The sequence below is a fragment of the Serratia sp. SM04 genome, from assembly GCF_040280225.1.
In the GTDB taxonomy this organism is placed as follows: Bacteria; Pseudomonadota; Gammaproteobacteria; order Enterobacterales; family Enterobacteriaceae; genus Serratia; species Serratia sarumanii.
The window spans coordinates 110,889-166,255 of record NZ_JBEOQT010000022.1 but is presented as its reverse complement, the minus strand read 5'-3'; the positions used below and the strand labels follow the sequence as shown (position 1 = coordinate 166,255).

The 55,367-nt window shown below is 60.0% G+C and carries 60 protein-coding genes and 2 tRNA genes (2 of these 62 cut by a window edge); 20 read left to right on the top strand and 42 right to left on the bottom strand.

Going from position 1 to position 55,367, the window contains the following annotated elements; all coding sequences use genetic code 11:
- Positions 1–95, bottom strand: partial view of a DUF4377 domain-containing protein gene (locus tag ABTW55_RS21440; protein ID WP_033638116.1) — the 5' portion only. Its footprint begins 256 nt before the window's first position; 95 of the gene's 351 nt are visible here — the first part of the coding sequence; the start codon lies at positions 93–95; its stop codon lies off the left edge, out of view.
- Between the two features lie 292 nt (positions 96–387).
- Between ABTW55_RS21440 and ABTW55_RS21435 the strand changes: the two genes are divergently transcribed.
- Both ABTW55_RS21435 and ABTW55_RS21430 read left to right on the top strand, forming a co-directional pair.
- Positions 388–552 carry a hypothetical protein gene (locus ABTW55_RS21435; RefSeq protein WP_154609290.1) on the top strand — a complete coding sequence of 55 codons (165 nt, stop codon included), beginning with the start codon at positions 388–390 and terminating at the stop codon, positions 550–552.
- Between the two features lie 63 nt (positions 553–615).
- Positions 616–834, top strand: a complete 219-nt coding sequence (locus tag ABTW55_RS21430; RefSeq protein WP_033638114.1) for a hypothetical protein — start codon at positions 616–618, stop codon at positions 832–834.
- Here the strand turns inward: ABTW55_RS21430 and ABTW55_RS21425 are convergent.
- From ABTW55_RS21425 to ftnA, 5 genes are all read right to left on the bottom strand, one after another.
- Entirely contained in the window at positions 831–1,238 is a 408-nt protein-coding gene (locus tag ABTW55_RS21425) for a hypothetical protein (protein ID WP_230200431.1), read from the bottom strand. The two genes, ABTW55_RS21430 and ABTW55_RS21425, sit on opposite strands and share 4 nt — an antisense overlap.
- Before the next feature lie 476 nt (positions 1,239–1,714).
- On the bottom strand, positions 1,715–2,056 hold the full coding sequence (locus tag ABTW55_RS21420) for a YebY family protein (RefSeq protein ID WP_025302452.1): 342 nt from the start codon (positions 2,054–2,056) through the stop codon (positions 1,715–1,717).
- A 69-nt stretch (positions 2,057–2,125) separates the two neighbouring features.
- On the bottom strand, positions 2,126–3,007 hold the full coding sequence (copD, locus tag ABTW55_RS21415; protein WP_047568032.1) for a copper homeostasis membrane protein CopD: 882 nt from the start codon (positions 3,005–3,007) through the stop codon (positions 2,126–2,128).
- 2 nt (positions 3,008–3,009) lie between these two features.
- Positions 3,010–3,393, bottom strand: coding sequence for a CopC domain-containing protein YobA (gene yobA / locus ABTW55_RS21410; RefSeq protein ID WP_004940886.1), 384 nt, complete (start codon positions 3,391–3,393; stop codon positions 3,010–3,012).
- Between the two features lie 330 nt (positions 3,394–3,723).
- Positions 3,724–4,236, bottom strand: coding sequence for a non-heme ferritin (gene ftnA / locus ABTW55_RS21405; protein WP_060420626.1), 513 nt, complete (start codon positions 4,234–4,236; stop codon positions 3,724–3,726).
- 345 nt (positions 4,237–4,581) lie between these two features.
- Here ftnA and ABTW55_RS21400 point away from each other — a divergent pair, with 345 nt between their 5' ends.
- Positions 4,582–4,812: a DNA polymerase III subunit theta gene (locus ABTW55_RS21400; RefSeq protein WP_033642715.1), complete on the top strand. Its 231-nt coding sequence runs from the start codon at positions 4,582–4,584 to the stop codon at positions 4,810–4,812.
- Positions 4,813–4,843: 31 nt separating this feature from the next.
- On the opposite strand, the gene pip is transcribed toward ABTW55_RS21400, so the two are convergent.
- Both pip and dksA read right to left on the bottom strand, forming a co-directional pair.
- Positions 4,844–5,797, bottom strand: a complete 954-nt coding sequence (gene pip / locus ABTW55_RS21395; RefSeq protein WP_060446493.1) for a prolyl aminopeptidase — start codon at positions 5,795–5,797, stop codon at positions 4,844–4,846.
- 193 nt (positions 5,798–5,990) lie between these two features.
- The gene (dksA, locus tag ABTW55_RS21390) at positions 5,991–6,416 is read right to left on the bottom strand and encodes an RNA polymerase-binding protein DksA (protein WP_033653830.1); all 426 of its coding nucleotides are present in this window, start codon (positions 6,414–6,416) and stop codon (positions 5,991–5,993) included.
- 423 nt (positions 6,417–6,839) lie between these two features.
- Here dksA and exoX point away from each other — a divergent pair, with 423 nt between their 5' ends.
- Entirely contained in the window at positions 6,840–7,508 is a 669-nt protein-coding gene (gene exoX / locus ABTW55_RS21385) for an exodeoxyribonuclease X (RefSeq protein ID WP_047727773.1), read from the top strand.
- 35 nt (positions 7,509–7,543) lie between these two features.
- Here exoX and ABTW55_RS21380 read toward each other — a convergent pair whose 3' ends face one another.
- The 6 genes from ABTW55_RS21380 to ABTW55_RS21355 all read right to left on the bottom strand — a co-directional run bounded on the left by ABTW55_RS21380 (position 7,544) and on the right by ABTW55_RS21355 (position 14,432).
- Positions 7,544–9,577 carry a S9 family peptidase gene (locus tag ABTW55_RS21380; RefSeq protein ID WP_060420623.1) on the bottom strand — a complete coding sequence of 678 codons (2,034 nt, stop codon included), beginning with the start codon at positions 9,575–9,577 and terminating at the stop codon, positions 7,544–7,546.
- 68 nt (positions 9,578–9,645) lie between these two features.
- Positions 9,646–10,299 carry a tellurite resistance TerB family protein gene (locus ABTW55_RS21375; RefSeq protein WP_033638740.1) on the bottom strand — a complete coding sequence of 218 codons (654 nt, stop codon included), beginning with the start codon at positions 10,297–10,299 and terminating at the stop codon, positions 9,646–9,648.
- A 150-nt stretch (positions 10,300–10,449) separates the two neighbouring features.
- A complete protein-coding gene (locus tag ABTW55_RS21370) occupies positions 10,450–11,028 on the bottom strand; it encodes a molecular chaperone (protein WP_033646428.1) in 579 nt (192 codons plus the stop codon).
- Between the two features lie 42 nt (positions 11,029–11,070).
- Positions 11,071–11,808 carry a phosphatase gene (locus tag ABTW55_RS21365; RefSeq protein WP_060420620.1) on the bottom strand — a complete coding sequence of 246 codons (738 nt, stop codon included), beginning with the start codon at positions 11,806–11,808 and terminating at the stop codon, positions 11,071–11,073.
- Between the two features lie 89 nt (positions 11,809–11,897).
- Complete coding sequence (gene ghrA / locus ABTW55_RS21360; RefSeq protein ID WP_041034668.1) at positions 11,898–12,839, bottom strand: glyoxylate/hydroxypyruvate reductase GhrA; 942 nt, start codon at positions 12,837–12,839, stop codon at positions 11,898–11,900.
- Between the two features lie 126 nt (positions 12,840–12,965).
- Positions 12,966–14,432, bottom strand: a complete 1,467-nt coding sequence (locus ABTW55_RS21355; protein ID WP_039567114.1) for a peptide MFS transporter — start codon at positions 14,430–14,432, stop codon at positions 12,966–12,968.
- A 447-nt stretch (positions 14,433–14,879) separates the two neighbouring features.
- On the opposite strand from ABTW55_RS21355, the gene ABTW55_RS21350 reads away from it, so the two are divergent.
- Positions 14,880–14,969 (top strand) — tRNA-Ser (locus ABTW55_RS21350).
- 474 nt (positions 14,970–15,443) lie between these two features.
- Positions 15,444–15,533: transfer RNA gene (locus ABTW55_RS21345), tRNA-Ser, on the top strand.
- A 220-nt stretch (positions 15,534–15,753) separates the two neighbouring features.
- On the opposite strand, the gene ABTW55_RS21340 is transcribed toward ABTW55_RS21345, so the two are convergent.
- Entirely contained in the window at positions 15,754–16,110 is a 357-nt protein-coding gene (locus ABTW55_RS21340) for a helix-turn-helix domain-containing protein (protein WP_004928813.1), read from the bottom strand.
- A gap of 294 nt (positions 16,111–16,404) precedes the next feature.
- On the opposite strand from ABTW55_RS21340, the gene sdeA reads away from it, so the two are divergent.
- Together sdeA and sdeB are read left to right on the top strand one after the other, a co-directional pair.
- Positions 16,405–17,592: a multidrug efflux RND transporter periplasmic adaptor subunit SdeA gene (gene sdeA, locus ABTW55_RS21335; RefSeq protein WP_060420617.1), complete on the top strand. Its 1,188-nt coding sequence runs from the start codon at positions 16,405–16,407 to the stop codon at positions 17,590–17,592.
- 24 nt (positions 17,593–17,616) lie between these two features.
- On the top strand, positions 17,617–20,760 hold the full coding sequence (gene sdeB / locus ABTW55_RS21330; RefSeq protein ID WP_060420614.1) for a multidrug efflux RND transporter permease subunit SdeB: 3,144 nt from the start codon (positions 17,617–17,619) through the stop codon (positions 20,758–20,760).
- Positions 20,761–20,825: 65 nt separating this feature from the next.
- Here the strand turns inward: sdeB and ABTW55_RS21325 are convergent, their stop codons facing one another.
- From ABTW55_RS21325 to hinT, 9 genes are all read right to left on the bottom strand, one after another.
- Positions 20,826–21,305 carry an Rrf2 family transcriptional regulator gene (locus ABTW55_RS21325; RefSeq protein WP_025302433.1) on the bottom strand — a complete coding sequence of 160 codons (480 nt, stop codon included), beginning with the start codon at positions 21,303–21,305 and terminating at the stop codon, positions 20,826–20,828.
- Between the two features lie 264 nt (positions 21,306–21,569).
- Positions 21,570–22,106: a glycine zipper 2TM domain-containing protein gene (locus ABTW55_RS21320; protein ID WP_004928798.1), complete on the bottom strand. Its 537-nt coding sequence runs from the start codon at positions 22,104–22,106 to the stop codon at positions 21,570–21,572.
- Positions 22,107–22,446: 340 nt separating this feature from the next.
- Positions 22,447–23,751 (bottom strand): NAD(P)/FAD-dependent oxidoreductase, encoded by a 1,305-nt coding sequence (locus tag ABTW55_RS21315; RefSeq protein ID WP_060420608.1) that lies wholly within the window; start codon positions 23,749–23,751, stop codon positions 22,447–22,449.
- Between the two features lie 332 nt (positions 23,752–24,083).
- Positions 24,084–24,626 (bottom strand): alpha/beta hydrolase YcfP, encoded by a 543-nt coding sequence (gene ycfP, locus ABTW55_RS21310; RefSeq protein WP_015377468.1) that lies wholly within the window; start codon positions 24,624–24,626, stop codon positions 24,084–24,086.
- A gap of 79 nt (positions 24,627–24,705) precedes the next feature.
- Positions 24,706–25,725, bottom strand: a complete 1,020-nt coding sequence (nagZ, locus tag ABTW55_RS21305) for a beta-N-acetylhexosaminidase (RefSeq protein WP_060420605.1) — start codon at positions 25,723–25,725, stop codon at positions 24,706–24,708.
- Between the two features lie 38 nt (positions 25,726–25,763).
- Positions 25,764–26,630, bottom strand: coding sequence for a thiamine kinase (gene thiK / locus ABTW55_RS21300; protein ID WP_060420602.1), 867 nt, complete (start codon positions 26,628–26,630; stop codon positions 25,764–25,766).
- The gene (gene lpoB, locus ABTW55_RS21295; protein WP_033646436.1) at positions 26,611–27,201 is read right to left on the bottom strand and encodes a penicillin-binding protein activator LpoB; all 591 of its coding nucleotides are present in this window, start codon (positions 27,199–27,201) and stop codon (positions 26,611–26,613) included. The genes thiK and lpoB overlap by 20 nt, the downstream gene beginning before the upstream one ends.
- Positions 27,202–27,227: 26 nt before the next feature.
- On the bottom strand, positions 27,228–27,617 hold the full coding sequence (locus tag ABTW55_RS21290) for a YcfL family protein (protein WP_033646437.1): 390 nt from the start codon (positions 27,615–27,617) through the stop codon (positions 27,228–27,230).
- Between the two features lie 11 nt (positions 27,618–27,628).
- The gene (hinT, locus tag ABTW55_RS21285; protein ID WP_004928776.1) at positions 27,629–27,979 is read right to left on the bottom strand and encodes a purine nucleoside phosphoramidase; all 351 of its coding nucleotides are present in this window, start codon (positions 27,977–27,979) and stop codon (positions 27,629–27,631) included.
- Positions 27,980–28,200: 221 nt separating this feature from the next.
- Between hinT and ABTW55_RS21280 the strand changes: the two genes are divergently transcribed.
- Positions 28,201–29,106 (top strand): transporter substrate-binding domain-containing protein, encoded by a 906-nt coding sequence (locus ABTW55_RS21280; protein WP_060420599.1) that lies wholly within the window; start codon positions 28,201–28,203, stop codon positions 29,104–29,106.
- Here the strand turns inward: ABTW55_RS21280 and ABTW55_RS21275 are convergent.
- Entirely contained in the window at positions 29,103–29,480 is a 378-nt protein-coding gene (locus ABTW55_RS21275) for a helix-turn-helix domain-containing protein (protein WP_072265002.1), read from the bottom strand. The two genes, ABTW55_RS21280 and ABTW55_RS21275, sit on opposite strands and share 4 nt — an antisense overlap.
- 99 nt (positions 29,481–29,579) lie before the next feature.
- Between ABTW55_RS21275 and ABTW55_RS21270 the strand changes: the two genes are divergently transcribed.
- On the top strand, positions 29,580–30,329 hold the full coding sequence (locus tag ABTW55_RS21270) for an SDR family oxidoreductase (RefSeq protein WP_047568056.1): 750 nt from the start codon (positions 29,580–29,582) through the stop codon (positions 30,327–30,329).
- A 37-nt stretch (positions 30,330–30,366) separates the two neighbouring features.
- Here the strand turns inward: ABTW55_RS21270 and ABTW55_RS21265 are convergent, their stop codons facing one another.
- A complete protein-coding gene (locus ABTW55_RS21265) occupies positions 30,367–31,671 on the bottom strand; it encodes an Nramp family divalent metal transporter (RefSeq protein WP_019455828.1) in 1,305 nt (434 codons plus the stop codon).
- Between the two features lie 230 nt (positions 31,672–31,901).
- Here ABTW55_RS21265 and mntR point away from each other — a divergent pair, with 230 nt between their 5' ends.
- Complete coding sequence (gene mntR / locus ABTW55_RS21260; RefSeq protein ID WP_033638048.1) at positions 31,902–32,372, top strand: manganese-binding transcriptional regulator MntR; 471 nt, start codon at positions 31,902–31,904, stop codon at positions 32,370–32,372.
- A gap of 14 nt (positions 32,373–32,386) precedes the next feature.
- Positions 32,387–32,752 carry a DUF4180 domain-containing protein gene (locus ABTW55_RS21255; protein WP_060420596.1) on the top strand — a complete coding sequence of 122 codons (366 nt, stop codon included), beginning with the start codon at positions 32,387–32,389 and terminating at the stop codon, positions 32,750–32,752.
- 56 nt (positions 32,753–32,808) lie between these two features.
- Here ABTW55_RS21255 and ptsG read toward each other — a convergent pair whose 3' ends face one another.
- The 14 genes from ptsG to yceD form a co-directional block, all read right to left on the bottom strand.
- The gene (ptsG, locus tag ABTW55_RS21250; RefSeq protein WP_016928184.1) at positions 32,809–34,242 is read right to left on the bottom strand and encodes a PTS glucose transporter subunit IIBC; all 1,434 of its coding nucleotides are present in this window, start codon (positions 34,240–34,242) and stop codon (positions 32,809–32,811) included.
- Positions 34,243–34,585: 343 nt separating this feature from the next.
- Positions 34,586–35,362 (bottom strand): metal-dependent hydrolase, encoded by a 777-nt coding sequence (locus tag ABTW55_RS21245; RefSeq protein ID WP_016928186.1) that lies wholly within the window; start codon positions 35,360–35,362, stop codon positions 34,586–34,588.
- Between the two features lie 19 nt (positions 35,363–35,381).
- A complete protein-coding gene (holB, locus tag ABTW55_RS21240) occupies positions 35,382–36,389 on the bottom strand; it encodes a DNA polymerase III subunit delta' (RefSeq protein ID WP_033655059.1) in 1,008 nt (335 codons plus the stop codon).
- On the bottom strand, positions 36,389–37,027 hold the full coding sequence (gene tmk / locus ABTW55_RS21235) for a dTMP kinase (RefSeq protein ID WP_033646442.1): 639 nt from the start codon (positions 37,025–37,027) through the stop codon (positions 36,389–36,391). Before tmk ends, holB begins: the two co-directional genes overlap by 1 nt.
- The gene (gene mltG / locus ABTW55_RS21230) at positions 37,017–38,042 is read right to left on the bottom strand and encodes an endolytic transglycosylase MltG (protein ID WP_033646443.1); all 1,026 of its coding nucleotides are present in this window, start codon (positions 38,040–38,042) and stop codon (positions 37,017–37,019) included. The genes tmk and mltG overlap by 11 nt, the downstream gene beginning before the upstream one ends.
- A 13-nt stretch (positions 38,043–38,055) precedes the next feature.
- Positions 38,056–38,853, bottom strand: a complete 798-nt coding sequence (pabC, locus tag ABTW55_RS21225; protein WP_015377453.1) for an aminodeoxychorismate lyase — start codon at positions 38,851–38,853, stop codon at positions 38,056–38,058.
- Positions 38,854–38,998: 145 nt separating this feature from the next.
- Entirely contained in the window at positions 38,999–40,240 is a 1,242-nt protein-coding gene (fabF, locus tag ABTW55_RS21220; RefSeq protein WP_033638042.1) for a beta-ketoacyl-ACP synthase II, read from the bottom strand.
- Positions 40,241–40,322: 82 nt separating this feature from the next.
- Complete coding sequence (acpP, locus tag ABTW55_RS21215) at positions 40,323–40,559, bottom strand: acyl carrier protein (protein WP_004719003.1); 237 nt, start codon at positions 40,557–40,559, stop codon at positions 40,323–40,325.
- Positions 40,560–40,713: 154 nt separating this feature from the next.
- Positions 40,714–41,448, bottom strand: a complete 735-nt coding sequence (fabG, locus tag ABTW55_RS21210) for a 3-oxoacyl-ACP reductase FabG (protein ID WP_016928193.1) — start codon at positions 41,446–41,448, stop codon at positions 40,714–40,716.
- Between the two features lie 11 nt (positions 41,449–41,459).
- On the bottom strand, positions 41,460–42,389 hold the full coding sequence (fabD, locus tag ABTW55_RS21205) for an ACP S-malonyltransferase (RefSeq protein ID WP_015377451.1): 930 nt from the start codon (positions 42,387–42,389) through the stop codon (positions 41,460–41,462).
- 18 nt (positions 42,390–42,407) lie between these two features.
- On the bottom strand, positions 42,408–43,361 hold the full coding sequence (locus ABTW55_RS21200) for a beta-ketoacyl-ACP synthase III (RefSeq protein ID WP_025302411.1): 954 nt from the start codon (positions 43,359–43,361) through the stop codon (positions 42,408–42,410).
- A gap of 6 nt (positions 43,362–43,367) precedes the next feature.
- Positions 43,368–44,402 carry a phosphate acyltransferase PlsX gene (gene plsX / locus ABTW55_RS21195; protein ID WP_071883797.1) on the bottom strand — a complete coding sequence of 345 codons (1,035 nt, stop codon included), beginning with the start codon at positions 44,400–44,402 and terminating at the stop codon, positions 43,368–43,370.
- A gap of 11 nt (positions 44,403–44,413) precedes the next feature.
- The gene (rpmF, locus tag ABTW55_RS21190; protein WP_004927778.1) at positions 44,414–44,581 is read right to left on the bottom strand and encodes a 50S ribosomal protein L32; all 168 of its coding nucleotides are present in this window, start codon (positions 44,579–44,581) and stop codon (positions 44,414–44,416) included.
- Between the two features lie 16 nt (positions 44,582–44,597).
- Positions 44,598–45,119 (bottom strand): 23S rRNA accumulation protein YceD, encoded by a 522-nt coding sequence (yceD, locus tag ABTW55_RS21185; RefSeq protein WP_004927780.1) that lies wholly within the window; start codon positions 45,117–45,119, stop codon positions 44,598–44,600.
- A 141-nt stretch (positions 45,120–45,260) separates the two neighbouring features.
- On the opposite strand from yceD, the gene ABTW55_RS21180 reads away from it, so the two are divergent.
- On the top strand, positions 45,261–45,842 hold the full coding sequence (locus tag ABTW55_RS21180; RefSeq protein ID WP_060420593.1) for a nucleoside triphosphate pyrophosphatase: 582 nt from the start codon (positions 45,261–45,263) through the stop codon (positions 45,840–45,842).
- Between the two features lie 6 nt (positions 45,843–45,848).
- Here ABTW55_RS21180 and rluC read toward each other — a convergent pair whose 3' ends face one another.
- Positions 45,849–46,808, bottom strand: a complete 960-nt coding sequence (rluC, locus tag ABTW55_RS21175; RefSeq protein WP_060420590.1) for a 23S rRNA pseudouridine(955/2504/2580) synthase RluC — start codon at positions 46,806–46,808, stop codon at positions 45,849–45,851.
- A gap of 552 nt (positions 46,809–47,360) precedes the next feature.
- Here rluC and rne point away from each other — a divergent pair.
- Positions 47,361–50,741, top strand: coding sequence for a ribonuclease E (rne, locus tag ABTW55_RS21170; RefSeq protein ID WP_072265001.1), 3,381 nt, complete (start codon positions 47,361–47,363; stop codon positions 50,739–50,741).
- A 61-nt stretch (positions 50,742–50,802) separates the two neighbouring features.
- Here the strand turns inward: rne and ABTW55_RS21165 are convergent, their stop codons facing one another.
- The gene (locus ABTW55_RS21165; protein ID WP_033647446.1) at positions 50,803–51,090 is read right to left on the bottom strand and encodes a putative quinol monooxygenase; all 288 of its coding nucleotides are present in this window, start codon (positions 51,088–51,090) and stop codon (positions 50,803–50,805) included.
- 213 nt (positions 51,091–51,303) lie between these two features.
- On the opposite strand from ABTW55_RS21165, the gene pyrC reads away from it, so the two are divergent.
- The 6 genes from pyrC to ABTW55_RS21135 form a co-directional block, all read left to right on the top strand.
- Positions 51,304–52,350 carry a dihydroorotase gene (gene pyrC, locus ABTW55_RS21160; RefSeq protein WP_060420581.1) on the top strand — a complete coding sequence of 349 codons (1,047 nt, stop codon included), beginning with the start codon at positions 51,304–51,306 and terminating at the stop codon, positions 52,348–52,350.
- Positions 52,351–52,425: 75 nt separating this feature from the next.
- The gene (gene dinI, locus ABTW55_RS21155) at positions 52,426–52,665 is read left to right on the top strand and encodes a DNA damage-inducible protein I (protein ID WP_033638037.1); all 240 of its coding nucleotides are present in this window, start codon (positions 52,426–52,428) and stop codon (positions 52,663–52,665) included.
- 130 nt (positions 52,666–52,795) lie between these two features.
- Positions 52,796–53,074, top strand: coding sequence for a hypothetical protein (locus ABTW55_RS21150; protein ID WP_033646451.1), 279 nt, complete (start codon positions 52,796–52,798; stop codon positions 53,072–53,074).
- A gap of 201 nt (positions 53,075–53,275) precedes the next feature.
- Positions 53,276–53,530, top strand: coding sequence for a biofilm formation regulator BssS (gene bssS, locus ABTW55_RS21145; RefSeq protein ID WP_004927812.1), 255 nt, complete (start codon positions 53,276–53,278; stop codon positions 53,528–53,530).
- A gap of 141 nt (positions 53,531–53,671) precedes the next feature.
- Positions 53,672–54,787: an N-methyl-L-tryptophan oxidase gene (gene solA, locus ABTW55_RS21140; protein ID WP_060420578.1), complete on the top strand. Its 1,116-nt coding sequence runs from the start codon at positions 53,672–53,674 to the stop codon at positions 54,785–54,787.
- A gap of 216 nt (positions 54,788–55,003) precedes the next feature.
- On the top strand, positions 55,004–55,367 hold the 5' portion of the coding sequence (locus ABTW55_RS21135; RefSeq protein ID WP_033646453.1) for a LuxR C-terminal-related transcriptional regulator. It continues 263 nt past the right edge of the window; only the first 364 of its 627 coding nucleotides appear in the window; its start codon is at positions 55,004–55,006; its stop codon lies off the right edge, out of view.

Sequence of the window (55,367 nt, the reverse complement as noted above, 5' to 3'; positions counted from 1 at the left end):
CCTTTCTCGTTTGCGGGCTGATTCATCGAGGTTCCCTCCTGGCTGCAGCCGGCCAGTGCGGCCAACGCAACAAATAACAACGCTTTAATTTTCAATGTACTGCACCAATAGTCATGTAGGTCGGGCGATCCTAACAAATTGGCTGGGTGAATTGAACCTTGCTGCGCGCCGGTGGCGGCGCCATTCATCGTAAAGAACGTCTTGTTAAGCGAAATGACTCACGCAGGAATATCAATCTCCGGCACGCTTATCAGCCTGGTAAATACCTGCAAATAAATCCCCTGTTCTTATCCGAACCAGTAATTATCCCCGCCGTTTTTTCTGTTAAAAACAGCTGGCTTGCGCAAGCTATACGCCATTTAACCGAATCGATAAAGAGGGAGTTTTATGCAAGAGATCGAGGCTAAATATTTTCACCTGATCGCCGGCGCAGGTAACTTTGCCAACAACCGCGGCAGCAATGGACGCGTCAACAACAACGGTGGCAACAAGAACAACAGCAGCAGCACAGCAATAAAGGCGGCAATACCTGCTCACGCTCAGCTGTTTTAACTAATCAGAGCTCCGGCTGAGTCTTTCCGTTCAGTCGGCGCTTTCAGCATTTCGGTGATAACAATGTTTAAACTGTTCCGTACCTTGTGCCTGCTACTCGGCTTTTGGATCGCCACCCTGCTGCTCAGCGGCGCCGGGGTTTCTTTTACTCACGGCTACGCCGCGCCGAAAAACCTGTCGCATTTCGTCGTCTCGCTGGTGGTGGTCGGCGCAATGCTGCTGTGGACCCATAAATTGCTGCGGTTCTTTTTTGCCGAGAAATTTGAGAAGAAGCCGCGTTAAGCCGTGTTCTCATTTTGGCTGTCGCCCGCAATGGTAAAACCGGCATCGCGAATTGCCGCCTTCACCTGCCTGGCGTCCATCACCGCCGTTTTCACATAGCCAAAGAAGGCTACCCGTGCGCCGGGCAAACGGATTGGCGTCGCCAGTTGGGCACTGAGCTCACGATTGCGCTGCGCCATCAGCTCGGCGCGCGCCTGCCAAAACGCGGCGGGATCGGTTGGGGTTTCAGTCGCGGTTTCGAACAGCGACGCCAATTCGCTCAGCGCCTCCCACTCCGCCAACAGGGCGGCAACCACTTCAGGATTAGCCACCTGCCCCCAGTCAGAGGGTAAAGCGCCCTCACGCCACGCCTCAAGATAGGCGGGCAACACCCTCTTCAACTGGCTCAACCGATCGTTCAACACAGGTTTCCTTTTATAACGCTTAATGCCTTGATATTCCCCATAATGCCATTCTCATTTAACCGGTGATGGGAGCAATGACCGGAGCTTATCAGCGCCATAAATGACGTAATGACTTTTGGTGCGGCTAAATTAGCGATATGTGCGGGTGAGGAGTGCGGAGCTGAGGTGTTACGACTGGAAAGAGAAACCAAAGTTTTATTGGCGCTTTAAGTGGAATTCCCTTATAAATCAATCACACAAAAAAAGACCGAATACGATTCCTATATTCGGTCTAGGGAAATGGCTCTTGGGAGAGAGCCGTGCGCTAAAAGTTGGCATTTAATGCAGGGCTTGTTCAGCCGTGCACTTTAAGAGTAGCCTACCGCGCCAGTTTTGCCAGCCGCCCGGCGGCCGCGTGATAGTTTCGTGACGAAATAACTATGCGGCAAATGCGCATCAATCCGCGCGCGCTGGGCAAGGCGTTGGCAAACAAGCGGTTAGTCAGCGCACAGCTTCTCGGCGCGTTCGATAAACGGCGCCAGGCTCATTTTTTTCCCCGGTTCGGCAGGGTCGTCCAGCAGGAGCACCTCCAGCGGCTGCGCGCGCTGATGGCCCTTCTTCACCTGCTGCTCCGCTGCGTCGTTGAGCGGGTATTGCATCAGGGTGCTGTTATTCAGCACGAACAGCGCGCCGCCGCTGCGGCACTGCAGCGTCACTTCTTCCTTGGTGAACGCCCACTGTTTGCCGTATTCCAGTTTGGTGATGTTCACCAGTTTGTCTGCCGCCAGCGCGCCGGTCGCGGTTGCCAGCAGCGTAATGCCGAGTAATACCGATTTCATGTGTTGGCCTTAAGGTTGCTATTCACGTCGATTTTCCCGCAGCTTGCCCGGTTGCGGCAAGCCGAAATGTCAAACCGGCGCATAGGTTGCAAATAAACTGACCAGCAGCAGCACCGCCACCCCCAGCCCGACTTCGAGCCAGCAGGCCAGCACCACGCCGCGCTGCGCCAGCGCCGGCACGCGGCTCATCGCCGGCACGATGGCGTAGCGATTGGCCAGCGCCACCATCACCATCAGCGCCACCAGCGCGGTTTTAATCAGCAGCAGGCGCTGATAAGGCGAACCGAGGTTGAGCGGCCAACCGCCGAGAATGATCAGGCTGTTGACGATACCGGTGACGATCACCGCCGCCACCGCCAGGTGCCCCCAGCGCGAAAAACGGATCAGCGTGGTGATGGCGTCGCTGCGCCACTGCGGCGGCTGCAGGTAGCGCAGGCAAACCAGCAGCGGCGCCAGGCAGCCGAACCAGTAGCCGGCGGCCAGCAGGTGCACTGCGTGGTTGGCGCGGTGCAGCGCGCCCAGCGCGCCTTCGTGCATCGCCGCGTGGCCGATAAACGCCAGGCTCACCAGCAGCAGTACCGAACACAGCGCCAACGCCTGCGCACGCGGCCGTTCCGGCAGCAGCAGGCTCAGGATCGCCAGCAGCGACAGGCCCAGATGCCAGCGCCACACTTCGCCGAAGGTGGTGCCGAGCACCGCCCACCAGACCTCAAGCCGCCAGGCGTCTTCCCAACCGTCGCCCATTTGCCCAGCCTGAATGGCCAGCAGCGCCACGGCGGAAAGCCCGGCAATCCAGGTGCCGGCAAGCAGCAGCGGGCGCACATCGCGGGAGAGGATCGGGGAGAGGCGCTGCGGTGACAGTAAGGCGGTGAACAGACTGATGCCGAACATCAGCATCACCGCCGCAAAGTGCACCAAGCGACACAGAACGAACAGGGTCGCCAGACTCACGATCAGTTTACGGTGAAGCTGTACTGGCCTTTGGTTTTATGCCCGTCGACCGAAACCACATGCCAGCTGACGTTGTATTTGCCCGCGCTCAACTCACCTTCGATCGGCACATTGACCTGGGTGTTGTTGTTCGGATCGAGCTGCAGTTTGCCGGTTTTCACCACGGCGTTGTCCGGGCCGGTGATTTTCACGCCGCTGAAGTTCGGTTCGATGCCTTCGGAGAAGCTGAGGGTCAGCGCCTTCGGCGCCGGGCTGACGCTGGCGTCGGCCTTCGGCGTTTCCACTTTCAGGTGGGCGTGCGCCAGCGCTTGCTGCGAAGACAGGCCGACGAACAGGACGAAAACGGTGGAAAGCAGGCGACAAGAGGAACGAATTTTACCGATCACAGTGGTATCCCTTAACAGTAAAAGAGGGTCATAAGGGTTAAGGCCACAGCCAAGGCGATGTATCAGCGGCCCCAACCCACCGCAAATGATTGCGCCACGGGTAAACAGAAAAACGGGTTGTATCGGCTAACCCGCTGTTTTGACTCTACCATCCCTGTAGCGTATCGCGGTAAATCATAACGACCGCGCTGCGGCAAGTCGAGCGCATCACTGGCATTTTGCGATCCGGCAGCACGTATCGCCGCATAACCGCGATAAACGCAGGGAAAAAAAAACCGCGCGTCAGGCTCGCCCGCGCGCGGTTTTTCGATATTCTGGTGCGAATTAAGCCTAGCCGTTGCCGCCCTGGCCCATCGCGCCCATTTTCTTCAGATCTTTGTCGATGAAGAACAGGCCTTTGCCGCTGGTGCCCACCAGCGCCAGCTTATCCAGCACGGATTTGAACAGTTTCTCTTCTTCGTGCTGCTCCGCCACGTACCACTGCAGGAAGTTGAAGGTGGAATAATCGTGTGCGGTCATGGCGGCGTGCGCCAGTTCGTTGATCTGACGGGTGATCAGCTGTTCGTGTTCGTAGGTCTGCTGGAACACGTCCGCCAGCGATTCGAACGCCACCGGCGGCGCGGCGATGCTGCCCAGCAGCGGCAAAGAGCCGGTGTCGCTCAGGTAGTCGAACAGGCGTTGCATATGCTGCATCTCTTCCTGAGAGTGCTCTTTAAGAAATGCGGCGGCGCCTTCAAAGCCTTTATCGCTGCACCATGCGCTCATTTGCAGGTACAGGTTGGCGGAGTAGAACTCCAGATTCAGTTGCTCATTCAGCTTTTGAGTCATTTCTTGCGTCAGCATAATGATTCCTTTTATTTTGCAGGTCATGAATTTAATTTCCGCGCATTATGCCCTGCTGCCGTAAAAATAAAAACACCTTATTTACACCCGATCAATATTAATTATTTATTTAATTAAAATCAAACACATAAAATCATATAGAAATTCACGCTAATTATTATGATAATTATTCCCATCTTTTATTTTAATCAAAAAGCGAATCATTCTTATTTAAAAGAATAAATAGATTGCATTACTCTTTGGAAAATATCGCCCGCCGCGGCGGCGCTACGGGCTTGCCAAGCGTCGCCGGGTGGATTACCTTCTGCGCAGGTTCAATGCGGCAAAGTAAGTAAGGAGCATAGCGTGGGTTACAATCTGGCCGAGCTGTCCAAAGAAGAGATGGACAGGGTGAACGTGGATCTCGCCGCCTCAGGCGTGGCGTACAAAGAGCGCTACAACATGCCGGTGATCCCGGAAGTGGTGGAGCGCGAGCAGCCGGAACCGCTGCGCGACTATTTTCGCGAGCGTGTGGCGCACTACCGCGCGGAATCCCACAAGTTTTCGCGCCTGCCGTACGAGCCGAAGGCCAAATAACAAAACCCGCCGTTACGGCGGGTTTTTTGCGTCACTTGCCGGCGAACCGGTCGGTGGCGATCATCAGCTGGTGCAAGATGCCCGGCTCGTCATACGAATGCCCCGCCCCTTCCACGATCTGCAATTCCGCTTCCGGCCAGGCCTTGGCCAGATCCCAGGCGTTCTGCACCTGGCAGGCCATATCATAGCGGCCGTGGACGATCACCGCCGGGATATGGCGGATCAGCGGCACGTTGCGCAGCAGCTGGTCATCGCTCTCCAGGAAGCCCAGATGGGTGAAATAGTGGTTTTCAATCCGGGCGAACGCCAGCGCGAAATCATCCTCGCCGAACGAAGCGGATTCGCGGCTCGGCAACAGCGTGACCGTCTCCCCTTCCCACACGCTCCACAACTTGGCCGCTTCAAGTTGCACCTGCGGATCGGCCGAGGTCAGCCGCTGCCGGTAGGCGGCGATCACATCTTTACGCTCTTCATCCGACAGAATGGACAGCACGCGCTCCCATTTTTCCGGGAAGAAGCGTGACGCACCGTCCTGGTAATACCAATGCAGCTCCTGCTTGCGCAGGGTGAAAATGCCGCGCAGCACCATTTCACTGACGCGCTCCGGGTGGGTCTGCGCATAGGCGAGCGCCAGCGTCGACCCCCAGGAACCACCAAACACCAGCCATTGATCGACGCCGGCCATTTCGCGCAGCCGCTCGATATCGGCAACCAAATGCCAGGTGGTGTTGTTGTCCAGGCTGGCGTGCGGACGGGAGCGGCCACAGCCGCGCTGATCGAACAGCAGCACCTTGTAGCGTTCGGGATCGAACAACTGGCGATGATGCGGGGAGATGCCGCCGCCCGGCCCGCCGTGAATGAAGACCGCCGGCTTACCGTTCGGGTTGCCGCTCAGCTCCCAGTAGATCCGGTGGCCATCCCCAGTGTCCAGCCAACCGCTGTCGTATGCCGCTAACGGCGGGTACAAACCTCGTAATTGTTCCATGGCGCTTTCCGTCTCTCTGTGAGTCATGCTTTCATCAAAGCGGAACCCGCCCGGCAGGTCAACGGTAAAACCCGAAAACTAGAACGCGCGCCGAGAACTCAGCGCGCGTTTGCTCAAAATCGCAACGACCTGCCTGCAAAATGCCCACAGGCCCTATCGGTTGAGGGGCGCATTCGCCCCCCCGGGAACTCAGTTAGCCACCTTTGCGCATATGCGGCTCGCGCATCTCCTGCGCGGTTTTCGCCTCGATGCTCAGTTCCGCCGTCGGGCGCAGCAGCAGGCGCGCCAGCCCGATAGGTTCGCCGGTTTCCCGGCAGTAGCCGTACTCGCCGTTCTGCAACCTTGCCAGCGCCGCATCGATTTTCGGCAGCAGGCGGCTTTCGCGATCCAACTGGCGGAACAGCAGGCGCAGATCCTCTTCGCGCGCCGCCTTGTCGGCTTCATCGCCCGTCGCTTCGCCGCCGTCGATCTCTTTTTTCAGCTCATCGATGTGCAGCAGCAGCTTTTGCCGCTCATCTTGCAGCAGCTGGCGGAAAAACGCCCGTTGAACCGAGTTCATATAATCAGAATCCGGCATGGCCAGCAGTTGCTGCGCATCCGGTAACGTCATGACTGTCATTGCGCTCTCCCAACACCAAAAGTGTAACATTATAACATAATATTTATTTTTAGCACCCGGTCATCCAAAAACAAAATTTCACGCACAAACAGCCGGTTAAACACAATTCGCACTTTGTCGCTTGCATCCTGCCGGCTTTAGGCGGTTAATGGCTGAGCAAGCCACCCAATCATAGGTAACGAGAGGCCATCATGAGTAAGGGAATGGATAGCAAAAAGAATGCGAAGAAGAAGCCGTTGAAAACCCCAGCCGAGAAACGTGCGGAGAAACGCGCCAAAAAAGCGCATCCGTCTGGTGAGTAAGCGCCCTTCCATCCGTCATTAAACCCGCCAAGGCGGGTTTTTTATTGCCTACAACCTGGGGCGGTTGGCACGGCCGCCTGCGCCGGTTAAGCTGAGGCCTGACGGCAACGCAGAGGAAAACATGACGTTACGCGTAATAGATACCGAGACCTGTGGGCTGGACGGCGGCGTGGTGGAAGTGGCCTCCCTCGATCTGCTCGACGGCCAATTGACCAACCCGATGAGCGATCTGGTCAGCCCGGATCGCCCCATCAGCCTCGACGCGATGGCGATTCATCACATCACCGAACAGATGGTGGAAGGCAAACCGCGCATTGCGGTGGCGATCGGCCGCTATCAGGGCTGCCCCTACTATGTGGCGCACAACGCCGCTTTCGATCGCGGCGTGCTGCCGGAGATGAACGGCGCCTGGATCTGCACGCTCAAGCTGGCGCGCACGCTGTATCCGGACATCAAGTACGGCAACCAGTATTTGCGCTACGCGCTGAACCTGGACGTGCAGCTGCCGGCAGACGCCACGCTGTACCCGCACCGCGCGCTGTACGACTGCTACGTCACCGCCGCGCTGCTGCAACGCATCATCAAGGATTCGGGCTGGACGCCGGAGCAAATGGTGCAGATCACCGAACAACCGGTGCTGCTGAAGAAGTTCAAATTCGGCAAGTATCGCGGACAGGAGATCGATCGCATCGCCCAGGAAGATCCCGGCTATCTGCGCTGGATGCTGAAATCCATCGACGATCTGAGCCCGGACATGAAACACACGCTGAAATACTATCTGATTGGCTAACATGGCGGGCGGCGCAGGCCGCCCGCCGAATGTCGTTACTCCGCCAGCGCCAGAATGAAGGCGTACTCCAGCGCAATATCCTCATAGGCCTTGAAGCGCCCGGACTTGCCGCCGTGGCCGGCATCCATGTCGGTATACAGCAGCAGCTGCCGATCGTCGGTTTTCAGCTCACGCAGCTTGGCCACCCACTTGGCCGGCTCCCAATACTGCACCTGCGAATCGTGCAGGCCGGTGGTCACCAGCAGATGCGGGTATGCCTGCGCCTTCACCTGATCGTACGGGCTGTACTGCTTGATGTAGTCGTAATAGGCCTGCTCGTTCGGGTTTCCCCACTCGTCATATTCGCCGGTGGTCAGCGGGATAGACTCGTCCAGCATGGTGGTTACCACGTCGACGAACGGCACCTGCGCCACCACGCCGTGGAACAGCTGAGGCGCCTGGTTGATCACCGCGCCCATCAGCAGGCCGCCGGCGCTGCCGCCCATGGCGAACACCCGCTTGCCGTCGCCGTAACCCTGGGCGATCAGCGTTTCGGTTACGTCGATAAAATCGTTGAAGGTGTTCTGCTTGTTGAACAGCTTGCCGTCTTCATACCACAGCTGCCCCAGCTCGCCGCCGCCGCGAATGTGCGCCAGCGCGAACACGAAACCGCGATCCAGCAGGCTCAGGCGGCTGGCGCTGAACGCCGGATCCATGCTGCTGCCGTAGGAGCCGTAGCCGTATACCATCAGCGGGTTGGCGCCGCGCTGGAAGCTGTCCTGGCGATACACCAGCGAGACCGGCACCTCGACGCCGTCGCGCGCCTTCACCCAGACTCGCTCGCTGCGGTAGTTTTCCGGCGTGAAGTTCTTCACTTCCTGCTGTTTGAGCATCGTCCGCTCGCCGCTGTCCATATTCAGCTCATACAGCGTGGTCGGGGTGGTCATCGACGAATAGCCGTAGCGCAGCAGCGCGGTTTCCGGATCCGGGTTGTACGCCAGCCAGGTGGTGTAAGTCGGATCGTCGAAGGCGATGCGCTTCTCTTCGCCAGTCTGCCAGTGGATCTGGCGCAGCAGCGTCAGGCCGGCGCTGCGCTCCTCCACCACCAGCCAGTCGCGGAACAGGCTGAAGCCCTCCAGCATCACGTCGGCGCGCGGGGCGATCAGCGTCTGCCACTGCGCTTCGTCCGCCTGTTCGCTCTGGTACAGGCCGAAGTTCTTGCCGTCCTTGTTGGAGCGGATGTAGAAATGCTGGTGATAGTGATCGATGGCGTATTCGTGATCCTTGCGACGCGGCACGAACAGCTGCGGCTTGGCGTCCGCACGGTCGGCGTCCAGCAGCAGGATCTCCGAGGTGGTGGTGCTGCTCAGGTGGATCAGGATAAAGCGCTCGGAGGTGGTCTTCTCCAGCCCGACGTAAAAGGTATCGTCCAGCTCTTCGTAAATCAGCTCGTCCTGCTGCGGATCGCTGCCCACCACGTGACGATAAACCTGATACGGCAACAGCGTCTTGGCGTGCTTGCGCACGTAGTACACCGTCGAGGAGTCGTTGGCCCACTCGAAGCTGCCGGAAGTGTTCTCCAGCACTTCGTCCGCCCAACTGCCGTCGGCCAGGTTCTTGAAGCGAATGTCATACTGGCGGCGCGACAGGAAATCCTCCGCCACCCCCAGCCGCTGGTTGTCGGGGCTGACGTCCAGCCCGCCCAGGGTGTAAAACTCGTGATTCTCGGCGCGCTGGTTGCCGTCGATAAGCACCTCCCAGCGCTCGCTCTCGGCCTGCGGCTGGCGCACGGAAATCGCGTATTCATTGCCCGGCTCATAGCGCGTCTGATAGCGATAGCCGTGGCGCACGTAAGGCACCGAATGTTCCTGCTGCGGAATGCGCGCCACCATCTCTTCGTACAGGGTTTCGCGCAGCGCCTGCTGCGGTTTCAGCATCGCATCGGTGTAGGCGTTTTCCGCCTGCAGGTAGTCCAGCACCTGGCGGTCTGCGCGCTCGTCGTCGCGCAGCCAGTAATAGTCATCCACGCGCGTGTCGCCGTGGATGGTAATGGGATAAGGGCGTTTTTCCGCTTTCGGTGGGGTCATCATTGCTAAATCATCCGCTTACATAGATTGCGGCAAGAGTGACATGATTCCCCCCGGCTTGCCAAGCGGCGCTACGCCAGCTCGCGCTTTTTCTCGTTGACGTCGCTCTCGATGCCCTGCTTGACGTCCGCCGGGATCTTCAGCGCCTGCGCCAGCGCGTCGAGGTAGCCGCGCTCCATAAAGTGATCGACGTCGATCACCAGGCAGCTCAGATAGTAAACCTCCAGCGCCTCGTCTTCGTTTTGCACGCTGCGGGCGATCAATTCCGGGTTGAGCGGCTGCTCGATCGCTTCCTGCACCCAGCCCTGCGCCTCTTCCCCCACCTGCAGCTGCGCCAGGCTGTGATCGATGGCGCGCTGCTCGTCGGCATCGATATGGCCGTCGCTCTTGGCGGCGAACACCAGCGCCTGCACCAGGCGTTTGGCGCGCAGATCCACCGGCGTGGTTTGCAGGCCGAACTGCGGTTCGTCCTGATGGGTCTCTTTCACCCGCTGCTTATACTTGTTCCACAGCACCGCGCCCACCGCCGCGCTGCCGCCGATGATCAGCGCATTCTTGCCGAACTTGCCCACCAGCTTGCGCGAGGACTTGTTGGCCAACAGCACGCCGACCAGGCCGCCCAGCGCCGTGGGCGCCAGCAGCTTGCCGATGCCTTCCGCCCCGCCCATCGCGCCGGCCTTCTGCCCGATCAACGTTTGAATCTGCTGCATCCAGTTACTTTTCATCATCTGCCCCTTGCGTGAAAAAGCGCGGCGCGCAGGCGCGGCCGAGCCGACGGTAAACCGCCAGATTAAGGGATCTTTTGTCAATTTACGTCTGGGGGATGCAAACCTGTGTTTAGCGGGCCGGACGGCCCGCCTGGGTAAGCTGCGGCGTTACGCTTCTTCGTCGCCCGCTTCGTCGTCCTGCTCGTACTCCGCCAGCTCGTCGCGCATCGCCTGGATAGCGTCGCGGGTCATCAGCGCCAGCGTGCGGTAAAAACCGGTGGTGGCGTGTGCTTCCACTTTGCCGAGGAAGCGGCCGCACCACGGCAGCAGGAACTCGTCGAACAGGGCGATCTGCGCCTGCGCTTCATCTTCCTGCGATTGATCTTCCAGCCAGGACGCTGCCAGCAGCAGCTGGCCGAAATGATCGGCCGGCGCCTCCGCCAGCGGCATGCCGCGCTGCTGCAGGAAGGTGCGCACGTCCGCTTCGCTGGCGCCTTCGACGTAGTCGGAGCGGAACGGCGACACGCTGCACTCGCTGCCGACGAACATCGCGTTGAAATCGGTCGCCAGCTGGTTGACGTCGCAGCCCTGCTGCAGGCGTTTCAGCAGGTCATCCTGCTCCAGCGGCCAGTGCTGCTGCAGCTTGCCCTCTTTGATCAGCGCGAACAGCGGCACCAACAGCGGATCCTGCGGCTGACGGTAGAACAGCGTACCCAGCACGCGGCAGACAATGGAAAACTCATTCATGATAATGCCTTATACAATACGGAAAATTTTGCCGGGACGATGTCACAAATCGGCCAATTCCGCAATCGCCGGCTTGCCGCGCCGCTCGAGAAAGTCCAGCAACCGGCGCGGGCTGACGTTGAGAATACGCTCCTGCGGGAAGCCCACCTCTTCGATAATGCGCTCGCAGTGCTCAAAGTTACCCAGCGAAAAGGCGACGTGCGAATCCGAGCCCAGCGCCAGCCAGCCGCCGGCATCGCACACCGCGGCGGCGATCGCCCGGCAGTTGGCCTCGCTGCCCTTGCGGGAGTGGGTGAACGACGAGTTGTTCAGCTCCAGCGCCACCTCGTATTTTGCCGCCGCCGCCGCGACGGCGGGAATGTCGATCGGGTAGCGCGGGTTACCGGGGTGGCTGATGATATGCACGTCCCCCTGCGCCATCGCGGCGATCATCGCTTCAGTATTGGACGCTTTATCCTGCGGCGCAAACACCGGCTCATGGAAACCGGCGATGATGATGTCGGTGGCGGTCAACATCGGGCCGGTGCAGTCGATGTCGCCCTGCAGGTTTTTGATGTTGGCTTCGATGCCGCGCAAAATGCCCACGCCGTTCACCAGGCGCGGCCACACGTGCATGTTCATAAAGTGCCAGTAGTGCGGCGCATCGGCCATGTCCGGGCCGTGATCGGTGATGGCGAACAGCTTGATGCCCTTCTGCTGGGCTTCGGCGATGTAATCGTGCAGCGTGCTGTAAGCGTGGGTGCTGGCGACGGTGTGCATATGCAAATCAACGGGGTACATTGTTTCTCCTTCCAGAGGGCCGCCCGCAAAGGCACGGGCAGGCGCGATGACGATAACAGCTTATCAGCTACCGAACGGCGGCAGAAGGATCAGTACCCCCGTTGCCTGTCGACCACGCCGGCCGGGGCATGCCCCGCCTCCAGCGCGCGGATGTTGGCGGCGATCTGATCCATCGCCTGCTGCGGCAACGTGATGGCAGCAATATGCGGGGTAATGGTGACACGCGGATGACGCCAGAACGGGTGATCCTGCGGCAGCGGCTCGCGGGCGAACACGTCCAGCGTGGCGGCGGCCAGTTGCCCCTGCTCCAGCGCCGCCAGCAGATCGGCTTCCACCAGGTGCGCGCCGCGCGCGATGTTGATGAGATAGGCACCCGAACTCAGCTGCGCGAACAGCTCGCGGTTGAGAATACCGACGGTCTCCGGCGTATTGGGCAGCAGGTTGATCAGCAATTTGACGCCGTCGAGGAAGGCAGCGCGCTGCGCCTCTCCGGCGAAGCTTTGCACGCCATCGATCTGTTTGGCGCTGCGGCTCCAGCAGCGCACGCTGAAGCCAAACTCGGTCAGCTTGCGCGCCACGCTCTGCCCCAGCACGCCGGCGCCGAGGATGCCGATGGTGAAATCATCCAGCGAGTGCGGATCGAGCGGCTGCCACTCCTGCCGCTGCTGCAGCGCCTGATACTCGTCGAAACGGCGGAAATAGCGCAGCACATAGCTCAGCGCGTATTCCTGCATCTGCTGCGCCATGCCGGTATCCTCCAGCCGCAGCAGCGGCACGCCGGCAGGCAGCGTGCCGGGGTGTTTGCGCTCCTGATCGAGGATCGCGTCAACGCCGGCGCCGAGGGCGAACACCGCTTTCAGATCGCGGCGGTTGGCCAGCATCTCGTGCGGCGGGCGCCACACCAGCGCGTAATCGGCCGGCCGTTCGTCGCCGCGCTGCCACTCGCGGACCTCGGCCTGCGGCAGGCGTTGCTTGATGCCGGCCAGCCATTCCTGGGCGTTAAACAAGGGGTGGTAATAAATGATGTTCATACTGCGGGCTCCCGTTTGTTTTTATTGGTTTACCTCCAGCCTTCCGCGATTCGCCGCCGGATGCAAGCGTTAAAGCCCAAAATAAAAACAGCCCCGACCAGTGGGGCTGTTGTGCATGTTAGCCAATCAGGCGGCAGACGGGCCGTCGCGCCGGATAAGGCGCCGCAGCAGCGGAATGAGAATCAGCATCGCCACGCCGACGCCCGTCGCCCCCCAGCCCAGCGCGCTGAAGATTTCGCTGTAGCCGGGGTTGGTCTGCAGCGGCGTGCTGCCGCTGTTTTCCGGCATCAGGCCGGAGACGTAGCCCGCCAGCACCGAGGCGACGCCGGTCACCATCATCCAGCAGCCCATCATCACGCCCTGATAGCGCGGCGGCGCCAACTTGCCGATCATGGCGTAACCGATCGGCGAGATCATCAATTCACCGACGCTTTGCAGCACATAGCTGATGACGATCCATTTAAACGCCACCAGCCCATCGCCGCCCGCCATGCTGATGCCCAGCGGCAGCACCAGCATGCCGAGCCCGATACAGAACAGCGATCCGGAGAACTGCAGCGGAATGTCGATGTTGCAACCGCGAGCGCGCAAGCGGTTGAACCACCAGGCCAGCAGCGGGCCGCCCACCACGATCACCAGCGTGTTGATGTTCTGGATCCACTGCGGCGCCACCTGAATGCCGTAAACGTTCAGGTTGATGTTGTGCTCGGAGAACAGCATCAGCCCCATCGGCGCCAGTTGGTACAACGCCCAGAACACCAGCGAGCCCAGCGCCAGGATCAGATAGGCCGCCATTCTGCGGCGCTCATCGCGCGGATGGTGGCGCAGCGTCACCACGCACAGCATCAGGAAGATCAGCGCGCCGAGCACGATCACGAAGTGGCCGCTGAACTCGGCGTGGGTCAGCATCACGCGGATGATCGGCACCAGCGCCACCAGCACCGCCAGCCCGACCAGCATGCGCCAACGGTATTGGCTGCGGCTGGCGTCGCGCAGCGGCGTATTGAGATCCGCCAGAATGCGCCAGCGGCAGACGGCGACGACGATCGCCGCCGCGTTGCCCAGCGTGGCGAACAGGAACAGCGCGCGGTAGTTTTCCGTCAGTTGGAAATACCCGGCGACGGTAAAGCCGACGAAGAACCCGAGGTTCATACCGGCGTAGTTCCACAGGAACGCCGATTCGCGCCGATCATCGTCCGGCTTGAAACGCTGGGTGAGCATCATATTGATGCAGGTAACGTTGAGGCCGCTGCCGGTCAGGAACATCGCCAGCCCCCAGTACAGCCCCCACACGCCCGCGACGGCAATCAGCGCGCAGCCGATCACCTGCAGCACCATGCCGAGCACGAACAGATTGCGGTTACTGAGGAATCGGCCGCCGAGGTAACCGCCGAACATGTGCAGGCCATAGTTGAAGGCGCCGAACACGCCCATCATGGCGTTGGCGCTGCTTTCGTTGAAACCCAATCGCTTGGTGGCGTACAGCACCAGCGTGGAGTAGAGCACGGCGAAGCCCAGCGTGGCGAAGATTTGGATGAAGAACAGCGCCCCCGCACCGGGGGGAATGGCATGGCGCGCTTGCGGCGCCGGTATGGCATCTGAAGGAGTCACAACGAACCTCTACTGCATTATTATGTAATGAGTCTGTCCCTGTCTGCGATATCGCCGGCCTGTCACCCGGCAATCTGCGCGGCGACGTGATGTTCCTTGCCAAAAACGCCGCGCCGACATGATTCCATTTAGCGACACATCTGACTAATAATCCAGTATTAATGCATATAACAGCAAACAACCCAACCTCAATGGCGATATATTGAGCTATCTGCACAGAAAAAGGTCAAGCGATCGTCTTTCATGGATTCTTACCGCTGCCAGCCCTGCCCGCTGGCGGCCGCGAGTGGGAATATCGTTCGGTAAATCAGCAAATTGCTGCAAGTTTGGCTAAACAGTCATGAGAATGAAATAAGAGGGTTGACGCTGAGATCAGATTCTCCTACATTAGCGCCCGTCGACAGCGCAAAGCGTTTTCGACAACAAAACGGTGAGGTGTCTGAGTGGCTGAAGGAGCACGCCTGGAAAGTGTGTATACGCGAAAGTGTATCGAGGGTTCGAACCCCTCTCTCACCGCCAAATTCAAAGAGAAAGCCTGGATTCGCGTCCAGGCTTTTTTATTTGCATGGCGCACCGCCGAGAGGGGCGAGAAGCCTCGACAGGGTTCGACAAAACGCCTGCGTTTTGGACCGCCAACGGCGGCCCGCAGGGTGAGCGCAGCGAATCAAGCCCTCTCTCACCGCCAAATTCAAAGAGAAAGCCTGGATTCGCGTCCAGGCTTTTTTATTTGCATGGCGCACCGCCGAGAGGGGGGCACTGCGCATCTCCCCCCGCTCTGTGACCGCGATTCTCATTTCCGCCGGTTATCCACGAACCTTACCGCTGATTTTCTCGCCTATTCATGACATCTGCCCTGCCGTTCGCCGCAGTTTTCAGCAAAGTGCGCACGGCTTGAGCGGACGAACAAAAACACTGAAATTATTCTTGACCGGATCGGCCCCACTCCCTATAGTAGCGCCCCGTTGCAGCGATGATTTCGCAACAAAAAAATATGGTGAGGTGTCCGAGTGGCTGAAGGAGCACGCCTGGAAAGTGTGTATACGCGAAAGTGTATCGAGGGTTCGAATCCCTCCCTCACCGCCATATTCTAACGAGAAAGCCTGAACTCACGTTCAGGCTTTTTTGTATGCATAGCGCACCGGCCGGGAGGGTGAGAACCCTCGACTGGGTTCGACAAAACGCCTGCGTTTTGGACCGCCAACGGCGGCCCGCAGGGTGAGCGCAGCGAATCTATCCCTCCTTCCACATAGACAAAAAAGCCCGAACGCAAATTCAGGCTTTTTTATCCCCACTGCCCAACCGCTCAGTGATGCGTGCGCCCCATAGACGCCGGCTGCGCCAACGCGCGGCGCCAGTCGCCCGGCGTTTGGCCGAACTGGCGTTTGAAGCTGCGGTTGAACGACTGCTGTGAGTCGAAGCCGAGCGAAATCGCCACGCTGACGATAGGCTCGCCGCTGTTGGCCAGGCGCTCCGCCGAGACTTTCAGTTTTTGCATGCGGATATACTCCCCCAGCGCGTAGCCGGTCTGGCGTTTGAACATGCGCTGCAGGTGCCATTTGGAATAGCCCGCGCGATCCGCCACGGTGTTGATATCCAGTTTCTCTTCCAGATTGTTGTCGATCCACGCCTTCAAATCGGTAATAAAGCCCGTAGTGTTCATGCTGATGCTCCCATCATTTGGCAGGGTTCCCCTCTGCCCGATGCACATACGTTGCAACAGTTTCGCTTTAAATGCAATTTTTATTATTGCACTTACCAGAAAGCCGCCACTATACTCCACCCAATTAATGTAACCGATATTGATACATTAATGTGACACCAATGTGTTTCAAAACCTAACGTTGCGCCGCTGCATGGCGCAGCCGCCCCCTCACCGCACGCCGGCGCGGGGCGAATCCCGGAGAACAGGGCCGGGTATGGGGCCTGACCGCACTTACTCATCGGAATAAAAATAATGGCAAATCAACCAAACTCATCGTTCAACGCCAGCGGCCGCACACGCGCCGTCGCTCTGGGCCAGCGGCTCTCCGGGGTGGCGCTGCTGGCCGCCCTGCTCGCCGGGTGCGACAACAGCGTCGCGCACAACGCCCCGCCACCGCCGCCGGTGGTCAGCGCCGCCAGCGTGGTGGTCAAACCGATCAGCCAGTGGGATGCCTTCAACGGCCGGGTCGAAGCGGTGCAGAGCGTGCAGCTGCGCCCACGGGTCTCCGGCTACATCGAACGGGTCAACTACACCGAAGGCGACGAGGTGAAAAAAGGCCAGGTGCTGTTCACCATCGACGATCGTACCTACCGTGCCGCGCGCGAACAGGCGCAGGCCGAGCTGGTGCGGGCTCGCAACCAGGCCGCCCTGGCGCGCAGCGAATCCTCGCGCACCGAGAAACTGATCGGCACTCAGGCCATCTCTCAGGAAGTCTGGGAACAGCGCCGGTCATCCGCCGCGCAGGCGCAAAGCAACGTGCTGGCGGCGCAGGCCCAGCTCGATATGGCGCAGCTGAACCTCGACTTTACCCGCGTTACCGCGCCGATTGACGGGCGCGCCAGCCGCGCGATGATCACCGCCGGCAACCTGGTCACCGCCGGCGACAGCGCCAGCGTGCTGACGACGCTGGTGTCGCTCGACAAGGTCTACGTCTATTTCGATGTGGATGAAGCCACCTTCCTGCGCTATCAGCAGCAGGGCCGCCACGACGCGCGCCTGCCGGTGAAGGTCGGCCTGGTAGGCGAAGACGGCACCCCGCATCAGGGGCTGGTGGATTTTACCGATAACCAGCTGAACGCCGGAACCGGCACCATCCGCATGCGCGCCCTGCTCGACAACCGCGATCGCCGCTTCACGCCGGGGCTGTTCGCCCGGGTACAGATGCCCGGCAGCGCCGAGTTCAACGCCATGCTGATCGACGATAAAGCGGTGATGACCGACCAGAACCGCAAGTTCGTTTACATCGTCGATAAAGACGGCAAGGCGCAGCGCCGCGACATCGACGTGGGCCGCATGGCCGAAGGATTGCGCATCGTGCAGAAAGGGTTGGCAAACGGCGATCGGGTGATCGTCGACGGCATGCAGAAAGTATTTATGCCGGGCATGCCGGTCGACGCGAAAACCGTCGCCATGAACCCTATCGCCTCCGCACTTAACTAAGCTCCCAGCAGAGACTTCTGACCCATGGACTTTTCCCGCTTTTTCATCGACCGACCGATCTTTGCCGCGGTGCTGTCGATACTGATTTTTGTCGCCGGGGTGATAGCCATCCCGCTGCTGCCGATCAGCGAGTACCCGGACGTGGTGCCGCCCAGCGTGCAGGTGCGCGCAGAATACCCGGGCGCCAACCCGAAAGAGATCGCTGAAACAGTGGCCACGCCGCTGGAAGAAGCGATCAACGGCGTCGAAAACATGATGTACATGAAATCGGTCGCCGGTTCCGACGGCGTGCTGGTGACCACCGTCACCTTCCGCCCGGGCACCGATCCCGATCAGGCCCAGGTGCAGGTGCAAAACCGCGTGGCGCAGGCCGAAGCGCGCCTGCCGGAAGACGTGCGCCGCCAGGGCATCACCACTCAGAAACAGTCCCCAGCGCTGACGCTGGTGGTGCATCTGGTCTCGCCTTCCGGCAAGTACGATTCGCTGTACCTGCGCAACTACGCCACCCTGAAGGTCAAGGATGAGCTGGCCCGCCTGCCGGGCGTCGGCCAGGTGCAGATCTTCGGCGCCGGTGAGTATGCGATGCGCATCTGGCTCGATCCGAACAAGGTCGCCGCGCGTGGGCTGACCGCCTCCGACGTGGTGAGCGCCATGCAGGAGCAAAACGTGCAGGTCTCCGCCGGCCAGCTCGGCGCGGAGCCGATGCCGACGCGCAGCGACTATCTGCTGTCGATCAATGCCCAGGGTCGCCTGCAAACCGAAGAAGAGTTCGGCAACATCATCCTCAAGAGCGGCGACAACGGCGAGATCGTGCGGCTGCGCGACGTGGCACGCATCGAAATGGGCTCCGGCAGCTACGCGCTGCGCGCCCAGCTCAATAACAAGGATGCGGTCGGTATCGGTATCTTCCAGTCGCCGGGCGCCAACGCCATCGAGCTGTCGGACGCGGTGCGCGGCAAGATGGCCGAGCTGGCGACCCGCTTCCCGGACGGCATGAGCTGGAAATCGCCTTACGATCCGACGGTGTTCGTGCGCGATTCGATCCGCGCGGTGGTGGATACGCTGCTGGAAGCGGTGATCCTGGTGGTGCTGGTGGTCATACTGTTCCTGCAGACCTGGCGCGCCTCGATCATCCCGCTGCTGGCGGTTCCGATCTCCGTGGTCGGCACTTTCGCCGCGCTGTATCTGCTGGGCTTCTCGCTCAATACCCTCAGCCTGTTCGGGCTGGTGCTGGCGATCGGCATCGTGGTGGATGACGCCATCGTGGTGGTGGAAAACGTCGAGCGTAATATCGAAGAGGGGCTGTCGCCGCTGGCGGCGGCGCACCAGGCGATGCGCGAGGTCTCCGGCCCGATCATCGCCATCGCAGTGGTGCTGTGTGCGGTGTTCGTGCCGATGGCGTTCCTCTCCGGCGTTACCGGGCAGTTCTATAAGCAGTTCGCCGTCACCATCGCCATCTCGACGGTGATCTCCGCCATCAACTCGCTGACCCTGTCGCCGGCGCTGGCGGCGCGGCTGCTGAAACCGCACGGCGCGCCGAAAGACCTGCCGTCGCGCCTGATCGACCGGCTGTTCGGCTGGCTGTTCCGGCCGTTCAACCGCTTCTTCGCCAGCAGTTCGCAACGCTACCAGCGCGGCGTCTCCCGCGTGCTGGGCCGGCGCGGCGCGGTGTTTGTCGTCTACCTGCTGCTGCTGGCCGCCGCCGGGGTGATGTTCAAGACCGTGCCTGGCGGCTTTATCCCGACGCAGGACAAGCTGTACCTGATCGGCGGCGTGAAAATGCCGGAAGGCGCCTCGCTGGAACGCACCGATGCGGTGATCCGCAAGATGAGCGCCATCGGCCTGAGCGTGGACGGCGTCACCGATGCGGTGGCCTTCCCCGGCCTGAACGCGCTGCAGTTCACCAATACGCCGAATACCGGCACGGTGTTCTTCGCGCTGGAGTCGTTGAGCACCCGTACCCGCACCGCGGCGCAGATCAACGCCGAGATCAACGCGCGCATTTCACAGATCCAGGAAGGCTTCGCCTTCTCAATCATGCCGCCGCCGATCCTCGGTATCGGCCAGGGCTCCGGCTATTCGCTGTACGTGCAGGATCGTGCCGGGCTGGGCTACGGCGCGTTGCAAACGGCGATCAACACCATGTCCGGTGCCATTATGCAAACGCCGGGGATGGGGTTCCCGATCTCCTCATATCAGGCCAACGTGCCGCAGCTGGACGCCAAAATCGATCGCGACAAGGCCAAGGCGCAGGGGGTGCCGCTCAATGCGCTGTTCAGCACGCTGCAGACCTACCTCGGTTCGTCTTACATCAACGACTTCAACCGCTATGGCCGCACCTGGAAGGTGATGGCGCAGGCAGACGGCCAGTTCCGCGACAGCGTGGAAGACATCGCCAACCTGCGCACCCGCAACGACAAGGGTGAAATGGTGCCGATCGGCAGCATGGTCAACATCGGCACTACCTACGGCCCGGATCCGGTGATCCGCTATAACGGCTTCCCGGCGGCGGATCTGATCGGCGACGCCGATCCGCGCGTGCTTTCCTCTACCCAGGCGATGGGCGCGCTGACGCAGATGGCCGGCAAGGTGCTGCCGAACGGCATGAACATTCAGTGGACCGATCTGAGCTATCAGCAATCGACCCAGGGCAACGCCGCGCTGGTGGTGTTCCCGGTGGCGGTGCTGCTGGCGTTCCTCGCGCTGGCGGCGCTGTACGAAAGCTGGACGCTGCCGCTGGCGGTGATCCTGATCGTGCCGATGACCATGCTGTCGGCGCTGTTCGGCGTGTGGCTTACCGGCGGCGACAACAACGTGTTCGTGCAGGTCGGGCTGGTCGTTCTGATGGGGCTGGCCTGCAAGAACGCCATTCTGATCGTCGAGTTCGCCCGTGAGCTGGAAATGCAGGGCAAAGGCATCGTCGAGGCGGCGCTGGAGGCCTGTCGCCTGCGGTTGCGGCCGATCGTGATGACCTCCATCGCCTTCATCGCCGGCACCATCCCGCTGATCCTCGGCCACGGCGCCGGCGCCGAGGTGCGCGGCGTCACCGGCATCACGGTGTTCTCCGGCATGTTGGGGGTCACCCTGTTCGGGCTGTTCCTGACGCCGGTGTTCTACGTCACGCTGCGGCGCCTGGTGGCGCGCAAAGCGCAGCCGCAGACCGTCTGAACGCAGCGTTAAAATGCAAAAAGGTCGGGCATTGCCCGACCTTTTTTTATGCATGCGAACCGCGATTATTTGTCGGCGGTTTCAGCCTCTTGCGCGGCGGCGTACTCCGCGCAGGCACGCTTGTCGCCCCGCTCCAGTTCGGCCAGCGAATCGGCCACGGTATGGCGCGCCAGCACCGCAAGCGAAGCCTGTTCGGCTTCGTTCACCACCGATTTGAAATACCAGCAGGCGTTGGCGCTCACCAGGCAACGGGCCGGCACTTCAGGACGGGAAGCCCAGATGCGCTTGTCGTCGATCACCGCCAGATAGATGTCCCGCAGGGTGATCTCTTCCGCCGGGCGGCCGAGGTGGATAGAGCCGTTGCGGCCCAGGGTGGAAACGATGATGCCGTCTTTGGTCAGCGGCACCATCAGTTTGCGGATAAAGCTGGGGTTGGCTTCCAGAGCGGCGGCAAGGGTGGCGCTCGTCGAACGCATGCCCTGCTTCTCAGCTACGGCGACGCTAAGGACCATTTGCAACGCTGTCGGAAAGCGAAAATCTAACATGTCGTTATCTCTGCGAGACGAAATACTCGGGTTTGGCCGGTGTGGCGATTGGCGCCGATAACACCGCTTAATTGCACAATAATATAACAAACGCGGGGGCTTTTTTGAAGTTTTGCCCAGTGATATCGCACGCAGACATTAGAACGATCGCAAATTGTTGGGCGGGCAGAAAACAGAAACCCGCGTCAATGTTAACGCCGCTCGCTTAACCGGGTTAAACGATCAGAACTAACACTGCCCGCGGGCTTAATTCGAATGTGGAGATCAGGCTCTGTTCAGCACCAGTTGGCCGTTTTTATCCAAAGGGATTTGCGTGCCCGGATCGTGATCCATGCGGATCTTGCCCTGCTGATTGCCGATCTTGTAGGTCACGTCATAGCCCAGCATTTTCTGAGACTTGTCATAGACCGTTTTGCAACGCTGCTGCACGCTGGTGGTGACGTCATTATTCTGCATCGCCCCTTGCACCTGGTTACCGGCATAGCCGCCGCCCAGCGCGCCGACCACGGTCGCCACGTCGCGCCCGCGGCCGCCGCCGAACTGGTGGCCGATCACGCCGCCCGCCACTGCGCCCAGCACAGAACCGGCGATGCGGTTTTCATCCTGCACCGGCGCACGGTGCGTAACGGTGACGTTGCGGCATTCCTGACGCGGCGTTTTGATGGTTTCTTTAATCGGCGTTGCGGCGAGCACCTGCGCATATTGCGGACCGGCAGAAAAGACGTCCAGGCTGGCTACCGCGGCAATCCCCAGAGCGGCAGCGATACCAATCCCAACACCGGCTAACATTGACTTGTTCACAGGAAACCTCCTGAAAGTGTTACCACGCATTTTTTCCGGGGTCTGTTACCGGCATGGCACCGCGCTTATTATTTTGCGCGTGGGCGGCTTGCGGTATCCCGGTTTACGGCGTGCGCGACGCGCCGTCTGTAAACGAGGTAAAGTCTGCACAATGATCTGAAGCCCCGCAATAAGACAAGGGGACCAAAAATGCGGGAAAACGGCCGTTTTTCCGCTGTTTAGGAGGAATCTTAAGAATTTTACCCATACCGACGACAGCTTATGCTGAAGAATCAAGCAACCGCCGCCATAAAAAAACCCGCGCGGGCGAACCGGCGCGGGTTGGTCGACAAAGGCGGGATCAGTGCATTTTCAGACGTGGGCGGATCACCCGGTTGATGCCGCCCACCAGCATCATCAGGCCGGTTTTGATGTAACCGTGCAACGCCACCTGGTGCATGCGGTACAGCGAGATGTAGACGAAGCGCGCGATGCGCCCTTCCACCATCATCGAGCCGCGCATCAGGTTGCCCATCAGGCTGCCGACGGTGCTGAAGCGCGACAGCGACACCAGCGAGCCGTGGTCTTTATACACGTATGGCTTCAGCGTCTGGCCGTTCATCAGCGCCAGGATATTGGTGGCGCAGCGCGAGGCCATCTGGTGCGCCGACTGGGCGCGCGGCGGCACGAAACCGCCGCCCTCTTTCGGGCAGGAGGCGCAGTCGCCGATGGCGAAGATGTTCGGATCGCGCGTGGTCTGCAGCGTCGGCTCCACCACCAGCTGATTGATGCGGTTGGTTTCCAGGCCGCCGATATCCTTCATGAAGTCCGGCGCCTTGATGCCGGCCGCCCACACCATCAGATCGGCGTCGATGAACTCGCCGCCCTTGGTGTTCAGGCCTTTGGTGTCCGCGCTGGTCACCATGGTGTTGGTCAGCACGCGCACGCCCAGTTTGATCAGCTCCTGGTGCGCCGCAGCGGAAATGCGCGGCGGCAGCGCCGGCAGAATGCGCTCGCCGGCTTCTACCAGCGTCACGTTGAGCGCGCTGTTGTCCAGGCCTTCGAAACCGTAGCTGTGCAGCTGCTTCACCGCGTTGTGCAGTTCGGCGGACAGCTCAACGCCGGTGGCACCGCCGCCGACGATGGCGATGTTGACCCGCTCTTTTTGCCCCGGCTGCGCCGAGAACTTCAGGAACAGGTTGAGCATTTCGTTGTGGAAGCGGCGCGCCTGATGCGGGTTATCCAGGAAGATGCAGTGCTCTTTCACGCCCGGCGTACCGAAATCGTTCGAGGTGCTGCCCAGCGCCATCACCAGGATGTCGTACGGCAATTCGCGCGCCGGCACCAGCTCGCCGCCCTGCTCGTCGCAGATCTGCGCCAGTTGCAGCGTTTGCGTTTCGCGGTTGATGTTGGTCAACGACCCCAGTTGGAAGCTGAAATGGTGGTTGCGCGCGTGCGCCAGGTAGCTGAGCGCATCCACGCCGTCATCGAGGGAACCGGTCGCCACTTCGTGCAACAGCGGTTTCCACAAATGGCTGTGGTTGCGATCCACCAGCGTGATCTCCGCTTTGTTCTTGCGGCCAAGTTTATGGCCCAGGCTGGTCGCCAGCTCCAAGCCACCGGCGCCGCCGCCAACAATAACGATTTTCTTCTTTGGCGTTGTCAAAATAACCCCCTAAATGTGAACCATTTGTTATTCCAGGGTAAATAAATAATATCCTTAGAATACATAGGGTTCGCTTAAAATAAATCGGCTCTCTGAGGCCAGAATAACATGTGAGGTTATTTGGTCATACCAAAATTGATGTACATCAAATTTTTTTGGTTAAAGGCTGGACGCGGGGATTTTTTGGCGATTGTGATTCAAATAGTTAGCGCTGAGTCACAGTTTTAAATTTTGCCGATTGCCACGCAAGATCTTGCCTGGGCGCACAAAAAAGCCGCACTTTCCGCCGGTGAAAAACGGGAAGCGCGGCTCACGGCAGCGTTATGAAACTGTTAACCCAGCGCCTTGAACGCCTTGAGCCGCTGCAGATGGGGGGAGATGTTTTTGAACTTGTGCGTCTGCTGTTCATCCCACACGATCTCGTAGTAGTGATGCAGCAATTCGGCGCTGCGCCGGTTATCCAGCACCTCGTCGTGCCGCGACAGCACCACCAGACAGCGATCGCGGTTCTTCTCGCGGAAATCCTCCACGCACTTGGTGGCGATATCGCGATACTCTTCCGGCCGGTCTATCTTGCCGTGCATGTGCTCTTCTGGATACAGGTTCGGGTTGAACATCGCCTGGCGAATGCCGCACAGGAAGCCGATGCGCTCCGCCCAGAAGCCGCCGAGGCCGACCCCGCAGATCAATGGGTGCGCGTCGCCGCCCTGCTGCACCGCCTTGTCCACCTCTTTCAACAGATGCTGCATGTCATGACGCGGATGCAGCGTGCTGTAGCTGATGAAGCGCACGTCCGGATCGATAAACTGCAGCTGTAACACCTTTTCATGATTGCCGGGACTGGTGGAATCGAAGCCGTGCAAATAGATAATCATGTAGATCCTCGCAACAAGCCAAGGGCCGCGGGCGCGGCCCTCATCATTTCCGCTCTGCGCCGCGATGCGGCGCCTGGATTCACCCCTGCGAACGCTGCTTGTGCTCCTCCCAGCGTTCGCTCAGCGCGCTAAGCGCCTTGTGCACCTGCTGCCAGCGCTCGGAGTCGCGCAGTTCCTGACGGGTGAACTGACCGCGATGATATAACCGCTTCACCTTCTCTGCTTTGACCGGGGACAGGTTATCCAACACGCTGACCGCACCTTCGCGGTGGTTGCACACCAGGATCATGTCGCAACCGGCATCCAGCGCCGCCTGGCCGCGCTCGGCGTAGCTGCCCATGATGGCGGCGCCTTCCATCGACAGATCGTCGGAGAAAATCACGCCGTCGAAGCCCAGCTCCTGACGCAGGATCTGCTGCAGCCAGTAAGGCGAGCCGCTGGCCGGGCGCGGGTCCGCTTCAGTATAGATGACGTGGGCCGGCATGACGGCGTCCAGCAGCTGGCGGTTGATCAGCTCGCGGAAGATCGCCATGTCATGCTCGCGGATCTGCGCCAGCGGCCGCGGATCGCGCGGGGTTTCCTTGTGCGAATCGGCGCTGACGGCGCCGTGCCCAGGGAAGTGTTTGCCGGTGGTTTTCATGCCGGCGCTGTGCATGCCGAGGATAAAGCGTTCGGCCATCGCCAGCGCCTGCTGCGGATCGCTGTGGAACGAACGCTCGCCGATCGCCGCGCTGCCGTGGCCGATGTCCAGCACCGGTGCGAAGCTGATGTCGATATCCTGCGCGATCATCTCCGCCGCCATCAGCCAGCCGGCCTCCTGCGCCAGCCGGCCGCCTTCCTGTGCATCGTGCAACGCGGCGAACGACTGCGCTGCCGGCAGGCGGGTGAAGCCCTCGCGGAAGCGCTGCACGCGCCCGCCCTCCTGGTCTACCGCCACCACCAGCCGATCGTGCGAGGCGGCGCGGATCTGGCGCACCAGCTCACGCAGCTGCTCCGCATCGTGGAAGTTGCGGGTAAACAGGATCAATCCGCCAACCAGCGGGTGTTTCAGAATCTCGCGTTCTTCTGCATCCAGCTCGTAGCCGGCGACATCTAGCATTACTGGGCCCACGGGCACCTCACTTCATTATTGTTCGTTCAGAATTCGGATGATGATAAACAGAATCGCCGGCGCACCGCAGCGCCCCAGCGTAAAAATTCGGCGTCGCCGCTCTGCTGCCAGCGCACTTCAAACCACAGCAGCATCAGATAATCCACCCACGGCAGCCAGCCCCGCACCTGAGCCTGCAGCCGGGCGGCGTCGTGATAGCCCTGGCGCGCGTAGTGCTGCAAAAAGCGCTGCTGCTGCCCGGCCGACCAACCATTGCCGCGAAACAGCGCGGCGATATCCAGCGCCACGTCGCCGTCGGCGGCATACTCCCAGTCGATCAATCGCAGCCCCTCGCCGGTGGCGAGCAAATTGCCCGGGTGGATGTCCATGTGCAGCGGCGCCAGGCGCAGTGGCCGTGGCGGCACACTTAGCAAAAAATGGCGCTGCAGGCGCAGCCAGGCGGGGGTTACACGCCGCGTATCCAGCTGCGGCCAGTAGCGGAGGAACTGCCGCCGCAGATCCAGCCGGTAACCGCTGAGCGGCCGCCGATGCAGTTCCGCCGCCATCGCCGCCAGCTCGCCGCGCTCATTCAGCGCCGCAAACTCGGCATCTGTGACGATGTCACCTTCGAGCCATTCGAGGATAAGCCACTGATTATTCTGTGCGAAAACCCGCGGCCCCAGCCCCGGCGCGCAGCGGCGCAAGACCCGCGCTTCCCGCCGTCGGCTCACGCCCAGCGCGCGTTTTTCCGCACTGTGCTGGCGCGCCAACAGCGTGATGCCCGCGCCGTCGATGCGCCAGCTCTCGCCGGTCAGCCCCTGCACCGGGCTGAAATGACAACCGGCGGTATTCACCGCCGGCAGTCTGGTTTCCATCAATCGTCGCAGCGCGGCCTCAGCGTTTAACGGCGCCATTGCCCGACCAGACGATCTCGCCGGTTTGCACCAGCATCAGCTGCATATCCAACGCCGGCGACTTCACGTCGCCGCTGACGTCGCTGTACAGCACGTACTGCGCGCCGACGATGCGCGCCAGGCCAATCGCCTTGCTGCGCGAACCGAAGCTGTCATCCGCCGACAGGCCCAGCGTTTGTCTGGCGCTGGTCAGCTTCGCTTCCGGCACCACGCTGAAGGTGGAATTCGACGCCAGCGCCTTGTACAGCGCCGCGGTAGCTTTGCCCATCTGCAGCGAACCATTGGTGTTGTTCTTGACGCTGTCCAGCAGCAGTACGCTGCCGGCCGTGACGCCATCGGCCTTCAGCATCTGCCCCACCAGCGGCTGGACGCTGCCCAGCCAGTCGAGCTGCTGAATTTTCGGCGGCTGCGGCACCGGCTCGGTGGTTGGCGGCTGCGGCTGCTCGACCGGCGGCGTCGGCTGTTCCGGTTCGACGGTGACCGGCGGCAACGGTTGTTCCGGCTCAGGCGGGCGCGACAGACAGCCGCTGAGGGTTAATGCGGCCAGCGCCACTAAGACGTACTTTTTCATGCTTTTTCTCCAAACCTGGCAAGCGCTTACAGGTACAGATACAGACGCGCGCTTTTAGCGTCCAGATTGCCGTTAATCGAGTAAATTTTGGCGTCCGAGTCGGGCGCCACCACGATCTCGCGCGGTTTCTCGAAGGGGCGAATATCCAGCCCCTGCGCGTCGTACCAATAGAAGCGGTAATGTACGGTGACCGGCGTCATTTGGCTGTTGTTGAGCACCGAGGTCGCCATCACCCGCCCGGAGGCGTTCGAAATCGAGGGCGTATCGGCCAAAATGCCGGCGGTCAGCACCGAAGGATCCATCACCACCGTCTGCCCTTGGTTGACCGCGATGCCGGGCGATGAACTGCATCCCATCAGCAACGCGGCGGGCAGCGCCAACGCCATCAGACCACGGAGAGTTTTTTTACCGCGCATGATTTCCTCGCTTAACGTGACAGCAGCGGCCCCAGCGAGCGGCCACCGACCAGGTGCATGTGAATATGATAGACCTCCTGACCGGCGTGGCGGTTGCAGTTGACGATCAGGCGATAGCCGTCCTCGGCGATGCCTTCCTGTTCGGCGATCTTCGCCGCGGCGGTGATCATGCGGCCCAACGCGGCTTCATGCTCCACGGTCACGTCGTTGACGGTTGGGATCAGCACGTTGGGAACGATCAGCACATGGGTGGGTGCCTGGGGAGAGATGTCACGGAAAGCGGTGACCAGTTCGTCCTGATAAACCACATCAGCAGGGATTTCGCGGCGGATAATTTTACTGAAAATCGTTTCTTCGGCCATCTGGCGTTCCTTGTTTTACACAATTAGCTGTACGCAGTATGAGTGACAAATTCTACTGCTTTCAACCTGATTGCGCACTTTCCACGTCGAGTGCTGCAGATTCGCGCAGCCCGGCGCCGCGCTTGTGCATCTTTTCACTTTGGTTATTCACTATTGTTGCTTTACTTGCCCCGCGCCGCCGCCAATAGTAACCCCATGATTAACAAAGGATAGAGGGTGCTATGCCACTGAGGATTTCGGCGCTGTGCGCGCTGTTGCTGAGCGCCGCCGTGCAGGCGGCCACGGCGGGCGGTATCGATCTGCAGGCTAACCGAGAGCCGATACGCGCGGAGAAAAACCCGGCCGCTATCGCACTGATTCCGGCAAACTTTCACTTCGCGGTGCCCGGCAAGCTGACGGTGGCGGTGGCGTTCGAGAACTCTCCGCCGCTGGCGCTGTTCGCCGAGGACAATAAAACGCTGATCGGCAGCGATCCGGACATCGCCCGCCTGGTGGCCGACAGCCTTGGGCTGGCGCTGAATCTGGTGCCTACCTCGTGGGAAGATTGGCCGCTGGGCATCAGCACCGGCAAATACGACGCGGCGATCATCAACATCGCCGTCACCAAACTGCGCAAGACCAAATTCGACTTCGCCACTTATCGGGTGGACACGCTGGGCTTTTACGTCAAATCCACCAGCCACATCACCTCGATCAACCGGCCGCAGGACGTCGCCGGGCTGCGGGTCATCGTCGGATCCGGCACCAATCAGGAAAACATACTGTTGGGATGGGATAAGCAAAACCGCGCCGCCGGGTTGCCGCCGGTGCAGCCGATCTACGTGACCGACGACGCCGCCACCAACCTGAGCATTCAGTCCGGGCGCGCCGATGCGTTCTTCGGCCCCCACTCCACCGGCGCCTACAAGGCGGCGCTGACCGGCAAGACCAAAATGGTCGGCATCGGCCCCAACGTGGCCTACGTCGCGGTCACCACCAAAAAAGGCAACGGTTTGGTGAACGCCGTCAACGCCGCCATCAACGGCGTCATCGTCAGCGGCGAATACGCGCAGGTGCTGGAACGCTGGGGCGAAGGCGACGAAAAGGTCGAGCGCTCCGCCATCAACCCGCCGGGCATCGGCGACTAGCCGCCGATCAGCTGCGGCGCGTGCCGACGCATCCACTCGGCCAGCGAGTCCAGCGTCGGCCGCAGCGATTTACCGAGCGCGGTGACCTGATACTCCACCCGCGGCGGCACTTCGGGAAACATCTGCCGCGTCACCAGGCCACGCTGCTCGAACAGCCGCAGCTGACGCGTCAGCTCTTTTTGCGCAATGGGCGCCACCGCCCGCTGCAGCTCGCTGAATCGCACCGGGCCGTCGATCATTATCAGCCGGTACAGGATCGGTATCGCCCACTTGCCCGACACCAGATTGACGAAGTCCACCATCGGGCAGGGTTCGCCCGCCGGCGGCAACGCCGCCAAATTATTTTCCGCCGCTAATGGCGCTTGCGCCGTCATTTCATCCCACCTCGTCCTTTAGTATCCAAAAGGTGCCTACTATGCAAAAGGAACTATAGTGTAAATAATGCCGCAACGGACGCTAAAGAGGAATCGGTTATGGCACGACTGCAAGGCAAATACGCATTGATTACCGGCGGCACCAGTGGCATCGGGTTGGAAACCGCCCGCCAGTTCATCGCCGAGGGCGCAACGGTGGCGATCACCGGGCGCAGCCAAAGCGCCTTGGACGCGGCGGGCCAGGCATTGGGTGGCAAGGCGCTGTTGCTGCTGAGCGACGCCGGCGATATTCCGCAGCAGCGCGAACTGGCGCAGCGGCTGGGGCAACGGTGGCCGCGGCTGGACGTGCTGTACATCAACGCCGGCGACGTTACGCATCGCCCGCTGCAGGAGTGGGATGAGCAGAGCTATCAGCGGCTGATGGACATCAATCTGAAGGGACCGTTTTTTCTGATCCAGGCGCTGCTGCCGCTGCTGGCCAACCCTTCTTCGGTGATCCTGTGCGGTTCGGTCAGCGCCCATATCGGCCTGCCGCAGAGCAGCGCCTACGCCGCCAGCAAAGCCGGCTTGCTGTCGCTGGCCAGAACGCTGTCCGGTGAGCTGCACGCGCGCGGCATTCGCTTTAACGGCCTCAGCCCCGGCCCGACCGAAACCCCGGCGTTGGGTAAGCTGGGGTTGGCGGAAGCGGATGAGCAGGCATTGCGCGACGATATCCGCGCGCTGGTACCGATCGGCCGCATGGGCAGCGCGCTGGAGCTGGCCAAAGCGGCGGTGTTTCTGGCGGCGGACGAGTCGGCCTTTATGGTCGGCGCCGAGCTGCAGATGGACGGTGGTGTGGGAAATTTATAATTTAGCGACGCGGCCGCGCCCCGCGCGGCCCGCAAGATCACCCCAAACCGGGAATATCGACGCCGAAGGTCTGCAACAACAGCACCACGTTGAGCAGCACGATCACCACCGTGCCGACCACCGCCGCCAGACTGGTCCAGCGGCCATTGGCGAACTCGCCCATGATGTCGCGGCGGCGGGTGAACATCACCAGCGCAATCATCGGCGCCGGCAGCGCCAGGCTCAGTACCACCTGGCTATAGACCAGCGCGTCGGTGGCGTTGACGCCCATCGCCACCACGATAAACGCCGGCACCATGGTGACCAGGCGGCGCACCCACACCGGGATGCGGAAGCCAACGAAGCCCTGCATGATCATTTGCCCGGCCATGGTGCCCACCACCGAGCTGGAAATGCCGGAGGCGATCAACGAAGCGAGGAAGATGCCGGCGGCCGCCGCGCCGAACAGCGGCGTCAACGTATGGTAGGCGGTGCCAATTTCGGCCACGTCGCTATTACCGGCGTGGAAGGCGCTCGAGGCCATGATGACCATCGCAATATTCACCAGCCCGGCCAGCGCCAGCGCGATCACCACTTCAATATTGGAAAAACGCAGCAGCTTGCGCCGCTCGCCGTTGTCGCTGGCCGGGCTGCGGTGCTGGGTCAGCCCCGAGTGCAGGAAAATGGCGTGCGGCATCACGGTGGCGCCGATAATGCCGACGGCGATGGTCAGCGCCTGCGCGTCCGGCAACTGCGGCGTCACCATGCCGATCCCGGCCGCCTGCCAGTCTACCGGTACGATGAACATCTCCACCAGGTAGCACAGCGCGATGATGCCCACCAGGCCGCCGATCATCAGCTCGACCGGGCGGAAACCTTTCTTTTCCACCATCAACAGCGCATAGGTGATCACCGCCGTCACCCCCATCCCCGCCAGCAGCGGCATATGGAACAGCAGCGCCAGCGCGATCGCCCCGCCGAGAAATTCCGCCAGATCGGTGGCCATCGCCGCCACTTCGCTGAGCAGCCACATGCCGATCACTACCGGCCGTGAAAACTGGTCGCGGCACATCTCCGCCAGATTGCGGTTGGTGACGATGCCGAGCTTGGCCGACAGCGCCTGGAACAGCATGGCGATCAGGTTGGCCATCACCACCACCCACAGCAGGCTGTAGCCGTATTTCGCCCCGGCCTGAATGTTGGTGGCGAAGTTACCGGGATCCATATAGGCAATAGAGGCAATCACCGCCGGGCCGGCGAACAGCAACGGCGTAAAGGCGCCGCGCTTGCGTCCGGCAAGGGCGGCGCCAATCGCAATGTTGGTCCGTTCGGTTAACGATGGAGTGGTTGCCGCGTCACGCATGAATTACCCTCAATATTTCACTGGTTATTTTTCCACCTATCATGCTGACAATGTAGCATCGGCTACACTTTATGCAACAGGCGAAATTCATTGGCTTTGTGTAGAGATATTTCTAACTACCACAATGCGTGGCATCGAATTGATAATGTGTGCTATTTGGACTAACTTAGGGCAACCCTCCCCGCACTGCCGGGAGATGCCATTTTTATGCTTACAGGACGCCCCACGCTATGGTTACCCGCGCGCCAGATAACGCCGACCGCCACGCCCAGACCGACATGCCGGACGAGGCCGAGCACGCCCTGCGTTTTAGCCGCGCCCGCGAAGCGCAGTCCAATGCGCTGATCGAAGATTACGTTGAGCTGATCGCCGATTTGCTGCAAAGCACCCGCGAAGCCAGAACCACCGACATCGCGCGCCGCTTCGGCGTGTCTCACCCGACGGCGATCAAAAATATCGCGCGGCTGAAAAGCGCCGGGCTGGTGGAATCGCGCCCTTATCGCGGGGTGTTTTTAACCGAGGAAGGCGAGCTGCTGGCGCAGAAGGTGCGCCGCCGTCACCGCATCGTGGTCGATCTGCTGATGTGCGTCGGGGTGCCTAGCGAAACCGCCGAGCTGGACAGCGAAGGGATTGAGCACCATATCTCGGACGAAACGCTGGCGGTGTTCGAGCATTACCTGCAAAAGCACGCCAAGCCCTGACTCCCGGAGCGCCGATGAGCTACGCCGTGCAGCAAATCCACGATCTGCGCCTGGTGGTGTTCGCCGAAGCCGGGCCGCCATTGAAAGACGAAAACGACGTCAGCCTGTTTATCGCGCCCGCCTTTGAACACGATGCCGGGATGATTGCCCTCCCCGTCAACCGCCTCGACGCCGCCTTTTTCCAGCTCAGAAGCGGCGTGGCCGGCGCCGTATTGCAGAAATTCATCAACTACCGCCTGCGCGTTGCGCTGCTGGGCGATATCTCCCCCTGGCTGGCGCAAAGCAACGCGCTGCAAGATTTCGTGCGTGAGGCCAACCGCGGCGAACAGGTCTGGTTCCTCCCTTCTCTCGCCGAACTCGAACAGCGCCTGGGCGCCTGACGGCAGGCAATAAAAAAGGGAGGCTTTCGCCTCCCTTGATAACTCCCCTGCCTGAATCAGTGATTACGGATGTATTCGTCCATATCGGTTTTCAGGTTGTCGGACTTGGTGCCGAAGATGGCCTGCACACCGGAGCCAGCGACGACTACGCCGGCTGCGCCCAGTTTCTTCAGGCCCGCCTGGTCAACTTTGGACACGTCGGCCACGCTGACGCGCAGACGGGTGATACAAGCATCCAGGTTAGTGATATTTTCTTTACCGCCGAAGGCCTGAACCAGCGCCGCGGACATTTCGGAACCGCCCTGCGCAGTCTGCTCGGCAGCGGTGTCTTCACGGCCCGGAGTTTTCAGATCCAGCTTGGCGATCAGCACGCGGAAGATGGTGTAGTACACCAGACCGTAGACGATGCCGACGATTGGGAACAGCCAGATTTTGCTGCTGTTGCCGCTCAGTACGATAAAGTCGATCAGGCCGTGCGAGAAGCTGGTGCCATCGCGCATGCCCAACAGGATGCAGATTGGGAACGCCAGGCCAGCCAGGATAGCGTGGATCACGTACAGGATCGGCGCGACGAACATGAAGGAGAACTCGATCGGCTCGGTGATACCGGTCAGGAACGAGGTCAGCGCGGCGGAGATCATGATGCCGCCGACTTTCGCGCGGTTTTCCGGCTTGGCCGAGTGCCAGATGGCGATGGCCGCAGCAGGCAGACCGTACATTTTGAACAGGAAGCCGCCGGACAGTTTGCCCGCGGTAGGGTCGCCCGCCATGTAGCGAGGGATGTCGCCGTGGAATACCTGGCCCGCCGCGTTGGTGAATTCACCGATTTGCATTTGGAACGGTACGTTCCAGATGTGGTGCAGACCGAACGGCACCAGAGCACGCTCAACCACGCCGTAAATGCCGAAGGCCACGACCGGGTTCTGATAAGCCGCCCACTGCGAGAAGGTCTGGATAGCCGTACCGATCGGCGGCCAGATGAAGGACAGCACTACGCCCAGAACGATCGCCGCCAAACCGGAAATGATCGGCACGAAACGCTTACCGGCAAAGAAGCCCAGGTATTCCGGCAGTTGAATGCGGAAGAAGCGGTTGAACATATAGGCCGCGATGGCGCCGGAGATAATCCCCCCGAGCACACCGGTATCCGCCAGGTGTTTGGCCGCAATCTCTTCAGCCGGCAGGTGCAGCACCAGCGGCGCAACCACCGCCATGGTTTTCACCATGATGCCGTAGGCCACCACCGCCGCCAGCGCGGAAACGCCGTCGTTGTTGGTGAAGCCCAAAGCGACGCCGATGGCGAAAATCAGCGGCATGTTGGCGAAGACCGAACCGCCCGCTTCCGCCATCACGTGGGAGACTACCGCAGGTAGCCAGCTAAAGTTGGCGGAGCCGACGCCCAGCAGGATACCTGCGATAGGCAACACGGACACCGGCAGCATGAGCGATTTACCTACTTTTTGCAGGTTTGCAAATGCGTTCTTGAACATAGTTGAGTGTGCTCCTGAGTAATAATGCTTTGCTACTTCTTGTCGCGATGATTCGCGCTGCAAGGGGGGGAGAAAAACCCCTGCAATTCAGGGTGTCTGAGCACCCCTTGAATTTATTACGCAGAGTAAAATAAATAGCCTGCGCAATGTTTGATGACAATCACGTTTCGATGATCGAGCCGCGGTAACTTTGCATAAACCGGCTGTTTTTTGGCGAAACAGACCAAAAAACACGCATCAATCACCTTGAAACGGGAGGGAACCTTACCCGTTTCAGTGATTAATTACGAGCTTAAAAAAAATTACGCAGACAATGACCTACAGCTATAGCCTAGGTCAAAGATCACAGTTCGAGGTGAAATAAACGTGAAAAGTTGGCGGTGGTGGCTTCGGCCAGTTGTTCCAGGCTGACGCCCTTCAATACCGCCATGTATTCAGCCACATCGCGCACATAGGCGGGTTGGTTTTCTTTGCCGCGATGCGGCACCGGCGCCAGATAAGGCGAGTCGGTTTCCACCAGAATGCGATCCAGCGGCACATAGCGCGCCACCTCGCGCAGCTGTTCGGCGTTGCGGAAGGTGACGATGCCCGAGAAGGAGATGTAGAAGCCCAGATCCAGCAGAGCTTCGGCCGTGGCCAGATCTTCAGTGAAGCAGTGGAGTACGCCGCCGCAGTCCTGTGCGTTCTCTTCACGCAGGATCGCCAGCGTGTCCGCGCGCGCATCGCGAGTGTGGACGATCACCGGCTTGTTCAGATCCCGGCCGATGCGGATATGTTCGCGGAAAGAGTCCTGCTGCAGCTCAAGGTTGTCTTTCTGGTAGAAGTAATCGAGCCCGGTCTCCCCCAGCGCCACCACCTGCTCCGCCGCCGCCAGGCGACGCAGTTCGGCGTAATCATACCCCTCTTCCAGATTGAGCGGATGCACCCCGCAGGAGAAGGCCACGTCGTTGCGCTCGCCGATCAGCTCGGTCATGGAACGGTAACCCGGCAGCGTGGTGGCAACCGCCAGCACATAGCCGACGTCGCGCGCCTTGGCTTTGGCCAGCGCATCGTCCACATTCTGGTGCAGCGTTTGATAATCCAGACTGTCAAGGTGGCAATGAGAATCGACTAACAACATAATTTTTAACTCTTTTACTTTACAGCGAATGAGGTTGGGAATAGCCGGCGGCGCCGAGCATCTGTTCCCAGCGAAGTAACTGTTCGGTCAGCAGCAGCTCACGATTGACGCCCACCACGCTGAGCAGCTGATGGCGGCAGTTCAGCCACTGCTGCACGATCTGCTGCAGCGAGGCGCTGCTCAGCAGGCTGGCCAGCTGATGCACCAGCGGCTGCTGATCCTGATTCAATACATAGTGATGCGCGCCCTGCTGCCACTTCATCGCGTCCACCAGCAACGCGCACAGCCAGTGCAGGCGCTCGGCGACGTCTTCATGGTTCAACACCGGCAGCAGCGACAGCATATCGCGCTGCGGCAGCGCGGCGCTCAACGTGGCGCACAGGGCGCTGCGCTGTTGCCACTGCTGCGGCTGCAACAGCTGTTCGGCGGCCAGCGGCGCGCCGTCGTGCAGGCGCAGCGCCGTGAGGCGGTCCGTCTGAGAGCCGGCCGCCTGTCGGCCCAGCCACTGCAGGCTGAGCTGCTCATCCGGGCTGGCCAAATGCCAATACAGGCAACGGCTGCGCAGCGTCGCCATCAGCCGCGACGGCTCACGGCAACCCAGCAGAAAATAAGTTTTCTCCGGTGGCTCTTCCAGCGTTTTAAGCAGCGCGTTGGCCGCCGCTTCGGTCAGCTGTTCCGCCTGCGGCAGCCAAATCACTTTAGCGCCGCCCTGCTGCGCGTGGGCGTACAGCGTTTCAATCACCTGGCGGATCGGCTCGATGCCCAGGCTGCTCTTGCCCTTTTCCGGCGCCAGCACGTGATAATCCGGGTGGTTTCCCGCCAGCATCAGCCGGCAGCTGTGGCACTCGCCGCAGCTTTTTTCACCGTTGCGCTGCTGGCAGATCAACCAGCGGCTCAGGCCGTAGGCCAGCGCATCGTCACCGTTGCCCGCCGCCGCGTGCAGCAGCAGAGCATGATGGCCTCGGCCGTCGGCGTACTGCCCAATCAGCTGGCGATAAGGGCCGTTCAGCCACGGGTACCAGTTCATTATGCGCCTTCCTGCTGCCGCAGCCAGTGGCCGACGCAGTCGCGGATCGCCGCGGTCACCTGCTCCAGCGGCTGGGCGGCGTCGACGGTGACGATGGTTTTATCCTGCGCCGCCAGCTCGAGATAGCGAGCGCGGGTGCGTTCGAAGAACGGCAGCGCCTCCTGTTCGATGCGATCCAGCTGACCGCGCGCCTGCGCGCGTTGCAGGCCGACCAGCGGCGGCAGATCGAGATACACCGTCAAGTCCGGGCGAAAATCCCCCAGCACGGTGTCGCGCAGCGAGCTCATCAGCTGCGGATCCACGCCGCGGCCGCCGCCCTGGTAAGCCTGTGAAGAGAGATCGTGGCGATCGCCCACCACCCAGGCGCCGCGCGCCAGGGCCGGTTTGATCACGGTTTCCACCAGCTGCACGCGCGCGGCGTACAGCATCAATACTTCGGCCTTGATGGTCGGCAATTCGCCGTCGATGCCGCGCTTGAACAGATCGCGCAGCTTCTCCGCCAGCGGCGTGCCGCCCGGCTCGCGGGTGAAGACGATGTCGCTGACGCCGTGTTCGCGCAGCACATTGACCACCGTATCGCGCGCGGTGGTTTTACCCGCGCCTTCCAGCCCTTCGATAACAACGAATTTACTTTTCATTCTTTTCCTTTAACGCCTGACGGTACACGCGCACCGCCTGGTTATGGCTCGCCAGATTGGTGGTGAAGGTATGCCCACCCTTGCCGTCGGCGACAAAATAGAGATAAGGCGTTTTGGCCGGATTGGCGGCCGCCTGCAACGAGGCCTCACCCGGCATGGCGATCGGCGTTGGCGGCAGGCCGGCGATCACATAGGTGTTGTACGGTGTCGGCGTCTCCAGATCCTTGCGCGTGATGTTGCCATTATAGCTTTCGCCCATGCCGTAGATCACCGTCGGATCGGTCTGCAGGCGCATGCCGATGCGCAAGCGGTTGACGAACACTGACGCCACCTTGCTGCGTTCTTCCGGCACCGCGGTCTCTTTCTCGACGATCGAGGCCATGGTCAGCAGCTCTTCCGGCGTTTTATACGGCAGGCTGGTGTCGCGGCCGGCCCAGGCGGCCTGCAGCGCTTTGTTCATGCGCACGTGTGCGCGTTTGAGCAGCGCGATGTCGCTCATGCCGGCGGTATACTGATAGGTATCCGGGTACAAATGCCCTTCCGGCGTTTCTCCCGCAGGAATGCCGAGCGCGGCGGCAATCTCCGCTTCGCTCTTGCCCGCCAGGGTGTGTTTCAGGTATTTGGACTGCTGCAGCACCTGCTGCCAGTCACGCAGGCGTGAGCCTTCGATAAAGCGTGCGGTGAACTGCGCCTCTTTGCCGCTGGCCAACAGTTTCAGCATCTGGCGCACCGTCATGCCCGGCGTGAACCGGTAGGTGCCGGCTTTAAACTCCGCCAGCTCCGGCTCCAGCTTCAGCAGCCACTGGAACCAGCGGCCGTTGCGCACCAGCTTATCGCGCACCAATAGCCCTTCCAGCGCTACCCGACCGGTGCCGGCCGGCAGTTTGAAGATGGTTTCTTGTTGGATAGCCAGTGGCGTATCGGCAAAGCGTTCGATCTTCTGGTAGCCCCAAAACAGCAGCGCCAATACCAGAACAACAATAATAGACAGGACCTTCAGCTTTCTTTTCTTCATCAATCAGCCATGGTTAACAGTGTGGACGCAAAAAATCATACAGCTGGCGCGAAGCATAGCGCCATGATTGCGCAGCGTTTACCGGCAGCAGCGGCATCAGCGCATTGCTCACCAGGACTTCGTCGGCATCGGCCAGCGTCTCCAGCGGTTCACTGACGCAGTGCAGACGGTATTCCGAGCCCGCCAGCAGCGCGATCACCCGCCGCCGCATCAGGCCCGCGACGCCTGCCTGGCTCAGATCCGGGGTAAATACCGCTTTTCCCTTACGCCAGAACAAATTAGCCGCACAGCATTCCACCAGCATACCGGCAGTGTCAAGCACCAGCGCCTCGTCGGCGGCCGTCTGGTCAAGATGCGCGCGGATCAGCACCTGCTCCAGGCGGTTCAAATGCTTCAACCCCGCCAGCAACGGATTGCGCGCCAGCGCCACCGGGCTGAGCGCAAGCGTGATGCCCTGCTCGCGCCACTGCAAATAGTGCGCAGGGTAGCTGCTGCGGGCCACGATACGCGTCGGGTTTTCGCACCCCGTCGGGCTGTAACCCCGCCCGCCGCTGCCGCGCGTCAGTATCGCTTTGACCACGCCGAGCGGAATTGATTCGGCCGCCAGCGCCATCTCCCGCTCGAAAGCCAGCCAATCGGTGGCGGGCAGCATCAGCCGCTGCGCCGCTTGCTGCAGCCGCTCCAGATGCCAGGGCAGCAGCTCGATTTTACCATCGATAACCCGGGCAGTAGTAAAGCAGCCATCGCCGAACTGCAGGCCGCGATCGCTCGGCGCCAGCGCATCGTGGCGTTGTCCGTTAATCCAGTACATGCTTCCTCCTGTTGCCGGGTGATTTCATTACGCTCGCAGAATAGCAGGCGACGAGGCGATACGCAGCCCTGTTGGTGTCCAGACGATAGGCGTAAAAAAGCCCGGTTAAAAAACCGGGCTTTTCATCAGCTATCCACAGCGCGAGTTACACTCGGCGGAAGATCAGCGAGCCATTGGTGCCGCCGAAGCCGAAGGAGTTACACAGGCTGAACTCCATATCGCTGACCTGGCGCGCTTCGTGAGGCACGAAGTCCAGATCGCAACCTTCATCCGGGTTATCCAGGTTGATGGTTGGCGGTACCGCCTGATCGCGCAGCGCCAGCACGGTGAAGATAGACTCGATCGCGCCTGCCGCACCCAACAGGTGGCCAGTCATCGATTTGGTCGAGCTCACCAGCACGCGTTCTGCATCGGCGCCGAAGACGGATTTCACCGCCTGCGCTTCCGCCTGGTCGCCCGCCGGCGTAGAGGTGCCGTGCGCGTTGATGTAGCCGATTTGTGACGGGGTCACACCGGCGTCAAGCAGGGCATTTTCCATCGCCAGCGCAGCGCCTGCGCCGTTTTCCGGTGGCGACGTCATGTGATAAGCATCGCTGCTCATCCCAAAGCCCACCACTTCGGCGTAGATTTTCGCGCCGCGCTTTTTCGCGTGCTCGTACTCTTCCAGCACCATCATGCCGGCGCCGTCGCCCAGCACAAAACCGTCGCGGTCTTTATCCCACGGACGGCTCGCCGCCTGCGGGTTGTCATTACGAGTGGACAGGGCGCGCGCTGCGCCAAAGCCGCCGACGCCCAATGGGGTGCTGGCTTTCTCTGCCCCACCGGCCAGCATCACGTCCGCGTCATTGTAGGCAATGATACGCGCCGCATGGCCGATGTTGTGCACACCTGAAGTACAGGCGGTGGCGATGGAAATGCTTGGGCCACGCATGCCGTACATGATTGTCAGGTGACCGGCAATCATATTCACGATGGTGGATGGCACGAAGAACGGACTGATTTTCCGTGGGCCACCGTTAACCAGTGAACTGTGGTTTTCTTCGATCAAACCCAGGCCGCCGATGCCGGAACCGATCGCGGCTCCAATGCGGCTGGCGTTAGCCTCGGTGATGTCCAGGCCTGCATCCTGCATGGCTTGCATGCCGGCAGCGATACCGTACTGGATAAAGGCGTCCATCTTGCGCGCATCTTTGCGCGAGATGAAATCCTCGGAATTAAAATTCTTTACCAGGCCAGCAAACTTGGTCGCATAGGCAGTGGTATCGAAATGGTCGATCAGGCTGATGCCACTCTGACCGGCAAGAAGAGCGTTCCACGTGGACTCTACCGTATTGCCGACAGGAGACAACATGCCCAGTCCGGTCACAACTACTCGACGCTTAGACACGTTTGTCCTCCAGGGAGGGAAAAATATGACACTAGGGATAGAAAAAACTTAGGCGGTCGAGCGACCGCCTAGATATGTTCTCTTACTGCTGGCTAGCGTTGATGAAATCAATAGCTGCCTGAACAGTAGTGATCTTCTCAGCTTCTTCGTCTGGAATCTCGGTGTCGAATTCTTCTTCCAGTGCCATTACCAGCTCAACGGTGTCAAGAGAATCAGCGCCCAGATCTTCAACGAAAGAAGCGTTGTTCAAAACTTCTTCCTGTTTAACACCCAGTTGCTCAACAATGATTTTCTTAACGCGTTCTTCGATAGTGCTCATACTCTTAAATTTCCTATCAAAACTCGCTTTCGCGATGGTTTTCGTAGTGTATAAAATGCTGAAAAAGATGCAACTAAATCCCGGCTGGTCAAACCACGATTTTACGCTATTTTGCGGTTTTTGCCTCAAATAACGCAAATGGTTTTCACATTTTTTAAATCATGTACATGCCGCCATTGACATGTAGCGTTTCACCGGTGATATAGCCGGCCTCATCAGAGGCCAAAAATGCAACAGCGCTGGCGATTTCTTTAGCATCGCCCAGCCGGTTGGCTGGAACTGATGACAAAATGCCTGCGCGTTGATCATCTGTCAACGCCCGTGTCATGTCCGTCTCAATAAAGCCAGGTGCCACGACGTTGACCGTAATGCCACGCGAAGCAACTTCACGTGCCAAAGATTTGCTAAAACCAATCAGACCGGCTTTAGCCGCCGCGTAGTTCGCCTGCCCTGCGTTCCCCATGGTGCCGACAACGGAACCGATGGTGATGATACGGCCAAACCGCTTTTTCATCATAGCGCGCATTACCGCTTTTGACAGGCGGAATACGGAAGTCAGGTTGGTGTCGAGGATATCCTCCCACTCATCATCCTTCATACGCATCAGCAGGTTATCACGCGTGATGCCGGCATTATTCACTAAAATGTCGATTTCGCCAAATTCGGCGCGAATCGATGCCAGCACGCTGTCGATAGATTGCGCATCAACAACGTTCAACATAAACCCTTTGCCGTTTGCGCCCAGGTAGCTGCTGATCGCTTCAGCGCCGCTCTCGCTGGTCGCGGTGCCGATCACTTTGGCGCCGCGTGCCACAAACGTTTCTGCAATAGCTCGGCCAATACCGCGGCTCGCGCCGGTGACCAGAACGATTTTACCTTCGAAGCTCATCATTTTCCTCTTTATTGTTCAAGCGCCGCCGACAGGCTGGCGGTGTCGTTCACCGCCGCAGCCGTCAGGGTGTCAACAATACGTTTAGTCAGACCGGTCAGCACTTTGCCCGGCCCCACTTCCAGCAGCGACGTCACTCCCTGTGCTGCGATAAATTCTACGCTCTCGGTCCAACGCACCGGGCTGTACAGCTGACGCACCAGCGCGCTGCGGATCGCTTCCGGATCGTTTTCGGTGCGCACGTCGACGTTGTTCACCACCGGCACCTGCGGCGCGTTGAAGGTGATGTCCTGCAGCGCCACGGCCAGCTTGTCGGCGGCCGGTTTCATCAGCGCACAGTGCGAAGGCACGCTCACCGGCAGCGGCAGCGCGCGCTTGGCGCCTGCGGCTTTGCAGGCGGCGCCTGCGCGCTCAACCGCTTCTTTGTTGCCGGCGATGACCACCTGGCCCGGCGAGTTGAAGTTGACCGGAGAAACCACCTGCCCCTGCGCAGACTCTTCACACGCCTTGGCGATCGCGTCGTTGTCCAGACCGATGATGGCGTACATCGCGCCGGTGCCTTCCGGCACCGCTTCCTGCATCAGCTTGCCGCGCAGCTCAACCAGACGGATCGCCGCCTTGAAGTCCAGCACGCCGGCGCAGACCAGCGCCGAGTATTCGCCCAGGCTGTGGCCCGCCATCAGCGCCGGCGCTTTACCGCCCTGCTGTTGCCAAACGCGGAAAATCGCCACCGAGGCGGCCAGCAGAGCCGGTTGGGTCTGCCAGGTTTTGTTCAGCTCTTCCGCCGGGCCTTGCTGCACCAGCTGCCACAGGTCGTAACCCAGGGCGGAAGACGCCTCGCCGAAGGTCTCCTCGACGATCGGGAACTGTGCGGCCAACTCGGCCAGCATGCCAACGGTCTGCGACCCCTGGCCCGGGAAAACAAAAGCAAATTGCGTCATTTTTTCTTCCTGTCCAAATCAGAAACGAACCAGCGCCGAGCCCCAGGTAAAGCCGCCGCCGAAGGCCTCCAGCAGCACCAGTTGGCCACGCTGAATTCGCCCGTCGCGCACCGCTTCGTCCAGTGCGGAAGGCACCGAGGCGGCAGAGGTGTTGCCGTGACGATCGAGCGTCACCACCACTTTGTCCATCCCCATGCCCAGTTTTTTCGCCGTTGCGCTGATGATGCGCAGGTTGGCCTGGTGCGGCACCAGCCAATCCAGCTCGCTGCGGTCCATGTTGTTGGCCTGCAGCGTCTCGTCGACGATGCGCGCCAGCTCGGTAACCGCAACCTTGAAGACTTCGTTGCCCGCCATGGTGACATAGGCCGGCTTGTCTTGATTCTGGCGATCCTTGTACGGCAGCGTCAGCAGGTTGCCGTAGCTGCCGTCGGCATGCAGATGGGTAGACAGAATGCCCGGCGCTTCAGAAGCCCCCAGCACCACCGCCCCTGCGCCATCGCCAAACAGAATGATGGTGCCGCGATCTTCAGGATCCAGCGTGCGCGACAAGACGTCCGCGCCGATAACCAGCGCATGTTTGACCGCGCCGTTCTTCACGTACTGATCGGCCACGCTGAGCGCGTAAGTAAAGCCGGCACAGGCCGCAGCCAGATCGAACGCCGCGCAGTCTTTGATGCCCAGCATTTGCTGCACCAGGCACGCCGCGCTCGGGAACGCGTGAGTGGTCGTGGTGGTCGCCACGACGATCAGCCCAATGTCTTCTTTAGCCACACCTGCCATTTCCAGCGCTTTCTCAGCGGCCTGGAAGCTCATCGTCGCGACGGTTTCATCCGCAGCGGCGATGCGACGTTCGCGGATACCGGTACGCGTGACGATCCATTCGTCAGATGTATCCACCATTTTTTCCAAATCAGCATTGGTGCGCACTTGTACGGGCAAATAACTCCCCGTACCGAGAATCTTTGTATACATGTACGATCAGTCACTCTTAGGTAATACAGCCTCAAGGCGCGCAGCAATCCTTTCCGGGACTTGCCGCTGCACCGCCTGCACAGCCTGTTCGATTGCGACTGCAAACGCGTGAGGGTTCGCAGCGCCGTGGCTCTTGACTACGGTGCTGCGCAATCCTAACAGACATGCGCCATTATACTGGTCGGGGTTCAGGTGGCCGAACCGCTTAACCACCCGTTTTTGCAACCAACGGCCCAACAATTTCAGCCACCACGCTCGCTTGTTGCCGTCGCCGGACGATTTCAGCAGCGATAAGAACACCCTGACCACCCCTTCCATGGTTTTCAGGGTGACGTTGCCCACGAAGCCATCGCACACCAACACGTCGGTCTTGCCGGTGAGCAGCTCGTTTCCTTCCAGGTAACCAATATAGTTGATTGCCGGAGTATTTTTTAGCACAGCGGCCGCTTCGCGGATATTATCCAGGCCTTTGGTCTCTTCTTCGCCAATATTCAGCAGCGCCACCCGCGGTTGCGCAATGCCGATCACCTCTTCCGCCATCACCGCGCCCATCACGGCAAACTGCACTAGCATGGTGCTGTCGCACTCGACGTTGGCGCCCAAATCCAGCACCACGGTTTTACTGCGTTGCTGATTCGGGATCGCCGTCATCAGCGCCGGGCGCTCGATGCCTTCCAGCGGCTTGACCAACAGCTTCGCCAATCCCATCAGCGCACCGGTATTGCCGGCGCTGACGCAGCCCTGCGCTTTACCGCTGCTGAGCTGCTCGAGCGCAATGCGCATCGACGTGCCGCGGCTGGCGCGTATCGCTTGTGAAGGTTTGGCGTCGCCGGCGATCACGGACTCGGCGGGCACGACTTGCAGACGCTCCAGAAGAACCGGATCGGCGTGGGCAAGCAAAGGGGAGATGACGTCGGGATTGCCGACCAGCAGGAGATGAAGCTGTAAATTAGAGGCCAGTGCCTGCAACGAAGCAGGCACTGTGACGCAGGGACCGAAGTCCCCGCCCATTGCATCTAACGCCAGGGTTAGACGAGTCAAGGTATCGCTACTTAGCCGATAACCTTGCGACCGCGGTAGAAACCGTCGGCAGTGATGTGGTGACGACGGTGAGTTTCACCGGATACTTTGTCTACAGACAGAGTAGTCGTGGTCAGAGCATCGTGAGAACGACGCATGCCACGCTTGGAACGGGTTGGTTTATTCTGTTGTACGGCCATGGACCTTACTCCTCAATTACTTACGCTTTAAACTGGCTAATACGGCAAACGGATTCGGTTTCTCCGCCTCGGGAGGCAGTTGGCCAAATACCATGTCCGCTTCGGACACTTCACAGTGTTCAGATTCATGTACCGGAACGACAGGCAGTGAAAGAATAATTTCGTCTTCAATCATCGCCAACAGATCGACTTCGCCAAACTCGTCAACTTCGATCGGTTCGTACGCTTCCGGTAATGCCTCAGCCTGCTCATCATTGACGACCGGGCTAAAACAATATGTTGTGTGAACCTGATGTTCGAACGGGACTCCACAGCGTTGGCACATCAACGTTACCGTGACGTCCGCATGCCCTGTTATCACCGCGAGGCGTTGATTGTCGATATTGAACGACAACGACACCTCGACATCACTGTCCACACTGACCACGGAGTCGGCAACACGAGTAACCTGCTCAGGCGCATAGACACCAGCATAGTCCAGGCGTTTCTGAGCGGTACGTACCGCATCAATGGTCAAGGGTAATTTTACCTTTTGCATAGGGCGCGCATATTAACTTTGTAACGACATAGAGTCAAAGAAAAAGGCCGTAAAACGGCTCCTTTCACCAATATTCGCTTCCACAGCGGCCGACAGTTTAAAATGCCATACCCATTTACGCTACGGTTTGCGAAAAAAATTATGCAGAGATTGCTTTTAGCCTCCACCTCACCCTATCGAAAAATGCTGCTGGAGAAGTTACGGCTGCCCTTCGACTGCGCCGCACCCGAGGTGGATGAAACCCCACTGCCGGGCGAAAGCGCCGAAGCGCTGGTGCTGCGCCTGGCGGCGGCGAAGGCTCAGGCGCTGGCCCTCGCCTATCCCGAGCATCTGATCATCGGCTCCGATCAGGTCTGCGTGATCGATGGCAACATCACCGGCAAGCCCCATACCGAGGAAAACGCCCGGGCGCAGCTGCGTCAGGCCAGCGGCCAGGCCGTGACCTTCTATACCGGCCTGGCGCTGTACAACGGCCGCAGCAAGCAGCTGCAGGCCCTGTGTGAGCCGTTCCACGTGCATTTTCGCGCGTTGAGCGAAGCGGAGATCGCCGCCTATATACGTCTGGAGCAACCGCTGAACTGCGCGGGCAGTTTCAAGAGCGAGGGATTGGGGATCGCGCTGTTCGACAGGTTGGAAGGCCGGGACCCGAACGCCCTGATCGGCCTGCCGTTGATCGCGCTGTTGGACATGTTGCGGGCTGAAGGCATCAACCCGCTGGTCTGACGCGGATTACTTGGCCACCTGCCGGCGCAGCACCTGCAGGCAGTGGCGCAGCTCTTGGTCCATCGGCGCTTCGATGCGCATCGTTTCGCCGGTGGCCGGATGCTCGAAGCGCAGCGCCGCGGCGTGCAGGAACAACCGCTTCAGGCCAGTACCCGCCAGCTGGCGATCGAACTCGCGGTCGCCATAGCGATCGTCAAAGGCGATCGGATGCCCGGCATGCAGCGTGTGCACGCGGATCTGGTGAGTGCGCCCGGTGATCGGGCTGGCCTTCACCAGGGTGGCGAATTCGTAACGCTCTTCCACCTTGAAGCGGGTTTCCGAAGGCTTGCCTTCGCTGCTGACGCGCACGATGCGCTCACCGCTTTGCAGAATGTTTTTCAGCAGCGGCGCCTGTACGGCCTTGCAGTGGGATTGCCACTGGCCGCGCACCAGCGCCAGATAATTCTTCTGCATGCCCTTCAGCCGCAGCTGTTCATGCAGCGAGCGCAGCGCGGAGCGCTTCTTGGCCACCAGCAGCACGCCGGAGGTATCGCGATCCAGACGGTGCACCAGCTCGAGGAAGCGGGCTTCCGGGCGCAGCGCGCGCAGCCCTTCGATCACGCCGAAGCTCAGGCCGCTGCCGCCGTGCACCGCGGTGCCGGAAGGCTTGTTGAGGATCAGCAGGTGGTCGTCTTCATACAGAATGCAATCGGCCAGCGCGGCTACCTTATCCAGCTTGGCCGACACCGGCGTCTCTTCGCGCTCGGCCACCCGCACCGGCGGCACGCGCACCACGTCGCCGGCCGCCAATTTGTATTCGACCTTGATGCGCCCTTTATTGACCCGCACCTCGCCTTTGCGCACGATGCGGTAAATCATGCTCTTCGGCACGCCTTTCAGGCGAGCGAGCAGAAAGTTGTCGATTCTCTGACCGGCTTCGTCGTCGGAAATCGTGATGAATTGTACTGCTGGATTGTTCGTTTTCATGGTGCGGGATTCTAAATAGAGCGCGTGAATAGCGCCACATCTTTTTCTGTGCTTAACTGTCTCTCTGACGGTGGGCGAAACCCCAGCGGACAATAAGGCAGCAAGCCGGTTTGAACGTTTGCGATTTCTTCCGCAGTTAAGGAAAAGTCACCTTGCTATAACGGCATCAGCAGTGGAATAATGCAGTCACTTTCCGCGTTGATTCTCGTTAAACAGGGAAAACGGTGGAATTATAAAATTTGTCTGATCGCGCAAAAACGCAGCAATGGCGTAAGACGTAATGCGAAATCAAACAATTAGCGGGCTGCGGGTTGCAGCTTGGCCGGCAAATGGAATCAGATCTGTCGACGTAAATCAGAGGCTATTCCCCTAGTAAAAGTGCTGTCTTTCACAAAGAAAAGCAGGCTTACCGAGATAATGCGCCCCTATGCAGGCGACAACCGTGAGGTTGACGGCTTTGCGAGAAGACACGGGGCTTTCGGTTTAACTCCGGCCATGAGGTTATTTTGCCCGCAGCTTTGTCGATAATGTAAAAATAACGAGTAAGTTAAGATGAAAAGAATGTTGATTAACGCAACTCAGCAGGAAGAGTTGCGTGTTGCCCTCGTAGATGGACAGCGGCTGTATGATTTGGATATCGAAAGTCCGGGTCATGAGCAGAAAAAAGCGAATATTTACAAAGGCAAAATCACCCGCATTGAACCAAGTCTTGAAGCAGCGTTCGTGGACTACGGCGCAGAACGACATGGTTTCCTCCCTCTTAAAGAAATCGCCCGCGAATACTTCCCTAGCAATTACTCCTCCCATGGCCGCCCGAACATCAAAGATGTGCTGCGCGAAGGCCAGGAAGTCATCGTTCAGGTAGACAAAGAAGAACGTGGCAACAAAGGCGCCGCCTTGACCACCTTCATCAGTCTCGCGGGCAGTTATCTGGTGCTGATGCCGAACAACCCGCGCGCCGGCGGTATTTCCCGCCGCATCGAGGGTGACGATCGCACCGAGCTGAAAGAAGCGCTCTCCTCGCTGCAACTGCCGGACGGCATGGGTCTGATCGTTCGCACCGCGGGCGTAGGCAAATCCGCCGACGCGCTGCAGTGGGATCTCTCCTTCCGCCTGAAGCACTGGGAAGCGATTAAAAAAGCCGCCGAAGGCCGCCCCGCGCCGTTCCTGATCCACCAGGAAAGCAACGTTATCGTGCGCGCCTTCCGCGATTACCTGCGCCCGGACATCGGCGAAATCCTGATCGACAACCCGAAAATTCTCGATCTGGCCAAAGAGCACATCGCTGCGCTGGGCCGCCCGGATTTCAGCAGCAAAATCAAACTGTACAGCGGTGAAATCCCTCTGTTCAGCCACTACCAGATCGAATCGCAGATCGAATCCGCCTTCCAGCGTGAAGTGCGCCTGCCGTCCGGCGGCTCGATCGTCATCGACAGCACCGAAGCGCTGACCGCCATCGACATCAACTCCGCCCGCGCCACCCGCGGCGGCGACATCGAAGAGACGGCGTTCAACACCAACCTGGAAGCGGCGGACGAGATCGCTCGCCAGCTGCGCCTGCGTGACCTTGGCGGCCTGATCGTCATCGACTTCATCGACATGACGCCGGTTCGCCACCAGCGCGAAGTGGAAAACCGCCTGCGCGATGCCGTGCGCCAAGACCGCGCGCGCATCCAGATCGGCCGCATTTCCCGTTTCGGCCTGCTGGAAATGTCCCGTCAGCGCCTCAGCCCGTCGCTGGGCGAATCCAGCCACCACGTGTGCCCACGCTGTAACGGCACCGGCACCATTCGCGACAACGAATCGCTGGCGCTGTCCATCCTGCGCCTGATCGAAGAAGAAGCGCTGAAGGAAAACACCAAAGAAGTTCACGCTATCGTGCCGGTTCAGGTTGCTTCGTACCTGCTGAACGAAAAGCGCGAATCCGTCAGCGCGATCGAAAAACGTCAGGGTGGCGTGAAAGCCGTCATCGTGCCTAACGATGAAATGCAAACCCCGCACTACTCGGTGCTGCGCGTGCGCAAGGGCGAGGAAACCTCTACCCTCAGCTACCTGCTGCCGAAGCTGCACGAAGAAGACATGGAGCGCCCGCTGGAAGACGCGCCGATGGAACGCAAGCGTCCGGAGCAACCGGCCCTGGCTTCCTTCTCCCTGTCCGCCGATGCGCCACCGCCGGCTGAAGAACCTGCCGCCGTGGCCAAGCCTGCCGCTGCCGCCGCCAAAGCTAAAGCCGCAGCGCCGGCCGCCGCCAAGCCGGGCTTCCTGGGCCGCCTGTTCGGTGGTCTGAAGAGCCTGTTCGCCGGTGAGGAACAACCTGCCGTCGAAGAAACCAAACCGGCCGAAACGCCGAAGGCGGAAGGCAACGGTGAAAACCGTCGTCAGGATCGTCGCGGTCAGCGTCGCCAAGGCACCGGCCGTAAAGAGCGCGGTGAGCGTGGCGACCGTCCGGAACGCGGCGAGCGTAAAGAGCGCGGTGAAGGCCGTGACAATCGCGAGCGCGACAACCGTGAGCCGCGTGAGAACCGCGAAGGCCGTGAATCGCGTGAATCCCGCGATGAACAGCGCCGTAACCGCCGCAACCAGCAGCAGAACGCGCCGGTAGCGGAGGAATCCGCTTCGGAAGAAAGCGCTAAAGCGCCGCGCGAAGATCAGCAGCAACGCCGTGAGCAGCGTGCTGAACGCCAGCGTCGTCGTCAGGAAGAAAAACGTCAGGCTCAGCAGGAAGTGAAAGCGCTGGAAAGCGTTGAAGCGGTCGAGAGCACCGACGAAAAGCAGGAAGAACGCCAGCAGCAGAACATGCAGCGCCGCCAGCGCCGCCCTCTGTCGCAGAAAGTGCGTATCCTGTCTGCGGAAGAAGAACTGCAGCGTGCAGCGGAAGAGCTGTTGGCGCCGAAAGCGCCGGTAGCGAAAGCCGAAGTCGCGCAGCCGACCGCCGACGACAGCGTCAAGCTGCTGCCGGAAACCGTTGCCGCTCAGCCGGAAGACGATGCCCAGGGCGAAAACCGTGGCAACGGCGAAGGCATGCCGCGCCGTTCCCGTCGTTCACCGCGTCACCTGCGCGTCAGCGGCCAGCGTCGCCGTCGTTACCGCGATGAGCGTTACCCGCTGCAGTCCCCAATGCCGCTGGCGGGCGCGTTCGCTTCGCCGGAAATGGCATCGGGCAAAGTCTGGGTAAGCTACCCGGTTGCTCAGGTTGAAGAAGCCGAAGTGCAGGCCGAAGCCGTAGAAGTAGAACAGGCAGCGGCACCGGTTGTCGCCGCAGCGGTTGAACAGCACAGCGTTGCCGTGGAAGAAACTCAGGCTGCGGCCAGCGTCAACGAGCCGGCACCAGAAGCCGCCGTTGAAACTGCGGCCGTTACCGTAACGGAAGAAGCTGCAGCCGTAGCGCCTGTCGTTGCCACCCCGGCCGAGGAAACCCCGGCGCCGGTGGAAGCCGCGCCGGCACCTGCCGCAGTTGAAGAACCGAAAGCGGAAGAGACTGCCCCGGCAGTGGAAGCCGAGCCGGTAGCTGAAACCGTTGCGGCAGAACCTGTGGTTGAAGCCAAGCCGGTGGAAGACGAGCCTGTGGTCGACGCTGCGCCGGCAGAAGCTGCGCAAGCGGAAGAAACGCCAGTGGCAGAAGCAGCGCCTTCGCCAGCCGCCGTGGAAGCCGCTCCGGTCGAAAAAGCCCCGGCACCAATCGCCGCAGAACCTGCGCCAGTGGTTGCTCAGCAGCCGGCACCGGTGAAAGCCGTGCAGGACGTACTGTACAAACACATCGCCACTGCGCCGATGACCAAAGCGCCTGCGCCGGCCTACGTGCCGGAAGAACGCAAGCACAGCGACTGGCAGCGCCCTTCCTTCAACTTTGAAGGCAAAGGCTCGGCAGGCGGCCATTCGGCGGTGAGCCAGGCCACCGCGCCGGCCACCAAGCCGCAGCCGGTTAACGAATAAGTTAATCTGCAGCTCTAAAAAAACCCGCCATCGGCGGGTTTTTTCTTGCCTGCAAAAAGGCTCAGGCTATCTTTTTCAGTTTTTTGATGTCTAAAACATCCAACTTGCCGTCAAGCCGGCTGACGAACTGCTGAAAATGCGCCGTCTCATTATGCTTATCCAGCGCTTCGCTGCTGGCCCAACGCTCAAAGAACACGAAAACGCCCGGCTTTTCCAGATCGCGATGCAAATCATATTGCAGGTTGCCCAACTCCTGGCGGCTCGGCTCGAGAATGTCGTGCACCGCTTCGCTGACGGCGTCTTCAAATCCCGCTTTCGCTTGCAGGGTGGCGATAACGCGTACTTCCATTGCTTTCTCTCTTTCCACTTGATGAAGGTCGACGGTATTGGCGTCGGCATCGTTGAAATCCCTGTTACTATGCGCCCGCCGCGCTATTGATTTCAACTTGTCGCCAACAAACAGATGCATCTCAGGCGCTTTCCGCTTATCCTTACACCCCGGCGTGAATAAACCCATTATTCGCTTTTCATTAGACGTATTTGACCGCCGGAGCCTAGCTAGATGACCGCACAACCTCAAGTTCTGAAAATCCGCCGCCCAGACGACTGGCATATCCACCTGCGTGACGACGAGATGCTGAAAACGGTGGTGCCCTATACCAGCCAGGTATTTGGCCGGGCGATCGTGATGCCGAACCTGGTTCCGCCCGTAACGACCGTGGCCGCCGCGCGCGCCTACCGCGATCGCATTCTGGCGGCGGTCCCGCAGGGTCACAACTTCACTCCGCTGATGACCTGCTATCTGACCAACTCCCTGGCGGCCAGTGAACTGGTCAACGGCTTTGAGCAAGGGGTGTTTACTGCCGCCAAGCTGTATCCGGCCAACGCCACCACCAACTCCAGCCACGGCGTCAGCGACGTGACCGGCATTTACCCGCTGTTCGAACAGATGCAAAAAATCGGCATGCCTTTGCTGATCCACGGCGAAGTGACCGACCCTGCCGTCGATATCTTCGACCGCGAGGCGCGCTTTATCGAGCAGGTGATGGAACCGATCCGCCAGCAGTTCCCGGAGCTGAAGATCGTCTTCGAGCACATCACCACCAAAGAAGCGGCGCAATATGTGCAGGCAGGCAATCGTTTCCTCGGCGCCACCATCACGCCGCAGCACCTGATGTTCAACCGCAACCACATGCTGGTCGGCGGCATTCGCCCACACCTGTTCTGCCTGCCGATCCTCAAGCGCAATGTCCATCAGGAAGCGCTGCGTCAGGCGGTCGCCAGCGGCTCGGATCGTTTCTTCCTCGGTACCGACTCCGCGCCGCACCTCAAGCATCGCAAAGAGTCCAGCTGCGGCTGCGCCGGCTGTTTCAACGCGCCGAATGCCATCCCGGCTTACGCCGCGGTGTTCGAACAGCTCGGCGCGCTGGAGCACTTTGAGGCCTTCTGCTCGCTCAACGGCCCGCGTTTCTATGGCCTGCCGCTCAACGAAGACTTCATCGAGCTGCAGCGCGTGTCGACCACCCAGCCGGAAGAGATCGCCCTGGGCAATGAATCCGTGATCCCCTTCCTGGCCGGTGAAACCCTGAACTGGTCGCTGAAAGACTGATATTTTTTCTTCGCCCTCTTGCTCCCGCACTCGGTTAACTGTATAAATAAACAGTAAATCGCTTCGGGGGCAATTATGCGTGTTGAAGTCACTATAGATAAAACCCGGCCGCTGCCGTCGGGCGCCATTGAGGCGCTGACCGGTGAACTGGGCAAACGGGTCAATCGCCAGTTTCCAGACGCCGTCGTGCACGTACGTTATGCCGGCGCCAACGGGCTCTCCGTGCTGGGGGGCGCCAAAACCGACCGGGATCTGATCGAGGAAATCCTTCAGGAAACCTGGGAAAGCGCGGACGAGTGGTTCAGCGCAGAATAACACTGCAATGCTGTTTTTGCCGGGGGTCGCTCTCCGGCTTTTTTGTTTCTGGCGCCCAGCCCATTCATCGCTTACCCTTACTCTGGAACAAAATCCGCCTCAGCGCTGTATTTAACGCAAAGGAGTAAGCATGGCCCCGGACAAGGTGAAATCCGAAGACGCAATGACGTTTGGCGAACTGCTGGCGTTGATTGCCGATCAGAAAAGGCGCTTGAACGTACTGGAAGTGGCTTTCTCTTATCTGGCCTTCAGCCTGGATGACAAAGCCAACCAGCGGCTGATCCACAGCCTGAAGCTGGAATCGCACAGCCAGAATCGCGACGCCGAAACGCAAAAGCATTTCGCCCATTTGGCCGAAGAGCTGGAAAAATGTCTGTATGGTGCATCGCCACCTGCCGACGCGGAATAACGCGCCGCGCTGTACTCACCCACTGCAACACATACAAATTTGTAGAATAATTGCTCAAATAAATATTTATTTTGCAAATTTTGGTGACAACCCCCTCCACCGATGAAAGCGGATGCGTATACTGTAATTGCTCTCATGATGATGAGCCGCATTGATCCTCGTTAGTCACTCACGGTAGTTACTACTCAATAAGGGGTCTTTATGGACAGAAATGATGAAGTAATTCAGACGCACCCGCTTGTCGGTTGGGATATCAGTACTGTCGACGTTTACGACGCCATGATGATACGCCTTCATTACCTGTCTTCACTAGACCAAACGCCCGAAGAAGCCCAAGTAGACAGAACGCTTTGGCTGACCACAGATGTCGCCCGTCAATTAATCAATATCTTAGAGGCCGGCATCGCCAAGATTGAAGCTACGGATTATCAGGATCTTGATCGCAGAAAACATTGATTCATCGTCCCCTAACCCCTAAGGCGCCGCGCCCCATTCCCGGCGCCTTTTTCTTTGCCTTTCGCCGTTCAATCAGTGCATTGCGCCCGCCAACCTTTTATCATGGTGCGATAAGAAATCGCTATCAGAGAGGGTGGGCACGTGGAATATGATTTGATTGTGGTGGGCAGCGGTTCAGTCGGCGCAGCGGCAGGGTATTACGCAACCCGCGCCGGCTTGAAAGTGCTGATGATCGACAGCGCCATTCCCCCGCACCGCAACGGCAGCCATCACGGCGATACCCGCATCATCCGTCACGCTTACGGCGAAGGTGAAAAGTACGTGCCGCTGGTGCTGCGCGCGCAGGCGTTGTGGAATGCGCTGATTCAGCAATCCGGCGAGGAACTGTTCCAGTCGTGCGGCGTACTCAACCTGGGGCCGCAGCACTCCGAATTCATTCGCAATGCGCAGCTCAGCGCGCAAAAATTCCGCCTGAACGCACAAACCCTCAGCGCCGAACAGATTGCTCAACGCTGGCCGGAATTCCGCACGCCGGAAGGTTACGTCGGCGTTTTCGAGCCGGACGCCGGCTTCCTGCGTTCCGAACTGGCGGTGGCCAGCCTGATCAAGCTGGCGAAAGAGGCCGGCTGCAGCCAGTTGTTCAACTGCCCGGTCAGCGCGGTGGAACCTATCGATGGCGGCGTTGAAGTCGTCACCGGCGAAGGGCGTTTCACGGCGCGAAAAGCGGTGGTCACCGCCGGCACCTGGGTGAAAGCGCTGGTGCCGCAGCTGCCGGTTGCGCCATTGCGCAAGGTATTCTCCTGGCATCAGGCGGATGGCCGCTACAGCGTGAACAATCGCTTCCCGGCCTTTACCGTTGAAGCGCAAGACGGCACGCACTATTACGGCTTCCCGGCGGATAACGACGGCCTGAAAGTGGGCAAACACGACGGTGGCCAGCCGATGGATGCCCCCGAGCAGCGTAAACCTTTCGGCAGCCACGCCAGCGACGGCACCGAAGTCTTCACCTTCCTGCGGCAGTTTTTGCCGGGTGTAGGCGTATGTTTACACGGCGAAGCCTGCAGCTATGACATGAGCCCCGACGAAGACTTTATTATCGATACCCTGCCGGAGTGCGATCGCCTGATGGTCATCAGCGGATTGAGCGGCCACGGCTTCAAGTTCGCCAGCGCACTGGGCGAGATTGCCGCGCTGTTCGCGCAGGACAAAGCGCCGCCGGTCGACGTCTCCAGCTTTGGTCTGAAACGATTTAGCTAAGCGAAGGCTGTCGCTGTCCTGGTTCCCGTCGAGCCCTGGACAGCGAAATCTGACGGTTACAATTTCTTAACCTGCTAACTCTTTTAAATACCAAGTAAAAATTCTTATAACGGAAATTTCTTGCATTCAGCAGTTGAATTTCCGAATTGAACACTTGCAGTGTAAGTCCTATTTTACAGAAGATATGCTCCATCGGCTTTCAACAAGGACGTCACCATGAAACTACTTGTCGTGGACGAATGCTGCTTCACCCGGGTCGGTATAGCCAGCTACTTTGCTGATAGTGGGATTACGACGATCAAGTGCTGCCACAGCATTGAGTACGCTACGCCGCTGTTGGCCAGCTTTCAGCCGAGCCACATTCTGGTGAACCTCAGCAATCAGTGCCGCTATAACGAAGCGGACGCACAGCTGCTGGCGTTTATGGAAGCCAGCCAGTCTGCCCTGCTTTTTATCTATCTCGATACGCCTTACCCCTACAGCGAAACGCCAATGCGCATCGCCGATAACGCGTTTCTGTTCAATAAAAGCATTCTGCCGCTCACCTTACGCACGCTGCGCGAAAATCCGCTGGCGCTGG

Excerpts from the sequence above, each read along its gene's own strand:
- ABTW55_RS21435 (WP_154609290.1), top strand. The coding sequence starts at position 388 with ATGCAAGAGATCGAGGCTAAATATTTTCACCTGATCGCCGGCGCAGGT.
- ABTW55_RS21430 (WP_033638114.1), top strand. The coding sequence starts at position 616 with ATGTTTAAACTGTTCCGTACCTTGTGCCTGCTACTCGGCTTTTGGATC.
- ABTW55_RS21420 (WP_025302452.1), bottom strand. The coding sequence starts at position 2,056 with ATGAAATCGGTATTACTCGGCATTACGCTGCTGGCAACCGCGACCGGC.
- ftnA (WP_060420626.1), bottom strand. The coding sequence starts at position 4,236 with ATGCTGACGCAAGAAATGACTCAAAAGCTGAATGAGCAACTGAATCTG.
- pip (WP_060446493.1), bottom strand. The coding sequence starts at position 5,797 with ATGGAACAATTACGAGGTTTGTACCCGCCGTTAGCGGCATACGACAGC.
- dksA (WP_033653830.1), bottom strand. The coding sequence starts at position 6,416 with ATGACAGTCATGACGTTACCGGATGCGCAGCAACTGCTGGCCATGCCG.
- exoX (WP_047727773.1), top strand. The coding sequence starts at position 6,840 with ATGACGTTACGCGTAATAGATACCGAGACCTGTGGGCTGGACGGCGGC.
- ABTW55_RS21380 (WP_060420623.1), bottom strand. The coding sequence starts at position 9,577 with ATGATGACCCCACCGAAAGCGGAAAAACGCCCTTATCCCATTACCATC.
- ABTW55_RS21375 (WP_033638740.1), bottom strand. The coding sequence starts at position 10,299 with ATGAAAAGTAACTGGATGCAGCAGATTCAAACGTTGATCGGGCAGAAG.
- ABTW55_RS21370 (WP_033646428.1), bottom strand. The coding sequence starts at position 11,028 with ATGAATGAGTTTTCCATTGTCTGCCGCGTGCTGGGTACGCTGTTCTAC.
- ABTW55_RS21365 (WP_060420620.1), bottom strand. The coding sequence starts at position 11,808 with ATGTACCCCGTTGATTTGCATATGCACACCGTCGCCAGCACCCACGCT.
- ghrA (WP_041034668.1), bottom strand. The coding sequence starts at position 12,839 with ATGAACATCATTTATTACCACCCCTTGTTTAACGCCCAGGAATGGCTG.
- ABTW55_RS21340 (WP_004928813.1), bottom strand. The coding sequence starts at position 16,110 with ATGAACACTACGGGCTTTATTACCGATTTGAAGGCGTGGATCGACAAC.
- sdeA (WP_060420617.1), top strand. The coding sequence starts at position 16,405 with ATGGCAAATCAACCAAACTCATCGTTCAACGCCAGCGGCCGCACACGC.
- sdeB (WP_060420614.1), top strand. The coding sequence starts at position 17,617 with ATGGACTTTTCCCGCTTTTTCATCGACCGACCGATCTTTGCCGCGGTG.
- ABTW55_RS21325 (WP_025302433.1), bottom strand. The coding sequence starts at position 21,305 with ATGTTAGATTTTCGCTTTCCGACAGCGTTGCAAATGGTCCTTAGCGTC.
- ycfP (WP_015377468.1), bottom strand. The coding sequence starts at position 24,626 with ATGATTATCTATTTGCACGGCTTCGATTCCACCAGTCCCGGCAATCAT.
- nagZ (WP_060420605.1), bottom strand. The coding sequence starts at position 25,725 with ATGCTAGATGTCGCCGGCTACGAGCTGGATGCAGAAGAACGCGAGATT.
- thiK (WP_060420602.1), bottom strand. The coding sequence starts at position 26,630 with ATGGCGCCGTTAAACGCTGAGGCCGCGCTGCGACGATTGATGGAAACC.
- lpoB (WP_033646436.1), bottom strand. The coding sequence starts at position 27,201 with ATGAAAAAGTACGTCTTAGTGGCGCTGGCCGCATTAACCCTCAGCGGC.
- ABTW55_RS21290 (WP_033646437.1), bottom strand. The coding sequence starts at position 27,617 with ATGCGCGGTAAAAAAACTCTCCGTGGTCTGATGGCGTTGGCGCTGCCC.
- hinT (WP_004928776.1), bottom strand. The coding sequence starts at position 27,979 with ATGGCCGAAGAAACGATTTTCAGTAAAATTATCCGCCGCGAAATCCCT.
- ABTW55_RS21280 (WP_060420599.1), top strand. The coding sequence starts at position 28,201 with ATGCCACTGAGGATTTCGGCGCTGTGCGCGCTGTTGCTGAGCGCCGCC.
- ABTW55_RS21275 (WP_072265002.1), bottom strand. The coding sequence starts at position 29,480 with ATGACGGCGCAAGCGCCATTAGCGGCGGAAAATAATTTGGCGGCGTTG.
- ABTW55_RS21270 (WP_047568056.1), top strand. The coding sequence starts at position 29,580 with ATGGCACGACTGCAAGGCAAATACGCATTGATTACCGGCGGCACCAGT.
- ABTW55_RS21265 (WP_019455828.1), bottom strand. The coding sequence starts at position 31,671 with ATGCGTGACGCGGCAACCACTCCATCGTTAACCGAACGGACCAACATT.
- mntR (WP_033638048.1), top strand. The coding sequence starts at position 31,902 with ATGGTTACCCGCGCGCCAGATAACGCCGACCGCCACGCCCAGACCGAC.
- ABTW55_RS21255 (WP_060420596.1), top strand. The coding sequence starts at position 32,387 with ATGAGCTACGCCGTGCAGCAAATCCACGATCTGCGCCTGGTGGTGTTC.
- ptsG (WP_016928184.1), bottom strand. The coding sequence starts at position 34,242 with ATGTTCAAGAACGCATTTGCAAACCTGCAAAAAGTAGGTAAATCGCTC.
- ABTW55_RS21245 (WP_016928186.1), bottom strand. The coding sequence starts at position 35,362 with ATGTTGTTAGTCGATTCTCATTGCCACCTTGACAGTCTGGATTATCAA.
- holB (WP_033655059.1), bottom strand. The coding sequence starts at position 36,389 with ATGAACTGGTACCCGTGGCTGAACGGCCCTTATCGCCAGCTGATTGGG.
- tmk (WP_033646442.1), bottom strand. The coding sequence starts at position 37,027 with ATGAAAAGTAAATTCGTTGTTATCGAAGGGCTGGAAGGCGCGGGTAAA.
- mltG (WP_033646443.1), bottom strand. The coding sequence starts at position 38,042 with ATGAAGAAAAGAAAGCTGAAGGTCCTGTCTATTATTGTTGTTCTGGTA.
- pabC (WP_015377453.1), bottom strand. The coding sequence starts at position 38,853 with ATGTACTGGATTAACGGACAACGCCACGATGCGCTGGCGCCGAGCGAT.
- acpP (WP_004719003.1), bottom strand. The coding sequence starts at position 40,559 with ATGAGCACTATCGAAGAACGCGTTAAGAAAATCATTGTTGAGCAACTG.
- fabG (WP_016928193.1), bottom strand. The coding sequence starts at position 41,448 with ATGAGCTTCGAAGGTAAAATCGTTCTGGTCACCGGCGCGAGCCGCGGT.
- fabD (WP_015377451.1), bottom strand. The coding sequence starts at position 42,389 with ATGACGCAATTTGCTTTTGTTTTCCCGGGCCAGGGGTCGCAGACCGTT.
- ABTW55_RS21200 (WP_025302411.1), bottom strand. The coding sequence starts at position 43,361 with ATGTATACAAAGATTCTCGGTACGGGGAGTTATTTGCCCGTACAAGTG.
- rpmF (WP_004927778.1), bottom strand. The coding sequence starts at position 44,581 with ATGGCCGTACAACAGAATAAACCAACCCGTTCCAAGCGTGGCATGCGT.
- yceD (WP_004927780.1), bottom strand. The coding sequence starts at position 45,119 with ATGCAAAAGGTAAAATTACCCTTGACCATTGATGCGGTACGTACCGCT.
- ABTW55_RS21180 (WP_060420593.1), top strand. The coding sequence starts at position 45,261 with ATGCAGAGATTGCTTTTAGCCTCCACCTCACCCTATCGAAAAATGCTG.
- rluC (WP_060420590.1), bottom strand. The coding sequence starts at position 46,808 with ATGAAAACGAACAATCCAGCAGTACAATTCATCACGATTTCCGACGAC.
- rne (WP_072265001.1), top strand. The coding sequence starts at position 47,361 with ATGAAAAGAATGTTGATTAACGCAACTCAGCAGGAAGAGTTGCGTGTT.
- ABTW55_RS21165 (WP_033647446.1), bottom strand. The coding sequence starts at position 51,090 with ATGGAAGTACGCGTTATCGCCACCCTGCAAGCGAAAGCGGGATTTGAA.
- pyrC (WP_060420581.1), top strand. The coding sequence starts at position 51,304 with ATGACCGCACAACCTCAAGTTCTGAAAATCCGCCGCCCAGACGACTGG.
- dinI (WP_033638037.1), top strand. The coding sequence starts at position 52,426 with ATGCGTGTTGAAGTCACTATAGATAAAACCCGGCCGCTGCCGTCGGGC.
- ABTW55_RS21150 (WP_033646451.1), top strand. The coding sequence starts at position 52,796 with ATGGCCCCGGACAAGGTGAAATCCGAAGACGCAATGACGTTTGGCGAA.
- bssS (WP_004927812.1), top strand. The coding sequence starts at position 53,276 with ATGGACAGAAATGATGAAGTAATTCAGACGCACCCGCTTGTCGGTTGG.